The organism is Acinetobacter sichuanensis (assembly GCF_003024515.2).
GTDB lineage: Bacteria > Pseudomonadota > Gammaproteobacteria > Pseudomonadales > Moraxellaceae > Acinetobacter > Acinetobacter sichuanensis.
On sequence record NZ_PYIX02000007.1, the window covers coordinates 1 to 57,671 of the forward strand.

The window sequence follows — 57,671 nt, forward strand, 5'->3', positions numbered from 1 at the left end:
CCTGAGCTATGAGAAAAATATTAAAAGATTTAGTGGAAAACATAAATCTTCCTGAAGATGAGTTTTTGGATCAGGATCCAGAAATTTTAGAAATTTTCGTGGAAGAGATTGAGGAAATCATTGAAAACTTGCAGCCTTTGCTGATTCAATGGTTACAAAACCCTTCAGATGCAGAGCTTTTGACAGTCATTCGTCGTAACTTTCATACTTTGAAAGGTTCAGGACGTATGGTCGGGGCAAAATCATCAGGAGAGCTGGCATGGACTGTTGAAGACACTTTAAATCGTGTCATTTCAAAAGCTGTGGTTCTGTCTGTACCTGTGCAGCATTATGTAAATGCTGTATTTAATGTTTATAAGTTTAAACTTTATGATGATTTTAAAAAGCCTCAACCGCATCGTATAGATTTCAGACCGCTTGTTTTGTTAGGACAGCAAATTCAGCAAAATATCAGCGTGGAGCCTGCGTTAGAAGAACTGTTGCTTCTGTCTGAACAATTGAAGAGTGCGTCATTTATTACAGGTTTAGAATACTCTACTGAGGTTGAGTCTGAAGCTGTTGAATCGCCTGATGAGGCTGTTACAAGTCTAAGTTTAGCTGAGGATTCTGTTGTTATAGAACAACCACAAGCTGCGCCAAAACAACCAGAAGTGAGTGTATCTACACCATCAACTTCACTTGAGAATCACAAGGAGGCGGTTGACGAAGCTGAGGATCGTCGATTTCTGGCCGAGACTATTGCAATCTTTATTGAAGAGTCTGAAGAACATCTGGAAGCAGTTGACACGTTCTTAAGCATAGAAAACCACACATCTGACCACTATAATCGTTTAATCCGCGCATTGCATACTTTGCGCGGTAGTTCCGCGATGGCACATGTTGATGATGTATTTCATGCAAGTAGTAAAGTTGAACAGTTGTTTAAAGTCTTGTTAAAAGATGATACTCAACACAGTACAAATGAAAATGCTTTATTGACACATTATACTGAGTTTGTTCGCGACTATTTACATACTTTAGGTCGTGAAAATAGTGGTGAGCAACAACAATTAATTTATCAAAAGTTTAATGATGCTTGGGATCGTTATGACTTCCAAACTGAATATTTTGAGCACAATGATCATCAGCAAGACCTTGTTTCACAACTTGTTGAGTTGAATATTGAACACTTGCTTGATGCAGAGTTTGATTTTGATCAAAGAGCGAAGGCGGAATATCCTCAGTATTTTGAAAGCCTAGTGCAAGAAGCAAGTGTGTTAATTGAACACACAGATAATCGTGCTGCACATGGTATTTATGAAATTAGCCTTGCTTTGAAAATGGCGTATGAGCAAGTTTTGGCACACCAGGACTTGTTAAATACAGATTATGTTTTTGAGCTTTTTAATCAAGCACATCAAGAATTTATTCATTTATTTGATGCCTTGGCTTCTGGTCAGCGTGTTGTACTAAATGAAAATAGTCAGCATATTTTAGAACAGCTACACGATTATGTAACGCAAGATTTGGAGTTGCTCACAGCGCCAAATGTTGATGCTATTGTAGAACCTAGAACAGAAAGTATTGAGCCTGTTTCAGGTTCGGCATTAGAGTTAAATACAAACCAAATTTTTGCCTTAATTTCCAAAGACCAACAATACCTGCAATCTGCTGAAAGTTTTCATGATTTTGATGAAGAAGTATTGGATATTTTCCTTGAGGAAGCGGACGAATTATTGGTTGGAATTGATCAAGATTTAGCTGCATGGTTTGCAGATGCTCAAGATTTAACATCATTAAACAATCTAATGCGTTATTTGCATACCCTTAAAGGGGGAGCAAATATGGTTCAGGCGGAGCATATCGGTTTGATTGCCCATCACCTTGAATCGATTTATGAGCGAATTATTAAGCAGCAGATTCCTGTTGATAAAAGTTTGATGCAAACTATTCGTATGGTTCAGGATGATATTGCTGAACGTATACAACTTATTCGTGAAAAAGGCGTTGATTATCCAGCAGTTCATGTTTTAGAAATTTTAAATGCAATTGAAAAACAACAACCAATTGCAGCAGTGAGCATGGATGATTTTGATGACGCCACTTCGGAACAATTAGAATCAGAAAAAACAACGATAACATCTGAGAGTTTGACCTCTGCAAGTCAAACTAATCTAGAAAATGAAAAAGCGATATTTTCTGATGCTGAGCCTTTAATAGCTCAAGACTCAGTAGTCGAAGATGTTGTATATGCAGCATTTGTAGAAGAGGCAGAAGAGCTTTTAGTTCGTGCAAATGAAGCACTTGAACAATGGTTTGATGAGCGTAGTAACCGTAGTTTATTATTACAATTACAACGTATTGCCCATACCTTAAAAGGTGGGGCAAAAATGATTAATGATATACAAATTTCAGATATTGCATATGAACTAGAAAATACTTTTGAACGTTTTGGCTTATATAATTTTAACTCAAATGCTTATGATCATTTAATTTCTAAGGCATTAAGTTGGTTAAAAAATGCCATTCTATTGCAAAAGTATGATTTATTTGAATCAATCAAATTAAGCCTTAAAAATATTCAGTATGTTGATGTTTCTGTGCAGTTACCTGAAAAAATCACAGGTGGTGATGTTTTTTGGGATAATCCAACTGTTGAATTTGTGCAAGGTGATGGCACAGAACCTCCTTCAATGTTGGGTGAATGGGGGCAGATTGAAAATACTGAAAATAGCAATGAGATGATTCGTATCTCGGCAGATCTCATTGAGAAAATGATTGATTTGTCTGGTGAAAATTCCATTAACCGTTCACGTATTGAAATGGACTTGGGGCAATTTGGTAATACTTTGCAGGAAATGGAACTTGCGATTCAGCGTTTGGCTGACCAGTTGCGTCGAATGGAAGGTGAGTTAGAGTCACAAATTATTGCAAAACATGGTGATTCAACAGCACGTTATGCAGATTTTGACCCTTTAGAGATGGATCAATATTCTTCTTTAAACCAACTGTCTAAATCTCTTGCAGAATCTGCATCGGATTTAATTGATTTTAAGACAACGTTATCTGAAAAAATTCGTGATACAGAAGGATTATTATTACAACAAGCGCGTATTCAAGCAGAAATCCAAGAAGGTTTAATGCGCACACGTCTTGTGCCATTTACGCGTTTATTGCCACGTTTACAACGTTTAGTTCGTCAAACGTCTTCGACTTTAAATCGTCCAACTGAGTTAATTGTTCACAATACAGAAGGCGAATTAGATCGAAATATTCTTGAAAAGTTAATGTCCCCATTGGAGCATATGCTACGTAATGCAATTGACCATGGAATTGAAGACATTGCAACACGTGAACAGTTTGCTAAACCGACTACGGGAAGGATTGAGTTAAATATTAGTCGTCAAGGTACAGATGTTCTGGTTGAATTTAAGGATGATGGTAAAGGGATTGATCCAAAGATTATCAGAACCAAAGCCCTGCAAAGTGGTCTAATTCAAGCGGATCAAAATCTGTCAGATGATGAAGTATTACAATATATTTTCCATCATGGCTTTAGTACTGCACAACAAGTCACACAAATTTCAGGTCGTGGCGTTGGCTTAGATGTTGTGCAAAGTGAAATTAAATCTTTAGGTGGTCAAGTTAGTGTTGCTTCAATCTTAGGGCAAGGTTCAGTATTTACGATACGTGTACCAACTACAGTGGCGGTAAGTGATGCGTTGATGGTAAAAGTTGGCGATCAGCAATTTGCAGTACCATTATCACAAATTGATCGTATCGTTCGTATTGCACCAAGCACATTGGAAGAATATTTCAATAGTAAGAAAGATCGTTTTGAAATAGATCAGCAGTCTTATAACTTGCGTTATTTGGCAGAGTTTGTTGCTCACCAACCAATGCCTCGTTTCTCAGGTGTTGCGCATTCATTGCCTGTGCTTTTGATCAAAAATAATAGTGGTAAAAATACAGCATTATTGGTTGATCAATTAATTGGCTCACGATCACAAATTGTTGTAAAACCTATCGGTAAGCAGTTTACTTCGATTGGTGCTGTTGCAGGTGCCACCATTTTAGGTGATGGTCAAGTTTGTTTAATTTTAGACGCACAAAATATTGCTCGTCAGACATTAAGTCAAAAACGTCAAGTCACCAAAGATCAACGTGAGTTAACACGTAGTCGTGATCAACGTCATTTAGTGATGATTGTCGATGACTCTGTTACAGTTCGAAAAGTTACTTCTCGTTTGCTAGAGCGTCATAATTTTGATGTGATTACTGCAAAAGATGGTGTGGATGCTATTGAACAGTTGGAAAATGTTAAACCAGATTTGATGTTACTTGACATTGAAATGCCACGAATGGATGGCTTTGAGGTAACGAATTGGATTCGACATCATGAGATTCATCATGAATTACCAATTATCATGATTACCTCTAGAACAGGTGAAAAACATCGTGAGCGAGCATTTAGCTTAGGTGTCACGAACTATATGGGTAAACCGTTCCAAGAAGCAGATTTATTGCAAAATATCCAAAATTTGTTGGTTGTACAATAAGGAGTTATGATGTCTAAAAATGGAAGTGGGTCTATTTTAGATCAAACTAACACACAGGAACTTCAGCACCTCATTACTGTGTCAACAGGTTTTATTGATGCATATATTATTGATTGCTATGGAAAAGCAGCAATGTTATTGCCTCAAAATATTGTTATTTCAGCACTTGATAGTCCAACACAAGTTAAAAGCGTAGAGTGGCATGAAACAAAGTTGCCAACTTTTCGAGTGAGTGATCCAAATACGACTTTAGGGGTCGCTTTAGTGATTGAAGGTGAAGTTGCAAGTGAGCGTTTCGCCTTATTATGTAATGAAATGCCTCGTTCAATTCGTTTACGTATTTCTGAAGTGATTGATGAGGAACAGCAATCTCTAGATGAAACAATTTTATATCTGGTTCGTGTTGGAGCACAGCAGTTCCATATTCCAAATCTCGTTAAAATTCAAAAACGATTAGGATTAACATCTTAAAAAAAAAGGAATGCTTAAGCATTCCTTTTTTATGAATATCAATTTTTAAGTTAATAATTGCTCTAAAATTTGTTCATAAATGTCTGTTAATGGATCTAACTCATCAATATTGACATGTTCATTGATCTGATGGATAGTTTCATTTAATACACCAAGTTCTAGTACTTGTGCGCCTGTTGGGGCAATAAAACGACCATCTGATGTGCCACCACTTGTAGAAAGCTCAGCATTTGTTCCAGTAACATTTTTAATGGCTTGGGTTGCTGCATTCACCAACTCACCAACAGGCGTTAAAAATGGCAAACCAGACAATGTCCATTGAGTTTCATAAACAACTTCATGACGATCTAGGATTTCAAACACACGTGTTTTTAGTTGTTCAGCCGTCACTTCAGTTGAGTAGCGAAAATTAAAGGTAACTGTCATTGTGCCAGGGACAACATTTGTTGCACCTGTACCTGCTTGAATATTTGAAATTTGGAAAGATGTTGCAGGGAAATATTCATTGCCATTGTCCCACACTGTTTCACAAAGCTCAGCTAAGGCATTCGATGCGGTGTGAATAGGGTTGATTGCTAAATGTGGATAAGCAACATGCCCTTGTTTTCCTTTAACTGTTAGTACGCAGTTTAAAGAGCCACGACGCCCATTCTTAATGATATCACCAAGTGTTGAGGTACTTGAAGGTTCACCAACAAGACACCATGTCATTTTTTCATTACGAGCCTCAAGTGTTTCAACAACTTTTACTGTACCGTTAATAGAAGGACCTTCTTCATCTGAAGTAATTAAAAAGGCGATTGAGCCCTTATGATGAGGATGCTTTTTAACAAAGCGTTCAGAAGCAACCACCATTGCAGCCAGTGCTGTTTTCATATCCGCACTGCCACGACCATAGAGTTTACCTTCACGAATTTCAGGTAAAAATGGGTCAGATTCCCATGCATCTAAATGACCTGTAGGTACAACATCTGTATGACCTGCGAAGCAGAAAACTGGTGCTTCTGTACCACGACGTGCCCATAAATTATCGACATCATCAAATCTCATATTTTCAATATTAAAACCGATCGCAGATAAACGCTCAGCCATAATATTTTGACAGCTATGGTCAACTGGTGTCACAGAGGGTTGGCGCAGGAGTTCTAAACTGAGATTTAATGTTTCAGAGGCATTCATGGTGTCAAAACAACGTCATCAAAAAGAAAGGATATAATAGAGAAGATCGATTAAATTGAAAACAAAAAGCGCAATTGCTTTGATTAATTATAAAAATTTTATTTGAGGTATCATTTAAAAAGCCTTATCAATAGGATAAGGCTTTTGGTGTTTTTTGTGAAAATTACAGTTTATTTTCAACTTTTTCAGCAGAATTCGTCACAGCATTACCTGCTTTAGAAACATCTTGACCAGCCCCTTTAATGGTATTACAACCAGTCAGAACGAATGCTAATACAACAGAAGCAGCTAAAACTTTTTTCATCATCATCTCCAGTTAAAATTATTTTGATGCCTCATTAGCTTAAGGGAAATAAGAAGATTAAAACTATGATTGTTTGATGTACGCTTGGTTAAAATTCGTATTTTTTTTGCTTGATTTTTACACTTTTTGAACACGAATATCGGGTAGATGATGTTGACGATACATAAAAAATACGTGTTCATTTTCTTGTTTATATAGTCCACTTGTCCACCAATATGCAGTAGGTGAACTTTGTATTAAATCAGGGCAAATCCATTCATGCCTTTGAATACGATAAAATTTTTGATCTGGAATGTGATTTCCCCATAAGCCAAGCCGACGAGCAGGATTTACCCAATCATTCAGTTGCTTTGGAAAGTGGAGTGCTGGATAGTAAAGTTGTCCTTTTAATACTGCATAGCGTTGTTGAATCTGATGGTTTTCTACTTGCTGGAACTGAAACTGTTTTGAAGTAAAATGCTGTAATTTTCTTAAAAGCGTATCTTGTCGATTAAGACCATACCAGTGCTTAAGTTGGAAGTCTGCCTCAGCTAAATAATATTTTAATGCCACTTCCCAGTGTTCAACTTGTTGAGTTTTTTGATTCAAAATTAAAAAATCAATTTCACCTAGCGTTTGTGAACCTTGAAAAATTTGAATGCTATGTCCTAATAATTGAAAGTGATGAAAAGCATGATCTTTGAGCCAAAACCACATTAAGTATTCAAACCGTAAACCTAGGCGTGTGCTTTTGAGTTGTTTAATAAAATCAATTAATTCAGTAGGATCTTGATCTAATTGTTGTAAACGACCTTCATATTGTTGATAGAGCTGTTGCCACATTGCAGAATCATGCAGTTGAAATGAATATTGGCAAGAGAGTTCAGTTGGGATTTGATGAATGATATTAGGACTTGCAATAGCAAAAGCTAATTGTCTCACGATTGGGGTGTTAAAGACCAACCAAGGTTCAAAGTAATTAGACATAAATAACGCCAAAATTTGCAAGCATGATAAGAAAGAAAATACAGAGTTAATTTTAAAACATATATACTAACCTAATTCATGCTTTTGAGTTGGCTTATGAGAGTCTTGTTTTGGCGTAGTCTAGTCATTATTTTTATTGTACTAGGATTTATTGGTGCATTATTGCCGGGCATGCCAACAACTGTTTTTCTTATTCTTGCATTGTGGGCAGCTTCGAAAGGATGGCCTCAAATGTATGAATGGTTACTGAATCATCCTAAATATGGGCAAAATTTAAGAGCATGGCAAGAAAATGGCACAGTGCCACGCAAAGCAAAATGGTTTGCGACTATGATGATGAGTTTTAGTGGAATACTCATGTTATTTACCAATGCACCTTTAGCAGTCAAAATTTTTACCAATGGCACAATGTTGTGTGTTGCAATTTGGCTTTGGCGACGTCCAGAACCTAAAAAGGTTAAAATAAATACACATTAGTCTTTCTGTATTTCATGATGATATTTGAGAGATCATGAAAATACTGACCATTTTATGAGTATTGGAATAGGTTAATTCCATCTAGCATTTAAAAAATGAGAGATATTTGCATTAGATTTTTAAAATAAGTATGAAAAAGAAAATATAAAGTGAAAGTTTTTTATTGATAAATAGATAAATAATAAACAAAAAAGTATAAAAAACCTCAAAATGATCTATTTTTTAATCACTCAGACCTAAAAAGTTAAAATGATGGAGAAAAGCGTTTGACACGCTGTAAAGATTCTCTATAATGCACCTCACAAACGATGAAGTCGTTAGGGCGCTTAGCTCAGTTGGTAGAGCGTCTGCCTTACAAGCAGAATGTCGGCGGTTCGATCCCGTCAGCGCCCACCAAGCTTTAACGTTGAGAATATAAAGTGCAGCGGTAGTTCAGTTGGTTAGAATATCGGCCTGTCACGCCGAGGGTCGCGGGTTCGAGTCCCGTCCGCTGCGCCACTTAAATCTCATCTCGTTTGTGCCACAATAGCAACATTGTGTAAATGCAGCGGTAGTTCAGTTGGTTAGAATATCGGCCTGTCACGCCGAGGGTCGCGGGTTCGAGTCCCGTCCGCTGCGCCATTTACTTATTACGCTTTTGAGGGCGCTTAGCTCAGTTGGTAGAGCGTCTGCCTTACAAGCAGAATGTCGGCGGTTCGATCCCGTCAGCGCCCACCATAATTTATACTGAAAAGTATAAATGCCGCAGTGCAGCGGTAGTTCAGTTGGTTAGAATATCGGCCTGTCACGCCGAGGGTCGCGGGTTCGAGTCCCGTCCGCTGCGCCATTTTCCTAATTCCTGAGATTAGGTAAAATGAAGAATTTGATTTTTAAAGTGTTACGTTATAAACTTTAAAAGTCTATTTAATAAAATAGTCTAACTATTTTATAAATCAGGGCGCTTAGCTCAGTTGGTAGAGCGTCTGCCTTACAAGCAGAATGTCGGCGGTTCGATCCCGTCAGCGCCCACCATATTATTTAAGTTTTAAAAATTTACTTTGAGTAAATTATCGCAGTGCAGCGGTAGTTCAGTTGGTTAGAATATCGGCCTGTCACGCCGAGGGTCGCGGGTTCGAGTCCCGTCCGCTGCGCCATTTATCCTGATTCCTGAGATTAGGTTAAATATAAGATTTATAAAGACTCTACTTTATTCATCTTTATCTCATAAAAATAGCATTGCTATTTTCTTTCTCAGGGCGCTTAGCTCAGTTGGTAGAGCGTCTGCCTTACAAGCAGAATGTCGGCGGTTCGATCCCGTCAGCGCCCACCATATTCTCAATTTAATCTTTCGTATTCTATTTTTAAATTTTATAGATTTCCTGTATACTTAGGTCATAACAAATTTAATTATATTAAACAAATATGCGAAATCCTTATCAACGCAAGTCTGCGTCGAACTCTCAGAAAGTCGTTGTTTCTGCTGAAGATCAATACAAACAATTTATTTCTACAATTGTAAACCAAGCTAAGTTATTCGCTTTATATGATGAAGGTTGGGCGCTTTGTGCAACACCAACAGGTCAACAAGCATTTGCAGTTTGGCAAAGTCGTAGTTTGTCGCAACTCTTAATAAAAGATAATTGGGCACGTTATGCGATCAAAGAAATTGATTTAATTGCTTTTATTGAGCAAGTGATCCCATTCATTATGGAAAATAATACCTTACTGTCTATAGATTTGACACCTGAAGGGCAGAATATTTTAGTATCTGGAAATAAGTTTTTAATAGATATTAAGAATTATTTATATAGCTTATATATAGAACAGCCTGCTTTATTCCAAAATAACCGTTTACCTCTGCCACGTAAAATTAGGATCCACCATTAGACAAATCCTAATTTAAAGGCTTAAACTGTATTTAAAATAAAAATTTAATATTCTTGTAGTAACCAACCACTAATATAAGCGAAGTATTCTCTAAGCCAAGCATTGTAGCGAGTTTCAATAGGGGTATTGGAACTTACAGTGACAATGTCTTGGTAACCTTGTTTTTGTGCAATTGCACTTGCGCGTAATGTATGAAAATCACTGGTAATAATTGCTATTTTTGAGTTTAAACCAAGTTGATGTGCTTTTAGTACATTTTGGCTATTTTTTAGATTGAGTTCCGTACTGGTGCTTTGGTCTTCTTTTAAAATTCTGTGTGCTGAAATGTGGTATTTTTCTTGTAAATAAGTCGCCATGGCTTCAGCTTCAGTCTTGGTTTCACCATAATCTAAGCCACCACTCACAATAATCCATGCTTTAGGGTATTGTTGTGCTACTTCTGCTGCGGCATCTAAGCGTAAAGCCAGAGTTGGTGAAGGTTGACCTTGAATAATGCCACTACCTAGTACAATAATTGCATCAACTTGTGGAATTTTTTGTTTTGATTGGGTGTTAAGTTGTAAGTAACTAAAAAATATAAACAAACTAATAAGCCAAAGATTGAAACATATCCAACCGAATTGCCAGATTTTTTTAATTTTTTTGTGTTGCTGCAATATTTTTTGGATTTTTTGATAAAAAACTGTATAGAAAATAAAAAATAATCCAATGATCAAAGGTAAAATTGTACCTAAGTGAATTTTATTTTGTAGAATTAAAATAAAGCCATCTAAGAATAAAATAAGACCTACAATAAATAAAATACAACGTAGGAAAACAGAGAATTTAATTGCCATGATTTTCAGTATATTAGATAAATATAGGCGATATTTTAGCAAATTAATTTTTCTATCCGTTTTGAAATTGTAAAAAGTTGAGTTAATAAAAAACCGAGCAATTTAACTCGGTTTTTTCAATGGAAAATTATACGTTTGAATTAATATACATCACGCTTATAGCAACCTGTTTCACGTAGTTCATTTACTTGATCTTCACCTAAAATATCAATGAGTGCTTGATCTACATCGCTTGCCATACCTTGGATACTACCGCAAACATAGATAATTGCACCTTGTTGAACCCAAGTGCGAACGGTTTCTTGTTGTTCACGTAATTTATGATGAACATAAATCTTTTCTTCTTGATCACGAGAAAAAGCTAAATCTAATTTTTTCAGCATACCTGTCGTTTGCCAAGCTTGTAAGGTCGCTTTAAAGAAAAAGTCATGAGCTTGTTGACGTTCACCAAAAATAAGCCAATTTTCTAAGTAATTTAGGCGTACACGACTATGAATTAGACTCATTAAACCCGCAATACCTGTGCCATTACCAATACAAATAATAGGTCGATTATCTGCGATTAAATGAAAGGCTTCATTGGTACGAATACGCATCGCAATTTGATCGCCTAATTGACAGTGTTGAGTCAACCAGCCCGAACCTAAGCCTAATTCACCTTGAGCATTGGTTTGTTGACGTATCACTAATCGTACAACGTGTTGTGATGGAATACTTGCGATGGAATATTCACGGGTAGGAAGTAGGGGAAGTTGTTCCAATAGATGTTGCATATTGGCAAAAGGTTCAATTTCTCCTGTTAAATCTCGATGGTAAAGGATTTGTTGAATACTGTGCTGTGAGCCATCAACAGAGGTATGAGCAGAAATATGATATTTATCTAAAAATGCTTGTATTCGTGCGAGGCTATTACCAGTTTGAATTTCTGCAATATCACCTGCTTGCCATAACACTGGATGCTCAGCTTGTAATTCGAGATGATAAGCAGGTGCGCCCAAACTGTTTGGATTGAGTAGTTCACGCTTTTTGAGTGTCCATTGGTCAAAAACTTTTTGGATACTCATCTCATTTAACTCAAGTTTGCTCATTTTTGCTAATGCAGTTGTCCAGCGTTCAATGTCTGCTGCATTGGCATTATCAACTTCAATGGTTTTAAAGAATGCTTGAGCTTGATTTTGCTGTAACCAAGCATCCAATTGATGCCCAAAGCTACAATAAGTTTCAGGATATTCTTTCGAGCCTAGTGCTAAAACAGCATATTTGAGTTGTTTTAAATCTACACTTTGTTGCATGAATTTTTTTACAAAAGTTGCGGCTAAATCTGGAGCATCGCCTGTGCCATATGTACTGACAACAAATAAAATTTGCGCTGAGTTTTGTAAATCTTCAAGACTTAAATGCTGTAAAGCTTTAACCGTAACGGGTTGATGTGCGGCTTGTAAGCTTGTTGCAGTACGCCAAGCCAGTTGTTCAGAAACACCCGTTTGCGATGCATAACTAATTAACCAAGGCGTTGCATTTGGATCTATAGTTGTTGTGGTTGTATGTTGACGAGCTGCTAAAGTAAGTTGTTTTTGTTTACGACGTTTGAGATAAAGCATCCATCCTGTAATAAAAAATAATGGCATACAGAGTGCAGCAAGCATGACTAAGAATTGATAAATTGGTCCAAAAAAACTGCCACGATGCACAGGCAGCATGCTACTCATAATTTTTTCATTGAGTTTTTTATTGGCATATAATTCAATTTTTTTAACTTGATGTTGTTGATAATCATAAACCGCTTTGTTGCGCGCACGTTCATGTTGTGGAATAGGGTCAACAAACGATACTTCAAGTAAACCATCTGCTTTTTTAGGCACAGACAAGGTGATAGAAGAATAATCATGTTTGAGTTGTGTATGCAGACCTTGCCATGTTTGTGTCAGTGCTAAGTTAATTTGTGCTGGACTTAACCGATCTTGATGAGATTTTTGCTCATGCTGATCTTTTTGTTTAGATTGATTAAGACCTTTAGTTTTATTATCCGCTTGCATTTCAGGTTTGGGTTGTTCAACACCTAATACTTTGAACATACCACTACGCCACCAGTCATAAGACCAATACAAACCTGTTAAAGCAAGCAGTAAATAGAAAATGACCACCCATGTTCCAACAACAGCATGTAAATCCCAAAGAAAATTTCGCCCTTTAAGTTTAGGCTTAATACTTAACCATTGTTTAACAGAATGCTTTTTAGGCCAACGTAGATATAAACCACTTAAAATAAAGTAAATTAAAATAAGGGTAGAAGCACCTGTTAATTGTTTACCAAAATTTTTAATAGTGAAATCGCCAATTGTTAAATCCCCCATCGTTAAAGTACGATGCAGCTTTTGAATAAATTGGAAAAATTCACGTCCTTGAATATCAGGTAAAACTGCTGCTGTATAGGGATTAATCATAATATTAAAGCCCTTACGCGCACCTTCTTTTTCAATATTAATGCTTGAGCTAGCTTCAGGTGCCTGATCAATCGTGATGCTATTAATCTTCATTTCAGGTTGTGTGTACTGAAAATGTTGAAAAATCTCTGTCGGAGTTAATTTTGCTCGGTTTTCTATTTTAACTGTATAGCTGTCAGGATTAATGAGTTTTTGTATAGGTTGCTCATAAGAGTAGATAGCACCTGTTACACCCATAATTGCAAGGATCAGACCTGCGGTAATGCCAAAAAACCAATGCAGTTGGAAAAGTATTTTTTTAAACATGCGTGTTGAAGTGAGAGTTTAAGTGGGAGAATTATAACTGAAGAACACGCAGAGAAAATGGATTTAATGATAATATTTATTCTCATTATCATTCAGATTATGAGTATAAAAAAGCCTCCTAAAAAGGAGGCATATACTGAAAATAACTTAAAGATTTTTTGCTGCACCTACAGTTTCATTTAAATGTTTACGTACAGTTTCAAATGAAAAATTCTTACTATCCATGCGCTTAGGTAAGATATAAGCACCTTGTTGACCTTTAACTTTAAAGTTAACTAACATAAAGTCAGGTGTGTTGTACCATTCGTAAATATCTTTCCAGCCAATTGTACCGACACCTTCTTGTAGCCCCATTTTTTGGCGCATAACAATACCGCTTGGTTGTACTCCGAGTTTAATCCCTTTAATTTCTTGAACAGGGAACTCATTCATTTTACGTTTAACATACCATTCTAAGCCAAATTTGCGGACTAAAAGATAAGTCGCAACACAGGCTAAAAGTACCCAGAAAATAACTGTAGAATAGTTTTTAATGAAAATAAGACCAAGTATAGATAAAGCTGCAATAGCACCCATAATTGCCCATGCCTTTGTGCCAATTTTATTGGTACTACGCCAAATCATCAGTTGAGCATGACGTTGTTCAGCTTCTGTGACTTCATAAGTAACAGGTTGTAAGGTATAAGCGTAAAGATTCTTGGCAGTCATAGTGTCAATAGTAAGAAAGAGATAGAGCTAAACAGAGTTTAGCATTAATTGGGTTCAATTCGTGAGTATATTCTACCAAAATAGCAGCAATTCTGCTGCATTATTAGAGTGACGCTAATTCTGTAGATTGATCATCACGTTCATGACTTAAACTTTGCTTTAAGGTGCTTAATTGTTTCAAAATACTAAACATGAGCGAAAGCTGTTGTAAAATAATCAATGATTGTGATGTATCTTCATCAGACTGATTTAAACGTAAACGAATGGTTTGCAACATATTATGTGCGGTTAAATCAGGCATTTCGTCATGTAATAATGCCCCTTGAATATTATCTAAGGCTTGGTCTAATAAGCTGAGAATTTCTTGATCATGGATCTGTTCGCGGTGAGCACCTAAGGCTGCAATATAACTAATAAAAGTATGATTTAGACACAAAAATTCAAAAGCCAAGGTTTTTTGGCTCGGATCAAAATCAGGTTCGGTGGCTAAAGTTGAAATGAGTGAAGCGACTTCAGCATCGGTATTGTGTGCAGCACGACGTACAACACGATAATTTAATGCATTATTACGTCCATGGTGATACTGACTGACAACCTCTGCTAGATATTGACATTGTGCTTCTAGAGAACGATTAATGGTGCGTGGTAAACGACGGAACTTCCAATCTGGAAAAATAAAGCTGACACCAAACCATGCCAAAGCACAACCTAATACTGTATCAATTAAACGAGGCAGAGCAGCCTGAAAGCCTAAGCCATCTAAGTTAAAATTGATCAGTGCTAAAATTGTAATAAATGCAGTTGCTTGCGCATATTGTTTACTACGTAAGTCAAAAAATAGTACGCCACTAATAATTAACAGGAGTAATTGACCTTCGACAGAAGGAACAAAAGATAAAATCGCATAACCAACAATAATGCCTCCTAATGTACCAATAATACGTAAGCGTAAACGACGTTTGGTGGCATTAAAATTCGGTTGGCTGACAAAAAGTGCAGTGAGTAAAATCCAGTAACCATATTCAATTTGTGTGACTTGGACAAAAACATAACCAATAAATAGAACAATAGAAACACGAATCGCATGGCGGAATAATACTGATTCTGGTGTCAGATGTTGTTTAACGCGACTGACGATATCATCCCAACCTTTTAGATCATCATCTTTGAGTTGGTTTTCAATATGTTTACTTTGATCACGACTAATATATCGCTCAGTTTCAACATTCTGTAGCTGAGCATCAATCGACTTTAAGTTTTGATATAACGAAAATAAAGCATTTACCCAAACTTGATCATAGTTTGGGTCTTGGCGCAGTTTATCTAAAGACTGTCTTAAGTTCTTAAATGCATGTTGAAACCGTGAATTATGTTGGTAAGTACTACGATTTAAAATGCTGTCGCTTAAATCCTTACAGGCTTTGCCTTGAAGCGATAAAATACGTTGAAAACGAAATAAAATATCACTATGTTCAAACATCTTGGTGAGTTTTTGATAGTCAATATGAGCAGAGTCAGCACGTTCATGAATATCTTGTGCAACAAAATAATATTGTAAACTACGACGAGTATCTCTTTGACCACGGTCGCCTTTTAAACGTGTTAATAGGGCTGTTTTGGTGTCGTTAAAAATACCAATCAATTTACCATTTTCCATAGATAAACTGATCATACTTTGTTGATAGCTGTCAGCAGTCATATCGACATCAAAAAGATTAGATTTAGAAAATAGAAAATCACCTAAAGATTTATAACATTGAGCTAATTTGTCTTGTACAGGACGAATAGGGAAGAGTAAAAAGCTAATGGTAGAAATCAGTCCATACCATGCTGCGCCTGCCACCAATAACGCAGGTTGTGTATACCAAGGCTCAAACAGATTCACACCTAACATGGAATAAACTGAGATCACCAAGCAACCATAGGAAATCGTTGCATAACGACGCCCTAATGAACCTAATAAAATCCAACCAATACACGAGACGATTAAGCCAAGCGCAAAAATCATTGGATAAGGAAATAATAATTGAATAGAGGCAGCAGTGATGAAAAAACCTACATAAGTGTAGAGTAAATTCATGATACGCACAGAAAAGCGATCATCAATATCACTGAGTCCTGCAGCAACCACGCCCAATGTAAGCGGAATGGTCATATGTTGCTGACCTAGAAAATAAGGAAGAAAAGCAGTTCCCGAAAAGGCAATAATCATGCGTAAGTTATACATGATTGCGGTATTATATGTTGCTTTTCTAAGCCGACTCAGCCAAGTATTCAAGCGATTTCCTTGTCCATCATTTTTTGATAAAGTCTGAAAAATAAAAAACTTCGTGTGAAATTTCAATTAATCCAGCAATAGAAATAATACAATGCAAGCGTTACACTTGTCTGCATTTCTTGCCATTAAATTATTTATATCTATGTCTCAAAAAAACGCAGGGCAGCAATATTCTACGGGTTGGATAATTTTACTCGCATTATTTACATCACTTGGACCTTTATCTATTGATATGTATTTACCTGCTTTGCCACAAATGGCGCAGGACTTTAATGCGACTACGCAACAAGTAGCAAATTCTTTACCTGCGTATTTCTTTGGACTGGCATTAGGGCAACTCATTTATGGACCAATTAGTGACCGAATTGGGCGCAAAAAACCTTTATATTTTGGCATGGCACTTTTTACCTGTGCCAGTTTATTATGCGTTTTAGTTGATGATCATTGGTCACTCATAGCTGTACGTGTTTTGCAAGCACTGGGCGGTTGTGTAGGTGTGGTCATGGCACGAGCTGCTATTCGAGATCGTCTGGATGTACAAGGTTCAGCACAAGCATTTGCAAGTATGATGATGGTGATGGGGGTTGCTCCTGTCCTAGCACCAACTTTAGGTGCATGGATTTTATACTTTTTTGATTGGCATTACGTTTTTATATGTTTAATGCTCGTGGGTATGCTGTGTTTTATTTGTGTGCATTTTTTCTTTAAAGAAACTTTGCCTGTTGAACGTCGCTTAAATTTAACATTTACCCAAGTGTTTTTATTGTATGGGGCAATTTTTAAAGATCGAAGTTTTCATTTACCAATGTTAGCAGGTTGTTTAACAGGTGCAGCGTTATTTGCTTATATTGGTTCGGCTGCTGCGGTATTAATGGATCAATATCATTTAAATGAACAACTTTTTGCTTATGCCTTTGGTCTAAATGCTCTAGGTATCATATTTGTTTCATTTTTAAATAAAAAATTAGCTGCTAAGTTTTCAGTTGTACAGCGTTTAAAATTAGGTGGAATAAGCCAAATTACAGGTTCTATTATTATTGTGATCGCAGGGTTATTGGTAGATGTGCCACTCTGGGTTGTGATGATTGGTTTGTTTATGACAGTGTCTGGGATTGGTTTTACAGGACCTAATTCGATGGCTTTAGCAATGTCTCAACAAGGCGCACGAGCAGGTACAGCCAGTGCAATTATGGGAAGTATGCAGTTTACCTGTGGTCTGATTGGCGGAATACTTTTAAACTTTTTATATGGTAATCATGTCTTAAATATGGGCATTTTGATGTTGGGTTTTACATTGGCAGGTGGTATTGCTATTTATTTTGTAAGCCGAGAATTAAAACTACAGTCACAAGTTTCAAAGTGACTGTACTATGGCATCAATAAAAGAGCAATGTTCAACTGCAACAAAGCTCTTGGCTCAAAATAAACTTAATTTACAAACACACAAAAATTTTCTGCGGGTTCACGCGGTGTAATAAAATTATTTACAATAGCATCTGGGTCTGCATAGCCTAAAGCAATGGTACAAACCAGTTCTTCATGTTCAGGAGCATCTAAAACATTTAAAACAATGCTGTGAAAATGGTTCCATGCTGCTTGTGGGCAAGTATCTAGTCCTCGTGCTTTGGCAGCAACCATGACATTTTGCATGAACATGGCGATATCCATTTTTGCGCCAATGCCCATTGCATTGGAAACAGTAAAAAATAATCCTACAGGTGCATCAAAAAGTTGAAAATTACGTAAAAGCTGTGCCGCCATTTTTTCTTTATCCCCTTTTTGGATGTTGAGTAGACTATAAAGTCCCCAACCATTTTCACGACGACGCTCAATAAAAGGGGAAACCCATTTTTCAGGATAATAAGCAAAAGTTTCTTGGTATTTGCTGTCTTGTTCAGGATGAAGAAACTGTTCAATTTGTGCTTGGCAGACGCGTTGAATTAAATGTTCTCGTTTTTCACCTGTGACAATATAAACCTTCCAAGGTTGAGTGTTACTTCCTGATGGTGAACGTGCAGCAACATTTAAAATATCTAAAATAGTCTCTTGTTCGACTGGTCGATTTAAAAAAGCGCGTACAGAATGACGTTGTGTAATGGCTTCATCAACATATTTAATTTGTTCAGGGTTCATAAAATATCCATATTGTTTTGCTAAATAGACTTTTCAAAATATAGACATTAGTCGTATATGCTTGGAAAATAAAAATAATTCAAAATGATAAATGTAAGAATATATAACAAAAATTGAAAAGTTAATCTAAAAAAAGAATTGAAAAGAATATCTTATTCGGTAAAACTGATTTTAATAAAGTTGTTGAGTTAAGATAGATTACAGATGTGTAATTCTTTTACATATAATGTTACTTTTATGTTTTAACTAAGTTTCAACGCTTTCATAATTTAACAAATAAAGCAAAGGTGCATATGTTGGTTGAGCAAGTTGAGAAATGATTGCTGCCAACAAACAAAAATATTGATTGCTTCAACATTATATAGGGGTGATTCAATCAATTTTTGCACGGATGCACAACATGATTAAAGACTAGGAGTATTTCATGGGTCTATTCCTCAACCGTAAAACATTTGTTTTGAAAAGCTTAGCCCTAACAGTAACTGCATTAATGGTTACTACAGCAAACGCAGCAACATCTGATCAAGAGGAAATTAAACAACTTCGTGAAGAAGTAGAAGCTTTAAAAGCTTTAGTACAACAACAGCAACAAGTACAACAACAGCAACAAGTTAAATTACAAGAAGTCGCATCTCAACCTGCTGCACCACAGTCACCATTAGCATCGTTAAAATCAAAAGCGGGCGCAGACGTTAACCTTTACGGTTTTGTCCGTGCAGATGCTTCTTATCAAGCAAAAGGTGGAGACGGTATTTTTAACCGTATCAATGAGGTTGATCTTAATAAAGCAGGCGATGAAAAAAATGATGATCGCCTTTACAGCACAGCCGCAACATCACGTATTGGTTTAGACTTTAAAGCACCCGTTCAAGGTGCAGATGTTGGCGGTAAAATCGAAATTGATTTTCGTGGTTCAGGTGACACCGTTCGTATTCGTCACGCTTACTTAAACTATAACAATTGGTTATTTGGTCAAACGACATCATCGTTCTTATCAACTGAAACTCAGCCAGAAATGTTAGATTTCAACTCACCGCTAGGGATTGGAACCAAACGTACTCCAATGGTTCGTTATAGCGATAAACTAGACGCAAATACTCAATACTTTGTTGGTTTAGAAAAAGGTCGTGACGAAAACCGTTTACCTGCGGCAACTGCAAAAATTAGCCATAAATTGGGTGATACTGCTTTGTTAACAGGTCGTGCTTTGATTCAAGAAGTACGTGCACGTGCTGCTGATGACGCAACCGAGTTTGGTTGGGGTGTTGGTTTAGGTGCTAAACTGAATCTTGCTGAACAATTAACAGTATTTGGTGATTATTCGCATGTAAAAGGTGATAATTTCTTCTTACTCTATACAGAAAACCCATATCAAGTTGAAACAAATAAAACGGATATTGAGTTAACTGATATTGATGCTGTGACGGTAGGCGCAACTTATAAAATCACACCTAAACTTCGTAGTACCATTGGTTATGGTGCAGCATTCTATGATGATAGTACTTTAGGTGCTGATGCGAATGAAAAGTTACAGCAAGGTTGGTTAAACGTGATGTATAGCCCAGTAAAACCAATCACTTTTGGTACTGAATATGTCTATGGTGAACGTGAAACTGTAGGCGGTGCAAAAGGTCGTGACAGTCGTTTAGGCGTAATGGCTAAATACGATTTCTAAGCTTTTAGCATAAATCAATAAATAGTAAAAAACTGAGGCGCTTGTAGCCTCAGTTTTTGTTTACATATCACTAAAAAATATACACTTTATTTTTGTATTAAAAATAATCAGAATGGCTTTTAAGTATAACTTTAGTCTAATAATAAGGTTGAATCGCTCATAAAATTGTAAAAAAAGCAGATATTTTTTTGAAATTCTGCATAATGTTGCATCTTTTTAGAATTGCTTATTAAACACGTTATTTAAAGCGATTTTTATACAGTATTAATTAATAATTAGTGCTGTAGATTCAGTTTATTCATGAGGTTATCCCTTTGGATAGGCTGTAATTCTAAGGTTTGATGAAATTATCAATTTATCAATGATAGAAGGAATACATATGATCTATAAACCATACTTCAGATTTCCATACTGTATTTTTATCTATTTAGAAATACAGCCACAATTCATGATCCAAGCGTAATTCAGAATAAGTTTTATTCTGTATTTCTTTTCGTTGTATAGTTTTTCATTACTTTTGAAATGCGTTCTCTTTTTAGAGTACATAAGACTATAGAACAAAAAGTATCACCTAGATTAAATGGAAATAATGATGGAATTTACTTTTAATGCTTTCTATACGCTGATAGCGGCAGTCATTGTACTGCTACTTGGGCGTTTCTTAGTGAACAAGATTGATTTTTTACGCAAATATAATATTCCAGAACCTGTAGCAGGGGGCTTGGTTGCAGCCGTAATTTCATTAATTGTGCATAATCTATTTGGTTATAGCATTACGACAAGTAGCGAGTTACAAACCAGTTTTATGTTGGTGTTCTTTGCTTCAATTGGTTTAAGTGCTAATTTTGCAAAACTCAAAGAAGGCGGAATAGGACTCGTTATTTTCCTTGTCTGTGTCGCATCATTTATTATTGTGCAAGACCTTGTCGGGATGAGTTTAGCCTCTGTGCTGGGTTTAGACCCTCTTATTGGCTTGATCGCAGGTTCAATTACATTAACAGGTGGTCATGGTACAGCAGGGGCATGGGGTGAGATTTTAGAAACACAGCATGGTATTCAAGGCGCATTAGCATTGGGTATGGCAAGTGCGACATTTGGTTTAATCATCGGTGGGATTATTGGTGGACCATTAGCTAAACTATTGATTAATAAATATCAATTATCTAGCCCTAAAACAAACCAAGAAATTAATAATACAGATCAGCAAGTTAAAAGCGAATCTGAATTAGGTGAATATGTTCCTTTTGAGTATCCACAACAAGTTCGCTTAATCACAGCAGATAATGCGATTACGACGTTAGGTTTGTTTGCTGCATGTTTGGCTTTTGCTGAATTTATGACTGGCTTTAGTAAAGGTCATTGGTTTGAGTTGCCAACATTTGTTTGGGCGCTTGGTGGTGGTGTTATTTTACGTAATGTTTTAGAAAGTGTATTACGCATTAATATGTTTGATCGTGCGATTGATGTATTTGGTAATGCTGCACTTTCATTATATTTGGCTATGGCATTATTATCACTAAAATTATGGCAATTAGCAGATTTAGCTGGTCCATTGGTGGTGATTTTAACAGCACAAACCTTGACGATGGCACTTTATGCTGCGTTTGTGACATTCCGTGTTATGGGTAAAAACTATGATGCTGCGGTGCTTGCTGCGGGTCATTGTGGTTTTGGTATGGGGGCAACACCAACGGCTGTTGCAAACATGCAGGCAATTACCAATATGTATGGTCCTTCACATAAAGCATTTTTGATTGTACCTTTATGTGGTGCTTTCTTTGTCGATTTAATTAATGCAACAGTGATTCAACTTATTCTTAAGTTTTTTGCTTAAAAATTAATGAGATGTAAAAAAGCTGATGATCAAACATCAGCTTTTTTATTTTAAAATTAAAAATTTTAATTCAGCATTATAAAACATTGGTTTTATTGTATTTTTAATTTTATTTGTTTTGTTAATATTCTATTAAATTTAAAACAAGATTCTTTTCAGATTATACTAATAAAATGTGACAGAAAAAATAACAGATTTTTTTGTGAGTCTGTGCTCTGATATATACAAAAGTGAGATGTCTATTTCTATGCAAAAAATAACTTTATGGCTTTTGTGTGGCTTTATGTTGATGGCTTGTCAAACGACACCATCAGAACATCCTGTAGCTAAAATTTCGTCTCCATCAGTGGCAAGCTCACAGTTACAACATAGTTTTTATAAGTTTAAAAATATTCATCATAAACCTGTTGTTGCACTTGTTTTAGGCAGCGGTGGAGCACGAGGCTATGCTCATATTGGTGTCATTGAAGTCTTAGAAAAACAAGGTATTAAACCTGATTTTATTGTGGGAACAAGTGCAGGCAGTATTGTAGGTTCACTCTATGCAAGTGGTAAATCTGCACAAGAATTACGTGATATTGCATTAAATTTAAAAGTTAAAGATGTACGTGAGTTTAAAATTGGCTTAAAAGGTTTTTTTGATGGTCAAAAGGTTGAAGATTTTATTAATACACAAGTCCAAAATCAGCCTTTAGAGCAGATGAAAATACCCATGTATGTTGTAGCAACAGAATTAAAAAATGGTCATAAAGTTGTTTTTAATTATGGAAATACGGGACAAGCAGTACGTGCTTCAGTATCAATACCAAGTATGTTTATTCCGACTGTAATTGGTGGCGAAGAATATGTGGATGGTGGCTTAGTCAGCCCAGTGCCTGTAGACGTTGCCAAAGAATTAGGTGCGGATATTGTGATTGCAGTCAATATCTTAGCTCAGCCTGTATATACTGAAACAAGTAATGTGTGGGGGTTATTTAACCAAAACATTAATATTATGCAAAATCATTTAGCAGCAGATGAGCTGAAAAATGCAGATATTGTTATTCAGCCTGATTTGCGTGAAAAAGCTCATATTTTTGATGTAAAAACTCGTGAATATACAATGAAAGTTGGGCAAGATGCTGCAAATGAGCGTTTAAATGATATCAAAGCAGTATTGAAAATTAAAAATAAAGCGCTGCAAAGCGAAGAGTTTGATGAATATAGTGTCCAAAATTAATATTGAACTCATTTATTTAAATTTAATCATCGGATAAATATAGTTATAATCTTGAGTGTTATACTTAAAAGTTATAAGCATTGTTTATGATGCCAGAGATTAGGTTATAGAAAATGAAAGCAATGTTCGTTGGGCAACAGGTAAAATTAGCAACACATCTAGATATGATTTTTGTCGTGACTAAAATCAACGCAGATCATTCTTATGCCATAAAAGCACAGTCAAATATGGCAGCTCAATTAAGTTATGATCATGTGGTTGCTGAAATGTTATGTGTCGTAGATGCAAAGAAATGACTTAAAAATCATTTCACTATAGATTTTATAAATGATTCACTTAAAAAGTATCATATGGGATAATGGTCAATTGCCGAATTAAACATTTTTTTTGATCGAAAAGATATATAATAATAGATCTATATCTCCTGCCTTAACACTGAGTCAAGAAAACAATGTCACCACTCGATCAAATGATCCCTGCAACAGAAGACCAATCTGAATTAACGATGTCAATTTTGATGACGCCTGACATGGCAAATTTTTCTGGTAATGTACATGGAGGTACCATTTTAAAGTTACTTGACCAAGTCGCTTATGCTTGTGCAAGTCGCTATTCTGGTAGTTATGTGGTTACGCTTTCAGTGGATAAAGTGAACTTCAAAGAGCCGATCCATGTGGGTGAATTAGTTACATTTCTAGCAAGTGTAAACCATGTGGGACGTACTTCGATGGAAATTGGAATACGTGTAGAAGCGCAAAATATTCAAAAACGTTCAGTTCGTCATACAAATAGTTGCTATTTTACGATGGTTGCTGTTGATGAAAACGGTAAACCAAAACAAATTCCATCATTAAATTTGGATAATGATTGGAAACGTTGTCGTTTTGAAGCTGCTGAACATCGTAAAGTTGCGCGTTTGCAAGAAAATCATCATCCATCTTGCAGCATTTATAAAAAATCATCACATAACTAAAAGGTTTTTGTGAATAAAAGCTTCCTTTAAGGAAGCTTTTTTGTTTTATGTGATCATAAAAAAAGTGGTTGATTGAAGTTTTAGAAAAATTTAAGTACATCAGGAAGTGAATCATTTTCAGGATTGATTGTCAGTTTTCTAATCATTCATCGTTTTTAAGACTGACCTTAATTAAAATAAGTATTTATTGAAAAGAGTAATAATTTTTACAATGAAACGAAACGTATCGTATCGTTTGGTGTAAGGATGAAGGAAACAGAAAAAGTCTCGCGTCGTCAACAATGTATTTTTAATGCAGTGACTGAGATCTTAGAAATACAGGACTATCGCAGCTTAACAATCGAAGATATTGCTCGTCGTGCTGGTGTAGGAAAGTCAACAATTTATCGTTGGTGGGCAGATAAGTCTGATTTAGTTTTCGATGCTTTTAAAGCACATACTGCATCGATTTTTGAAATGGATTTTTCTTTAAGTTTAGCAATGAATTTAGAGCAACAATTGTTAAAGCTGAGTCATGCTTTAGATCATGCCTTGGGACGAGCATTATTGGTCGTATTGGCGGAGCATCGTGAAGCGGCAGGTGAGTTTTTTAAACAATATCTAAGACCTCGTCGTGAAGAAACGCATAAGCTCATTCAAGTGGCAATTCGACGTCAAGAATTACAGGAAAATTATCCTTTTGAGTTAATGCTTGATACTTTATATGCACCTATTCATTATCAAATTATTTTCTTCAATCAAAGACCAAATATTGAGTATATTCAGCATTTAGTGAAGTTGGTTTTAGCTCCTGCTCAGTGGTTACAGGAGTCAAAAATTAATGAATAAACTGAAAAATGATTTGATCATAGGGGGAGATTTGCCCTTATGGAATCGTAATTTTATTTTATGTATTTTAAATAATTTATTTTTATTTATTTATTATTTTGCTTTTTTAACAATATTGCCTGTGTACATTATGCAGTCTTTAGGAGGCTCAATCCAAGAGGCGGGTTTAGGTTTAACTTTATTTTTACTTTCTTCAATTGCTGTAAGACCTTTTTCAGGTTTAATTATTCAAAAAATCGGGCAAAAGCGAGTTTTTCGAATGTCTGCTTTTTTCTTTATGCTATTTGCTTTTACTTATTTATGGGTTGATAGTTTATGGATTTTATTAGGACTGCGCTTTTTACATGGGATTTGGTTTAGCATTTTAACGACTGTTGCTGTGCCTATTGCCAATGAGTTTATTTCTGAGCGACGCAAGGGTGAGGGCATGGGATATTATGTCATGTCGATTAATTTAGCGGTTGTTTTGGGTCCTTTTATTGCCTTAACAGTCTTACAATACTCCGATTTTAATTTTTTATTTCAGTTGCTTACATTCATTATTTGTATCGGGTTTATATTTTGTTTGCTTATTCCTATACCAAATCAGCCTGAGTTAATACAAGTCGAAAAAACTAAAAAATTTGTGTTGTCTATTCATGATTTAATTGAGTTTAAAGTCATTCCTATCGCTTTTGTCGCACTGCTTACAGCCTTTGCTTATTCGAGTGTGATGAGTTTTATTGCAGCGTATGCTGAATCAAAACATTTATTCTCTTATGTAAGTTTATTTTTTGTCATTTTTGCAGCATCAATGATGGTGGTCAGACCTTGGGTTGGTAAACTTTTTGATCAAAGAGGCGCAAATTTTGTCGTTTATCCTTCATTGGTCTGCTTTACGATCGGTCTAGTAATCATGAGTTTTATGTCTAATCAATGGATTTTATGGCTTGCTGCGGTATTTATTGGTATAGGCTATGGTTCATTATTTCCATGTTTTCAAACGATTGCGATTCAGTCCGTGCCTAAGGCTCGAATGGGACATGCGATTGCGACACTATTTACTTTATTTGATTTGGGAATGGCTTTAGGGTCAGTCTGTATAGGGATTTTAATTGCAAAACTCGGTTATTCAGCGACATATTTAATTTGCGCAATTTTGACTGTTTTGACCTTATTTTTCTATAAGATCAAAGCAGCCCAACCACTCAATTCAATATGAAGCTTGTGCATTCATGCTTAAATTGAATCGTGTTTAGTTTAAAATGCATATAAATTTTGTGCATTTTGACCTAAAATTTGTTGACGTTCTTGTTCATCAGGAACAATTTTATGAAAAGCTTCAACCACTGATGCATAAGATACTTTTGACTCATGTTGTGTATTGGGCCAATCACTTCCCCAGACTAATTTATGTAGAAGCCCTTTTGCTCTCAATAAAGCAAAAGCTTGGCTTGCAACATCAATATTTTCAGGAGATTGACCAAGTCGATAAAAAGCAGATACTTTAATCCAATGTTGATTGACATCTAACATATTTAAAAAATCTTGATAAGCAGGATCTTGCATGCCTTTTATTGGGTCAATACGCCCAAAATGATCAATCACAACATTGAGTTGGTAAGAGCGTAAAATCGGTAAAATTTGAACTAAATATGCAGGTGGAGCATGTAATTCAACTTGCCAATTCATAAATGACAAATGATTAAATAATGTATTCCAAGCTTTGTCTGAAAAATTCGGTAAGTTTTTGCCAAACAGATTTAAACGAATACCAACAATACCTTGTTGATTGAGTAAAATTAATTCGTTGATATGAATCACATGATCAACAACAGCAATACCTTTTAAACGATCAGGATATTGTGCAATGGCTTGGAGCATTACACGATTATCTGTGCCAAAAAAACTGGGTTGTACCAAAACACCATGAGTGAGTTGGTGTTGATCCAAATGCGCAATATATTCGCTTACAGAAGCATCATAATCTGGTGTATAGCGTGCAGTTGCGATACAAGAATCATTTTTTGAAAATACATGGGCATGTGCATCAACAGCAAACATTTTTATCTCACATTACAAATTTAAGAATAAGTACAGCAATTAAGGCAGCGACTAAACCAACGGGAACAGCTCTAAATAGCAACTGATTAAAGAGTTGATTTTTATCGACATCAGCAGGAGCTGATCCTAAAATTAAGCTTCCGCCAGACGAAAACGGGGAGATGGCGGAAGCTTGGGCACCAACAACGATGCAAAGGAAAAGGACAAGTGGGTTTAAGCCAGAAGCAAGCGCAATAGCAGGTACAATTGGGAAAAGCGTCGGTGCAACCACACCTAAAGTGCTTGAAAAAACAGACATAACAGCACTGATTAAACAAATCAGAATAGGGATAAGCCAAACAGGAACGTTATTTGCTAACCAGTCAGAGAGTTGAGTGATGACACCAAGTTTGACACCGAGTGCGATTAACATCCCCACACCACAGATCATGATGAGCGTATTCCATGGAACAAGTGCCATCACTTTTTTCTCGTCAGCCAATTTCATAAATAAGCTGATCAAGGCAAAAATAATCGCAATAAAGCCGATATCAATTTTTGAATTTAAGAAGGCGATCGTCTGTTGATCTGGCATCAATAAATTTAAAATTGGGAAGATCAATACGAGTGCCATCATGCCAAGGATGAGCGCAATAGATTTCTTTTGCTTGTCATCAAAAGCTTCAGGTTGAGTGTCTTCAATATGAATTGAATTACTATTACGGTTCCACAAGGTATATAAACCCAGTACCACAATCGGAATGATCAATGTCACCACAAAAATACCTGTGGCATAGCTAAAACCAGTTGCAGCGTCAACGCCGACACTTTCCATCAAACTACGGAAAATAATGCCGCTTTGCGAGGTCATAAAGTTCGCACCTGCAAGCGCACCGTAGTTCACTGCCATACCACCAATGATCATGCTCATATTGGTTTTTCGGCAAAGTAACAACGTGATCGGTGCCATAAATGCCAAAACGGTATAAAAACCAGCACCTAAAGCTGCGATAATGGTTGAGGCAAAAAAGATGGCTAAAGGTAATAATTGCGGAAATTTACGGCATTTATAGAGAAGATGACTAGCAAGCTTTTCAAGTGCCCCATTAGCAAGAGCAAAGTTATAAAACAAAGTCACAGAAAAAATAATAAAGAAAATTTTTACAGGCCACAGCTCAATAATTTCGGATGGTTTTAAGCCCATACCAAAACAACCGATTAAATAGGTAAAAATAATCGTAAAAAATCCGATATTGATTTTCGTGACATAGCCCAAGCCAATCGATATGGCTAAAGCAGCAAGAATAAGCATAGTCATTTGTCATCTCTCCTTGACAGTCTATGACTCATAAATACATTTAAAGATATAAACATATATATGTTTGAATGTTTATATTAAAAGCTGATGTGCTATGATTGTCAAATCTAAATTTTGTAATAGTTATGCAAATGCTTGATGAAAATGCATTTAAAAATTTTAAGCTGCCTCGTTATGAACAGGTTCGCTGGCAAATTCAAAAGCTTTTAGTTCAGTCAAAATGGACAATTGAAGAACCGATTCCATCTGAACAAGAGTTAGCAAGTATGTACAGTGTCTCTGTGGGGACTGTGCGCAAAGCGGTTGAATGCTTGGTAGAAGATGGTTTGTTGATTAAATTACAAGGCAGAGGAACTTTTCTAAGACAGCCAAACTTTGCTACGTCATTGATGCGTTTTTTCCGCATGCGTAATCAATTTGGCAAGGATGTACAACCGATTGGTGAAATTAAAAAATTACAGGTTGTTGGTGCGATTCCAGAAATTAATCAAAAACTTAATCTGAATGAACAAGCATCTTTGATTTATATTGAACGTGTACGTTTGAATGAAAATACAGTGGTCTTGAGCGAGAAGATTTGGTTGCCAGAAACCTTATTTACAGTATTAACTACGCTAGAATTAAAAGATTTCGCAAATTTACTTTATCCATTTTATTATGAAAAATGCGGACAATTTGTTTCATCGGCAACGGAGCAATTATCTTTTAAGAAAAATCTACAAGATCCGTATTTAAATAATCAACAATCTGATGCTTTGGTACAAGTGTGTCGTATCGCTAAAAACATTGAAGGTTATCCGATTGAATATCGTGAATCTTTGGGTTTTGCAGAAAACTTTAATTATGAAATCACCATTCATTAATCAGCATTCTCATTGAGATCATTAAATTTATATAAATCAAAAAAGAAAAAGACCAGATCGCAGCTTGATCTGGTCTTTTTCATTGGTTCAGTCTCTACAACTGACTTAACCGTATTGCTCCTCAGAGGGAGTGAAGTTAATTATTGATTTGCTTGAGGTGCTGCTGGTGCAGTGCCTTCAGCTGCACTTTCTGTTGTTGGTTGTTCAGAAGAAGGTTGAGCTGCTGCAGAAGCATCCTCAGTTGTTGTTGCAGATTCTTGAGTTGAAACCACTACTTTTTCAGCTTCATCAGCCGCTTGTTCAGCCGTCGCAGCAAAAGAAGCAGTTGCAGCAGTTAAAGCAAAAGTTGTAGCTAAAAGTGTTTTAACGAGTTTCATATTTGGCATCCTTTATTCATTAAAAAATAGTCCGTGATTTATTGCGTTGTCTGTATTGATTGATAAATTGCTAGGTGACAACAATCACTAGTGGACGAAAATCATGCTAAGCGGTGAACTACTTTTAGGCAACCTTATGAACAAAGGAAAACAGTTTGAGTTACGTAATGGACATAAAGCGCCAATTTTTGTGTAATTCTTGTGAAAAATTCTTCATTTTGTCTGCTTAAAATATGTGAAAATATTAAAAATTGACTAAAAAATAATCTATAAGATTACGGATGAGAAACAAAAAAAGAAAAATTGAGTGATTTAGGAAAATTTATTTAAAAAATAAAAAAATATTTGATTTAAATTAAAATTAATAATAATCAATTGCTTATTTAAAATAAGAAATTCTGAAAACTGATTTTTTATCAAAAAAATGATTGGCTTAGCATGTATATGTCTATTTTCATAAATTCTTTATATGAATACTTGCACAATAAACCCTAAACTAAGATTTAACTTTTAATATTATTGATAGATTGGGCATGCTCCATGAAAATTATTGTTGCTGCAACGGTAAAAACACATATTATTTCTGGTTTTTTAGGTGCAGGAAAAACCACTTTATTGCAGCAACTTTTACAGCAAAAACCTGAAAATGAAACGTGGGCAATTTTAATGAATGAGTTTGGTGAAATTGGTGTAGATCAGCAACTTTTACCGAATGCTCAAGGTTTTGAAGTAAAAGAATTATTGGGAGGCTGTTTGTGTTGCAGCAGCCAATTGCCTATGCAAATTGCATTGTCACGTTTGATTCAAGAAAAACAACCAGATCGTTTGTTTATTGAACCTACGGGTTTGGGGCATCCTGCCCAACTTCTAGAACAATTAACAGAACCACATTGGCAAACTCAAATTGATATGCGAGCGTTGGTTACGGTGATCGACGGTTCACGTTTGCATGATACAGCATGGGTTAAGCAAGATTTATATCAAGATCAACTGAAAGCTGCACAGATTGTCGTGGTTTCACATCAAGACAGCATGTCAGAACATGATCAACAAGTTTTAGCACAATTCAAAAATGAGTATTTGGCTGATGTACAACATTGGCTCATGTCGGAACAAGGGAATATTCAACTGGTGCAAGTTGACCTACCTCATCAAGGTATACAACGAAAAATCGTGCCTTTGATTCATATCCAAAAACAGTTAAATCGCACAGAAGCGTTACCTGTAATTAAACAGCTCCCTTACCATTATGTTGAACGTGCAAATGGTTATACGGTTGCAGGTTGGAAGTTTTCTAAACGTTGGCAGTTTGATTTTTATGATGTGCTAGATGTGTTATGTGATCAGAAAAATTGGTTAAGAATCAAAGGTATTTTTAATACCAATCAAGGTTGGATGGTGTTTAATTTTAATCCTGAAGATTTAAATTATAAGTCAACCGAAGAAGGACTAGATAATCGCGTTGAAATGATTACTCAACAAGATCAAGATTGGGAAAGTTTTGAAACTGCACTTTTAAAATGTCGTATTGATTCCTTGGAAAAAGCGCAGTAATCCAATGCAAAATCTTATAGACTGAGCGCCATATTTTAGAACTTGATTTTTGGACGGATTATGGCGCTTAAAGCAACTATTTATAAAGTAGATTTAAATATTGCCAATATGGATGTACATCAATATGGCGATTATCAATTGACAATGGCACTACATCCATCTGAAACGATTGAACGTTTGATGGTACGAGTTTTGGCATTTGCACGTTTTGCTGATGAACAATTGGTATTTACTAAAGATTTATTTGAAACTGATGAGCCTGCATTGTGGGAAAAAGATTTGACAGGGCAGTTGGTAAAATGGGTTGAGGTCGGTTTACCTGACGAAGATAAAGTTAAAAAAGCAGCGGCACGTTGTAAAGATGTTGCTGTAATTGCTTATGGTTCAGCAGTTGCAGAATGGTATAAACGTAGTTCAAAGCTCAAAACCTTATCCAATGTGCAAGTATGGCAATTGTCAGAAGCAACAACGACAGCGATTCAACAATTATGTGAGCGCACGATGCAGTTACAGCTCAATGTGATGGATGGTGAATGGACACTCATCGGTGACAATGCTCAAGCATTGATTGAGTGGACACAGTTACAGTAAAACTGCATTTAAATACAGTCCAATTTAAATGTAGACCTAATCGAAAGTGAAAGTGGAGTAAAAGACATGACAGCAGCGTTAGAAATCATTGATTTAGTGGTTGGTGAAGGTAAAGAAGCAGTAAAAGGTGCTTTAATTACAACTCATTATACAGGTTGGTTAGAAGACGGAACTAAATTTGATTCGTCACTAGATCGTGGTAACTATTTTGAAACTGTGATTGGTACAGGTCGTGTGATTAAAGGTTGGGATCAAGGTATTATTGGAATGAAAGTTGGTGGTAAACGTAAATTGATCGTGCCTGCACATTTGGCTTATGGTGAGCGTAAAATGGGTAATATTATTCCTGCAAACTCAAATTTGATTTTTGAAATTGAATTATATGATGTAAAAACACGTGACTAAGCATGTGACCAAACATGTAAATTGTTTTTGAATCTTCCCCTTGTAGAATGCTTATCTTTTTAAAGCTGAGCAGCAAAAATGCGTAACAAGGGGAGATGTTTTAAAATCTATATAAACAAACAAGTCTGAACAAAGACTTTATTCTTTTAGTATGTTCATGATAAATAAAATAAGTAGTTTTGTGAGAAGATGTAATATCAGTCAAAGCAATAGAATGTGTAATATCTATCAGAATTAAAAACAAAAATGATCAATTGAGTGCTGATTTTCTATAAGTCAGTGTATGGCATTATTTGCAAACAAAACAAAACTTTCATTTTAATATTCATTTCAGGATTATACCTTATAAAATATCTACAGTAAGGATGTCTGATTTTTTGTGTTTTTTATCTTGGATTGAGTGGCGATCAGCGCTTATTTGGCTGCAAAAGAAACTGTACAAAATTTTGAGGGTACAGTTTTTTCGTTACTGGATTTGTCCAGTTGGATTTAAGATAAATCATAAAATCAGCATTCATAAAAAGTTCATGAGCTAAAAATTTATGTTGAATTGTTTTTTTAAACCAATTGTTGCTTGTCTAACGATGCTGGCTGCTTCTATGAGTATGATGTCAAATGCTGAAACGCTCAAACCAGATCCTCGTTCTTTAACCATCATTGGTTATCATGAGATTACAGATCATGAACATGCTTTAATTCCACAATATGCCATTAAATCTAAACAATTTGCTGAGCAAATTAAATCTTTGCAGCAAGATGGTTTTCACTTTATTAGTGTAGATCAATTGATTCAGGCAAATCAGGGAAAATATAAATTACCCAAAAAACCGTTGTTGCTCACTGTGGATGATGGTTATCAAAGTTTTTATCAATATGCATATCCACTTGTTAAAGCATTAAAAGTTCCAGTTGTTTTATCTGTTGTTGGGTCATGGATAGATACGCAAGGTAAAGAAGTCAGTTTTGGTGATCAGACCATTCCTCGTCATGATATTTTGACTTGGGATGAGTTAAAAGAGATGCAAGACAGTGGCTATGTCGAAATTGGGAGTCATAGTTACGACTTACATCGTGGGATTTTAGGCAATCCACAAGGAAATTCAGAACCAGCAGCAACAACACGTTTATATTCACCTGAAAATAAAAGCTACGAAACAGATGCTGCTTATGCAGAGCGTATTTATACAGATTTAAAGAAAAATAATGACTTATTAAAGCAACATGGGATTCGTAGCCCACGTGTCATGGTGTGGCCTTATGGTCAGTACAATATGAAAACGATTGAAATTGCGAATCAATTAGGCATGCCTATCACCATTACTTTAGATGACGGAAGTAATGACGTTAAACAATCGTTGAGTCATTTAAATCGAATTTTAATCGAAAGTGACACGACACGTGAGGACTTATTAAAAGATATACATACACGTGAAATGGGCTTAAATGACAATAATCGTCCACAAAAGATTATGCATGTCGATTTAGACTATTTGTATGATCCTGATCCTGCTCAAGAAGAACGAAATATTGGTCTATTACTTGATCGTATTCAGGCAATGAAAGTCAATACAGTGTATTTACAAGCTTTTTCTGATCCAGATGCAGATGGTTCAGCAGATATGGTGTATTTCCCAAATCGTTATTTACCTATGCGTGCAGATTTGTTTAATCGAGTTGCTTGGCAAATCCAGTCTCGTACTCAAGTGACACGTTTATATGCATGGATGCCGCTTTTGGCATGGAATTTACCCAAAGAAAACCCTGTTTCACAGCAGTTGGTGGTCACTCAACAAGCTGAAAAATCTGACCATTTAAATATGGGTTATCATCGTTTATCTCCTTATTCTGCTCAAGCAAGAGAGGTGATTCGAGGGATTTATGAAGACCTTGCAAAGTCATCTGAGTTCAATGGTATTCTTTTTCATGATGATACAACGCTATCTGACTATGAAGACAGTAGTTCTTATGCCTTAAGTGCTTATAAAGCGGCAGGTATTTCAACTGATCTAGATGCTGTGCGTAAAGATGAAGCACAATTACAAAAATGGACAGCATTTAAGACCAAAACCATTGATGATTTTGCAATGCAAATGGCAGATCAAATTCGTTATTACCATCCTTATTTGGTGACAGCACGTAATATGTATGCCCAAGTGGCTTTAAATGCGTATTCGGAAAATTGGTATGCACAATCTTTGGAACAATCACTCAATCGTTATGATTTTACAGCAATTATGGCAATGCCTTATATGGAGCAAGTTGACGATCAAGAAAAATTCTTTAAAGATATTGTAAATCGTGTCAAGTCTTATCCAAATGGATTGAAAAAAACAGTATTTGAATTACAAGCGCTTAACTGGCGAAATAATCAGCCTGTTCCCACACAAGAGATGGCTGATACGATAAAATCACTCTATCAGCAGGGTGCGATGCACATTGCCTATTATCCTGATGATCCTTTCAAAAATCATCCAGATCCAAAAATTATGCGTGATGTCTTTGGCTTAAAAACCAATCGTCTCGTTCCTTAATAGTACTCGATATGAATTTTTTACAGCATTTCTGGCATATGGCTTTGGATTTTGTGTTTTTTTATCCATTATTTATGTCATATCTTTGGATGATTGGCGCGGTGATTTTCTTCCGTAAGGAAAAAAAAGAACCGCCTTATGATCAACCTAATCCGTTAATGGCATATCCTAAAGTTGCTGTATTAGTTCCTTGTTTTAATGAGGGAGAAAATGCAGAAGAGACTTTAAGTCATGCATTACAGTTAAATTATCCTCATTTTGAAGTGATTGCGATCAATGATGGTAGTTCTGATCATACCGCACAAATTTTGGATGCTTTAGCTCAGAAATACCCAAAATTACGTGTAGTGCATCTTGCGAAAAATCAGGGTAAAGCCATGGCTTTACAGGCAGGAAGTCTATTGACAGATGCTGAATATTTGATTGGGATTGATGGTGATGCTCTATTAGACCCTCATGCTGCGATGTGGATGGTACGACATTTTTTAGCAGACCCAAGTGTTGCAGCAGTTACAGGTAATCCACGTATTCGTACACGTTCTACCTTATTAGGGCGAATACAAGTTGGTGAGTTCTCTTCTATCGTGGGGTTGATTAAACGTGCTCAACGAAGTTTTGGACGACTTTTTACGGTTTCTGGTGTGATTACTGCATTTCGTAAAAGTGCTGTGCATGATGTTGGTTACTGGTCACCCAATGCCTTAACTGAAGATATTGATATTACATGGAAGTTACAACGTGCAGGTTGGAATATTCATTTTGAACCCAATGCTTTGGTGTGGATTTTAATGCCTGAAACCTTAAATGGTTTATGGAAACAGCGTTTACGTTGGGCAATGGGGGGCGCACAAGTCCTCATTAAAAATATCGATGTTGTATTTAAACCTAAATTAAATTATCTTTGGCCCCTGATTTTAGAACTGGTTTTGACATTAGTTTGGTCATATTTAATGCTCGCGGTTGCAATTATTTGGGTATTGCATTTTATAATCCCAAGCATTGCGATCAGTCAAAATGTGAGTTCTCCTTTTTTACCGTACGGAAGCGGAATTCTTTTGGGTTTAAGTTGTTTACTTCAGTTTGCTTTAAGCAAATGGATGGATAGTAGATACGAACCTAATCTATTAAAAAACTATTATTGGATGATTTGGTATCCTTTTGTTTTTTGGTTAATTACGTTAACAGCAAGTATTGTAGCATTTCCAAAAGTATTGCTACGTGGTCATGGAAAGCGTGCACGTTGGATCAGCCCTGATAGAGGTATGCGATCTTAATGGCATTGTTTGAGTATAGGTAAAAATGAAAGCCAGTAATCTGATTATTGATTTACGTCAACAATTGCCTTGGCATAAGCGATATATATCAACAACATCAACAGCCATGTTATGGGGTGTTTGGATTTTATTGTGGCGCCCATTACTCTTGCTTATCGGGGTGATTGGTATACAAAAGCCACATATTGTTCACAACATTATGCAAGCTTTTACGGTAATATTACAGCATGGTTTAATTGCATTGATGGTCTGTGCATTGAGTTTGTTGTTATGGAACCGTTTTATTCCTGCAAAAACACCAGAGCAAGTTAAAACTAAATCTTTATCTGATTATGCTGAACATTTTGCTTTAAATGAACAAGATATTGATGAAGGTCGACACCAGAAGATCAGTATTGTCCATCATGATGAACATGGCAAAATCATTTCAATTCAATAAATCTAACGATAAAAAATCCCACATCTAAGTGGGATTTTTTACGACACTTATTTACCGTGCTATGACAGGGAAGGCAGATTTTTCATATGGATCAACGTTTGTGCAAAAAATAAATTCGGCTGAAAGCATTCGAGGCTTAGCGTGTTTAGCTGTGGTTTTTTCACATTTAAGCCTAAGCTTTATTCCGTATTTGCATTATTTTGATGTCAATGATGTTGCTAATAACCAATTGATTTATGCGATTCATCATTCACCTTTTGCATTTTTGTATTCGGGAACGGCTGCTGTTTTTATCTTTTTTGTGCTGAGTGGTTATGTTTTGAGTTATGCCATTTGTAAAAATCCTGCACAGATTTCCTTTAAGCTTAAAAATATGTGGATTAAACGTTATCCGCGTTTAATGATTCCTGCTTTGTTTTCTTGTTTATTGATTTGGGTTGTATTTAATACCATTAAGATTGATAGTCAGCATGCTGGCGGATGGCTACAAAGTTATGTCACTCAAGTTTTTTCATTAAAAACTGTTTTTTATGAAGGCACAATTGGTTCTTTTCTTTTTGCAGAAAGTAATATTAATTGGGTACTTTGGACGATGACCATTGAATTACTCGGTTCATTTACTTTATTTATCTTAATTGGGTTACGCCAACTGCATCATGTCGTATTTTTTATAGGCTCAATTGTCTTTGCCTACTTTGCTTATTATTGGCGTGGTGAAGGCTTTTGTATGGGAATCTCTAGCTTTATTATTGGCATGTATATTTATTTTTATGGTCGCCAAATTTCGCTTTTATGTGCAAGTACATTACTAATTTTAGGTTTATATTTAGCAGGTGCACATAATACAAGTCAGTCATATGTTTGGTTATATGAATGGCTTGGTAATCGAACCTATGAGTATGGCAATTTTTTTGCGGGTATTTTGATTGTTTATAGTATTTTAATGAATCAAAAACTATCAAATATATTAGATCAGCCTTTATTGGTTTGGTTAGGTAAATTATCTTTTTCAGTATATTTGCTACATTTAATGTTGATGTATCTGATTTGTCTGCCATTTTTAAATTTATTTTTAAGTTGGGGATGGAGCTATTTGAGTGCTGTGATGTGGGCATCAAGTATTTTCATTATTGTTACTCTCGGTATTGCCCAAGTTTATAGTCATTATGTTGATGAACTTTCTATTTATGTCAGTCAAAAAATCGCAAAGCTCATTTTAAAACCTAAAGATCAAGTATCATAAAGATACAGTTTTTTTGATTCAGTTTATTTTGCGACATCATAAAATCATTTAATATATTGATCGGCAATGAAAATAATTTGAGTCTTAAAAATAATGAAATATTTAAATTCTATTGTACTTTGTATGATGTGTAGTGCGACATTTGCAAACTCCACGATCAATTTTGGAAATTTAAAACAAAGTAAAACTTTAGACAAAGCATGTACACAAGATGATGCGGATGTATTTGAAGTCAAAACTTATCAATTAAAATCTGGAAAAGTACAATTAAAAACTTATTCGTGTACAACAGAAAAGCAGGGCAAAACACAATATTATTCAGGTTTTGGTCTTCAGCTTGCTTCAGGTCAAATGATTTATTTTTATGATCAGTTATCTGATGCGATTGGTTATGTAGGAGTCAGTTCGCAACGTGTCGATCAATCTACCGTGGTTTTTGATAATATGTATGAGCGTGGTGGTGATTTGGTTTTTGTATGGATGCAGGACGAGCAACATATTTATGCAAGCAAAGTCCCTTATATGGCATCGGATGAAGGTGGTATTAAAATTTCAGCACAAGATCAAAAGATTTATTTACAAAAACAACTGTATTTAGGTGAAAATAAACAACAACAAGCGCAGTATAAAAAAATTGGGCAAGGCATTGTATTAAAAAAACAAGCAGGAAAAGGCATGGTTTATCTGTCTGGAGATCTTAAAAAATTTCAACAAGAACATTTACAATAAAGTGAAAAAGATGATCTTTAACTCAGGTCAAAGTATGGTTTATTGAGATTAGGTAAAGGAGTTTCAAATCATGAAATGGTTGCTGATCATCATTGCTATTGGGGTGATTTTTTTTATTTTTAGAGTTATTTCTAAACAACAACTTTCACAGTTAAAATCAACGACATTTAAACCCTTTAAAGATGCTGTTCAACCTAAAAGTAGTGTGACAAAAGTTGAGCCATTAGCACTGAGTGATGAAGAACAGCAATTATTTGATGATGTCGCCAAACTTTTTTTCGAACAACACATACAACAGCAAGACATTGAACAAGCAGAACACATAGAACAGCAATTTTTGAATAAAATGCCAAGTAAAACAGACAGTCAAATTGGTGAGTTTGACCTTGGCGAATGGTGTATTTATTGGAATTATCGTCAGCAGTCTTTAGAGTACTATGTTGGGAAATATGGCATTTTTTATACTCATGTTGACCGTCATGGGGTTGAACATAAGGCTGAATTGATGAAAGCATCATCATAAGTTTTTTATTATCTGCTCTAAATTGAATACATTAGTCTATTTAATTTTATGAGCTTTTGTTTAGGATTTTTTGCTTTCAAACGCCATTTTAAAAGAAAGACATTTATGAAGATGGGGGGATGAGGTCATTAAAGGTTTCTAGCATTTGATCCCAGATTGGTTCAGACCCTTTACGAAAATATCCCATATGCCCAATTTGTTTTAAACCAAAATCATCTGCACAAATGTTAATAAAATGCATTGGTGCATGTTTATAGTGCTGCATAAAAGCATATCGTGACTTTGGTAAAGCCCAGTCATCATCTAAAGCAGCGACAGCATAGATCGGTGTTTTGACTGCTGCATAAAGACGATGGAGTTCTTTTTGTTCAGGATCAGCAAAAAAATAAGTTGGATTTTTACACCACTTTCGCCACTCTTGATAGACGCCTTTAGGTAAGTCTGCGCCCATTTTGAATTTACTCCAAGGCAAGTAACCTGTGAATGCCACTAGCGATGGGAAAACAATATTCCAAATCACTTGAACTTTTATTTTCTCTTTCAATGGCATATAGCCATGCCAGCCGGCACCTGTGCCAAAACAATACATCGCTGTGACTTTATGATGGTTGGATGTTAGACCTAAAGCTTGTCCACCGTAGGAATGACCAACCAGAAAAAGAGGAAGCTGTTCATCTGAAAAATGATCAATTGCACCTACTAAATCTAACTTGCCCCAATCTAAATAGGACATTTCAAAGCCTTTTAGTTGTTGAGGTGCAGATTGAGCAACACCACGATAGTCAAAGGTGAGCACTTGAAAGCCTTGCTGAGCAGCATATTCAGAGAAACGACGATAAAAAGCTTGCGGTACGCCCGTTGCACAAGACAGTAAAATTTTAGCCCGAATCTCTTGCTCTGGTGTATAGCTGACTCCGACTAAATCATAACCGTCTAAAGCTTGAAATGAGCAAGTATCAACTCGAAAGGATTGATAAACTCTATTTTCAGTATGAGCGAATTTTAAGTTTTCTATCATCTTTTCCCTCATTTTTAACTGTCTATATCATGTGATGTGTGTTTATTTACCTTGAAAACGTGGTGCTCGACGCTCGATCATCGCTTTTACACCTTCTTGTGCATCTTCAGATGCAAGTAATGGTGTCAGTAATTCTTGTAAATTTCCAAAAGCAATTTCAGGGCTATGTAAAAATGCTTGATGAGCAGATTTTAAGGCTGCCTGTACGGCAAGGGGCGCGGCTTGAGCAATACTTTCAGCGATTTCAAGTGCTCGAATAAGTTGATTATTGCCTTCTACGACTTCTGTCACAAGGTTCATTTCATACGCAGTTTGTGCATAGAAAAGATCGCCTGTGAGTACGTATTTCATGGCTTTTACCCAACCTGCAGCTTGAACGAAACGTACTGTTGCACCACCAAAAGGTAAAATACCGCGTTGTACTTCAATTTGTGTAAATTGAGTATTTTCATTAGCAATGACGATATCTGAATTCAACATCAGCTCAATTCCTGCGGTATAGCAATAACCTTGAACCGCAGTAACTAAGGGTTTTGTTCTCTGACGACCCACTGTACCCCAAGGGTTGACGATATCATCAGAAAAATTAAAAACACCCTCAGCCAATTTAGGTTGTAGTTCGACTAAATCAAGCCCTGCAGTAAAATGATCACCATGAGCAAAAACGACGGCACATCTAAGTTCGGGGTTATTTTCGTATTCTGTTAAAGCTAAAGATAAATCTTGGATCAGATGACTATCAAAAGCATTACGTTTACTTGCTCTGTCTAAGCCGATCAGGTACAAATGACCACGAATTTCACGACTGACTTTTCCTTGCGTATTTGACATTATTGTTCTCACTTAGATCTTTATATCATTAATACATCAATACTTTTAACTGATCATTTTAAAACGATCAATTCAATCAACATGACTGATGGGTTTATAGTTGTACCATAGATCCTTAAAAATAAGTCTATTTATGCTGTATTACTCTGATTCAAATCATTTCATTCATATTGAAAAATAGACAGATTATTTAGAGCAGCTGGCTTGCATTCACGTTATTTTTTTTCATAATAAGCTATTATTTTTTAGTGCAGCTTAGCGATGTCTTCTTTAGAAATATTCTCAGTGATCATTAGTATTATCGGGGTTGCACTGACGATCAAACGTAATATGTTATGTTGGTTTTTTAACTTTTTTGCCTTTGTTTTATATGCTTATCTATTTTTTCAAGTCAAACTTTATGGCGAAACTATTTTACAATTTTTCTTTATTATTATTAACTTTTATGGCTTTTATCACTGGTTGAAAGGTAAACAACAGGATCATGAAATTCGTATTGAACCAATTGCTATAAAAAATGTGATTATTCAAATGATTTTAGCTGCTTTAGGTGGCTTAGTATTTGGATTAAGTTTGCATTATTTTACTGATGCTGCTTTGCCAATGTTAGATTCTCAATTGGCTGCATTTAGTTTACTTGCTACTTATTGGACGAGTCGTAAACATATTGCGACATGGGTTTTATGGGTTTTTGTTGATATTGTTTATGTTGCAATGTTTATTCATAAAGATCTGCAACTTACGGCAGGTTTATATGCAGCATTTGTGGTGATGGCTGCATTTGGTTGGTGGCAGTGGGAGCAAGTAAAAAAGAAACAAATGCTTCAGATATAACCGACAGAGAGCCAAGAGATGATCATTGATTTTGTTGCAATGCAAATAGAAAAATTTCAAAAACTGGCTGAAAAAATTCAGTCCGAACCTGAGTATTATTTAGATTTTGATTCAGTTTCGGACTTTTATAAAGCGAAATGGCTACAGGATTTTCCGCAGGGCACAACATGGGCGGTCACAGGTTTAGACAATGGGGCAGACGAATTCGATATTTTAATCGAATATCGTCATTATTTTTTAGTGATTGAATATTGCCAACAGTTAAAAGTATATACAGGAATTAAACAGTAAAGATTCGAGATAATTGATTAGAATATATTATTCAAAAAGAAGTCTAAATTAGCTTTGTGATATAGCATTTTCTGTGAATAATCGTTGAAAGATGATTCATCTAAAATAAGTAAATATCTAAAATATAAATCAAAATGGTAGGTTGCAATGAAAGTGTGGGGTAAATTCAGTGCATTAATAAATGGAAATATTATTTTAAACTGGCATCCTCTTACCCAATGTTGTTTAGTGATGGTATTAGGTGCTTTAGTTTATATTCTATGGATTGCATGGTATATTTTTGTTTTTAGTATACCAACAATGAAATATTGGATGAATGAAAGTTTATATCATTCACATTTAATTATTTCAGTGATTATTTTAATTATATTTTTACTATTGGCATTTTTAAGTTGTAAATTTAAAAGACATAAAAAACTACAAAAAGGTTTTCCATATTTTGCAATTTTATATTTTGGTGCGACATTAATTTATGGTGGTTTTAATGTTGGTATTCTAAGCCCAGCAACACTTGGTGGATATATTAGTCTCATTTTTGTGGGTATTGTGTTGTTTGAACGAAAAATTATTTATAGTACAGTCATTCCTGTCACTATTTTTATGCTTGTGTGTATGGTTTTAAGTGGTTTAGAAAAAATTCCTTATGCACCATTATTTAGTCGAGAACTTAATCAAACAATTTTATCGGAAAATTCATTTTGGATTTATAGCATGTTATTTTTATATGCTCCGATTTTTATATTCTCAATTATCCTTTTTGAAGTATTATTAACACAGTGGCGTAATCGAGAAGCTCAAATTCAGCACATGAGTTTATTTGACCCATTGACCAATATTTATAATCGTCGCAGTTTGGCAGAACGTTTGAATTTTATGCAGGTTGAAAATCAAGATTATGCTTTAATTTTACTAGATCTTGATCATTTTAAACATATTAATGATCATTATGGGCATAATATTGGTGATATTGCGTTGATTAAAGTTGCTCAATTATTTAATTTACATTTAAGCGATGGAGATATGGCAGGTCGATATGGTGGAGAAGAATTTTTATTGATTTTGCAAAATAAAACACAGCAGCAAGCTGTATTAATTGCAGAACAGTTTCGACAGTATATTGAACAAGAGCCTATTCCTTTAGATTCACATTATGAGATTTATATAACTGCGAGTTTTGGGGTGGCTGTATCTGAAGAAAATGTGAATAAAGAAATGGTTTTAAAACATGCTGATCAGGCATTATATCTTGCTAAAAATAAAGGGCGTAATCAAGTTCGGTCTTATACTGAGGTACAAGAAATCTAATTGTTAATATAAAAAATTATTCAATATCTTATTTAAAATGATCTGTTGCACTTAAATTTTAATAAATTTGGGTAAAAATATAAGTGCAACACCAATAATAAGCATGAAGAATATATTTTCAATAAAATAAGGGTAAAGCATTAAAATAATGCCAGAGACCAAGACCACCATATTTTTTTGTTTTTTACCAAAAATAAAATAGCCTAAGCCTATTGAGCTAAAAACTACACCTAAAAGTAAAACTGTAGTATTCATTTTTTATCATATTGATTGCTTAAAAAATCAGTATGACAAATTGAACTGAAGATATACTTAAAATATAGATATATTTAAATTTGATAATTTTTTTAATGAGTTTAAATAAGTCAAAAATAAACTATCAAAATCAATATGATGAAAAGGAGAAAGCAATGTCCGTGATTTTACCTGTTGCTCAACGTGGTGAACCGATTCTAAGCCTGATTGCAGCGTCTGTTGCTGAGCATGAGTTTGGCAGTGAATGGTTGACTCAGTTGGCTTCGGCTTTATATGAAACCATGATGGCACGTCAGGGCGTGGGGATTGCTGCACCGCAGGTGTATATTTCCAAGCGCATCATTATCGTGGCGTCACGAGCAAATCCACGTTATCCCTATGCACCAACAATGGAAGCTGTGGTGATGGTAAACCCTGAGATATTTGAATTTTCATCTGAAACAGTGGCGGGTGAAGAGGGCTGTTTAAGTGTTCCTGATGAGCGAGGACAGGTGACTCGTGCGGAACAGATTTCAGTGTGTTATTACACGCTGAATGGCGAAAAAGTTGAAACCACATTTTCAGGTTTTCCTGCTCGAATTGTGCAGCATGAGGTCGATCATTTGAATGGTGTATTATTTGTTGATCGGTTATAAGAGATTTATTGCGGTCATGCCTTGGTAAAATTTATTTTTTATGTTTCCATTTTGAAGATGGGTATAATAGCTCAATTGTGTAAAATTTTGGGAAATGTATATGGCATCTGAATTCCAGCAAGGGAAAATTAAGCAGTATCACGCAGATCGTGGTTTTGGTTTTATCGGTGGAGCAGAGGAAGACATTTTCTTTCATATCTCTGATTTTCCGCTTGAAGATGGTGAGCCTAAGCGCAATGAACGTGTTAAGTTTTTAATTGCCGATAACAATGGAAAACCACGTGCAATTAAGATTGAACGTGTTGCAGATAATTCAGCCAAAGCAAAAAAGACGAAAGTGGTGAAGCATAATAATGCGATTACCAATACTTTGTTGTCGAATTTTAGAAAATGATCAGTCCGATAAAGTGACTAAATTCCTCCCTTTGAAGCTGAAAGGATTTTTTAGCGTAAGGGAGGATAAGTTTTTTAATTAAAGTAATAATAACAATGAAACCTTATAATAAAAATTTAAAACAGGCATCTCGTGACCTAAGAAATAATATGACCGACGCTGAAAAGTTGTTGTGGTCGAGAATTCGTTGCAAGCAGGTTTAGTAATTCAAATTTGATAAATTATTTTAAAAAGATATAATTTTTTCAATAAAATTATTTGGATAGACTAAATGATTCAACCGAATTGGGAAATATTTTCAGCAAAATTTTCTAATAACCAACAAGTGACATTTGAATGGTTTGCTTATCTATTATTTTGCCGAGAATTTGACTTACCCAAAGGTTGGTTTGGATTTAAAAATCAGTCAGGAATTGAGAAAAATCCAATTGAAAAAGATGGTGAGGTAATTGGATTTCAAGCTAAATTTTATTCAACAACTCTTTCTGCACATAAAGATGACTTTTTGGAAATGCTTGAAAAAGCCAAAAGAGATCATGCAAATCTCACCAAAATTTTAGTTTATACCAATCAGTTTTGGGGGCAAGCATACAGTCGATCTGACAAAAAAATGACTTCACCGCAAGCCTTGATTGATATTGAAAGTAAAGCTAAAGAATTCAATATAGAACTTGTATGGAGAGAGGCTTCATTTTTTGAATCTGAATTTGTTGGTCTAGAACATAGTGATTTAGCCAAGTACTTTTTTACAGAAACCAATTTAGAAGGTTGGCAACGCTATGATGATTGGTCGAATACAAAAGCAGAACTAGAATCAGAATATTTAGTCGATGATGATATTAAAGTCATCATTCCAAAAGATACAAGTAATACTGAACACAATGTTGTTGATGGTATAAATGCTATTCGTGAAAAACTATCTAATAGTGGGAATTCTGTCAGATTAGTAGGTTTGTCAGGAGTAGGAAAAACTCGCCTTGCTCAAGCCTTGTTTGATGAGCGAATTGGAACAAATAGCTTAGATGTCAGATCGGCTTGGTACTGTGATATTGGTGATTCACCTAATCCCTTGCCTGAGCATTTCGTAGAAGAACTGGTTCAAAATAAACGACATGATATTTTGATCGTTGATAATTGTGGACAAAATACACATGATAAATTGACTAGGAAAATAAAAGACACGGAGATATCACTTTTAACCATCGAATATGATGTGAAAGATGATTTACCTGAAAGAACCAATGTATATAAACTTCAGCCGAATAGTACGGATATTATTAAAAAAGTTATTGAAAGACACTTTTCTAATATCAATGATTTAAATGCTAGAAAAATTGCAGAATTTTCGGGTGGAAATTATCGTTTAGCTTTAGCAATAGCATCTAATATTGAGCGAACGGATAATCTTGCCTTACTTACAAGCTCAGAATTATTTGAGCGTTTGTTTTGGCAACGAGGGCAACGTAATGATGATTTATATCGAGTGGCTCAAAATTTTGCTTTAGTTTATTCATTTAATATAGAAGATAGTGGTGAAGAAAACTCTGAACTTGATTACATATCAAATTTTGCAAGAATTGATAATTATGATGCAATTGAACGAATTGAGGAGCTTAAAAACAAAGATATTGTTCAACAACGTGGTAAATGGCGTGCAATTTTACCTCATGTATTAGCGAATCATTTAGCTAAAGAATGTATTTCCAAAAGATTAGTAAATCATTTAGATAATTTTATTAGAAATATGCCAAGTCGTTTACAGACTTCTTGTATTAAACGATTGAGCTATTTGCACGATATTCCTAAAGTTCAAGAGTTGGTCAGATTATGGTTTTCACCAAATGGATGGCTAGGAGAAAAGCTTTTAAATGATGAGTACGATGCTCAAGATCTTGTTAAATTTAGATTACTTGCTCATATTGCAGAAGAGCAACTCTTACAATTAATGGAACAAAAGAATAATGCTAATCCAAACTTTTTAACTAGGGATAATTTGCATTTTGTCGAACTGTCTAGATTGATTCAATCTTTAGCATATGAACCACAAAATTTTAGAAAGGCATTTGAACTACTCATTTATTTTGCCAAAGATGAAAAAGAAGGTGAAAGGAATAGTTCTATTCGTGATTTAGTCACGTCTTTATTCCGCTTATATACATCGGAAACTTTAGCCAATTTAGAGTTAAAAAAAGAAATACTAACGGAATTAAAAGAATATGAAGAATATCAGTCCATTTTATTAGCATGTATTTCTAAAGCTCTGAATTTTCATGAGTATGGTTATATCTTACGTGACTTTGATGCAAGTGGTCGATCTTCTGATTATGGTTACCAACCTAAAACATATGGTGAAATTTGGGAATGGATAGAGTTTTTACTCGGTTTATTAAGTGAATTAGATTTTTATCAAACTGAGCAAGTAAGAGAGATTCTGACAAACCATTTAAAAGAAATTATTTGGACGTGCGGGGATTTTGAAATAGTTAGAAAATATTTGTTGGAATTTAATAGCAGACAGTATTTTCCAGAAATTCATCGGCAAATATTAAATATTATAAAATTTCATAATGATGAATTAAAAGTAAATGCACCTCAATTATTACAAGAATTAGAAAGTTTAGAACAGGAACTAAGACCAAAGAAAGACAACATTCGAGAGTTAATCCAAGTATATATTTTAGCTCCAGACCATGATCTCTATAGGTTAAGTAAAGGTGAAAACGATGAGCATGCAATTAAAATCCCTGAATTTAATTGTTATGAGGAGTTAATTGAATATTTAGTTGAAAACTTTAAAAATGTTGATATTTTAACAGAAAATTTAGATTTATTAATTAAGGCAAGTAGTGGTTGGTTAGCACATCCATATTTGATACGCTTAGGTGAGAATGCCGCCTCTGTTTTTGAAAGTGTGGATAGTTGTATTGCTGCTATTCAATGCACTCAAATTAATGCAAACATAAAAAATTCGGAATTCTTATTAGGATTATTAAAAGCTTTTAATCAGAGTTCACGAAATGATTATCAAAAATTAATAAATTTTTTATTAAGTCATACAGTTTTGAGGAATATAATACCTCATATGATTTTTGGCAGTTGTCAAAGTGATGAAGATTTTCAATATTATTACCAACTTTTTAATCAAAATAGAATTGACAGCACTCAACTGCTGAGACTAGCGGGTTGCAAATATCATAATAGGATTGATAATGAAATTTTTGAGTTATTTCTAGATACATTAATTGAAAAGAAGCATTGGCAGAGTGTTTATTATGAATTGTTGGAAGAGTGTTTCTTTCAAAAGAAATTGGCTAAAAAGTATCAACCTATTTTATTAAACCACATACCTGAACTTGTTAGTAATGAAAATAATTTTGACCATTTTGAAGATGGTTTGAATGTTTTACTGGGTTGTGGAAATAATTTCCAAGATAAGATATTTAATGATGTAAAAGAATTTTTTAGCACTCAGTCATATCTTTCTCTTTATAGAGAAGATAAAAAATTTAAAATTTTGAAATTGTTAATAGAGAATAATACTACTAAATTTATAATTCATTTTATTGAAGATAAAGACTTTTTAAGAAAATTTTGGAAAGGAGATCTAGACAAAGTTCTTATTTATGCTAATCCAAATGAGGTTCTTGCTTGGACTAAGCAAGACCAAGAAAAAATTAAGTTTTGGATTGAGAATGCACGATTATTTTCTATTGAATCTCTTCAGGATAAGTGCAATGAAGAATCAAAAATAAAAGTAGTATGGTGTGATTTGATACTTGATTTATTTAAGAGATCAACTGAAAAAGAAGCTTTGTTAGAGGGCTTATTTGAAAATTCAATATTTGACGTTCGACAAGCAAGTGGTAGTTGGTCAGAAGAAATGAGCAGAAGATTACCTTCGATAAAGGCGTTGAAAGAAAAATTTGAATCTGTATTTCCTGAATTATTATCTATAATAAATGATAAAGAGCAGAAATGGTTAATTGCGATTGATAAACAGGCTCAACAAGATACTGAGAGAGAAAAACAAAGAAGTGAGAGATTTGAATGGTAATTTATTAGATTACTTTTAAAAATAAAAGCCCCTTTAATTTAATTGAAGGAGCTTTTTTATTTAATTGATTAAATCAAGAAACCGAATCATCCAAATTCGGCGCTAACCAACGCTTCGCTTCATCCAAAGTCCAATTCTTACGCTTCGCATAATCCTCAAGTTGATCCTGAGCAATTTTACCCACGTTAAAATATTCAGATTGTGGGTTGGCATAATAGAAACCGCTGACAGAAGAAGGTGGCCACATCGCAAAACTTGAAGTCAGTTGCGTACCAATCTTATCGGTAGAACCCAACCAGTCAAACAAAGACGCTTTTTCAGAATGCTCAGGACAAGCAGGGTAACCCGGTGCAGGACGAATACCGACATACTTCTCTTTAATCAACTCTTCATTTGAAAGTTGCTCATTTGCCTGATTGCCCCAGAACTCTTTACGGATGCGTTCATGTAAATGCTCAGCAAATGCTTCAGCAAAACGGTCACCCAAAGATTGCGCAAGAATTGCAGAGTAGTCATCGCCCTTGGCTTTATACTCATGTGCCATTTCTTCCGCACCGAAGATTGAAACCGTAAAGCCACCTAACCAATCTTCAGCCTGATCTTTCGTCGCCACAAAATCAGCCAAAGACAAGTTTGGTTTACCCGTCACTTTGTCAGACTGCTGACGAATATGATGGAAAGTATGCGTCGTTGCACCTGATTCATCATACACTTCAACCGAGTCTGCTGCAGAACGGTTGGCAGGGTAGATACTGAACACGGCACGGGCATCAAAGCGTTTATTTTCAATAATGTCTTTGAGCATGTCCTGCGCCTGATTATACAAATCAGTTGCTGCTTCACCGACCACTTCATCAGTCAGAATTGCAGGGAACTTACCTGCCAGACTCCATGAAATAAAGAACGGTGTCCAGTCAAAGTATTCCACCAAAGTTTCAAGTGGATAATTGGTCAAAGTTTGCGTACCAATAAAGTTTGGCTTCACAGGTGCATTCGCTGCAAAGTCAATTTTCAGACCATTTTCAATTGATTCAGCATAAGACAGTTTGGCTGCTTTCGGTTGTTTATTGGCAATACGCACACGGACTTTTTCATATTCCGCACGGGTTTCCTCAACAAACTTCGGCTTCATTTCCTTAGAAAGTAAAGTCGTTGCCACACCCACCGCACGAGAAGCATCGGCTACATAAATGACCGCATCATTGGAATATTGCGGGTCAATTTTCACTGCCGTATGCGCTTTAGAAGTCGTTGCACCACCAATCAATAATGGAACATGGAAATCTTTACGTTGCATTTCTTTTGCAACAAAAACCATTTCATCCAAAGACGGCGTGATCAGACCTGACAAACCAATAATATCGACTTTTTCATCAATCGCAGTCTGTAAGATTTTTTCCGCAGGGACCATCACACCAAGGTCAATAATGTCATAACCGTTACAGCCTAAAACCACGCCGACAATATTTTTACCAATATCGTGTACGTCGCCTTTCACGGTTGCCATCAACACTTTACCTTTAGACTGACCACCTGATTTTTCCGCTTCAATAAACGGGTTCAACCAAGCGACGGCTTGCTTCATCACACGTGCTGACTTCACCACTTGTGGCAAGAACATTTTACCTGAACCAAACAAGTCACCAACCACGTTCATGCCGTCCATGAGTGGACCTTCGATGACATCCAAAGGACGCTTGGATTTTAAACGTGCTTCTTCAGTATCTTCATCAATAAAGGTAGTGATGCCTTTAACCAAAGCGTGTTCAAGACGTTTTTCAACAGGTTGATTACGCCATTCGAGGTCTTCCACCTGTTTTTGTGCAGCACCTTGACCACGGTATTTTTCAGCCACTTCAAGCAGTTTTTCAGTTGCTTCTTGATGACTTTCACCTTGGTTTTGGTTCAGGATGACATCTTCAACCGCAGCTTTCAGTTCAGCATCAATGTCATCGTAAATTGCCATTTGACCTGCATTTACAATACCCATGGTCATACCTTGTTTAATGGCATGGTAAAGGAACACCGAGTGAATCGCTTCACGGACAGGCTCATTGCCACGGAAAGAGAACGATACGTTGGATACACCGCCTGAAATCATGGCATGTGGCAGATTTTGTTTAATCCAGCCTGTTGCTTCAATGAAATCAACCGCATAGTTATTGTGTTCTTCAATACCTGTTGCAACCGCAAACACGTTCGGGTCAAAAATAATGTCTTCCGCAGGGAAGCCCACATCATTGACCAAGACATCATAAGAACGCTTACAGATTTCACGCTTACGTGCCGCTGTATCTGCCTGACCTGTTTCATCAAATGCCATGACAATGATCGCAGCACCGTACTGACGGCATAAACGTGCTTTTTCGACAAACTCGTCATAGCCTTCTTTTAGCGAGATCGAGTTCACCACTGGTTTACCCTGAACGCATTTCAAACCTGCTTCAATGATTTCCCATTTGGATGAGTCAATCATGATCGGCACTTTGGAAATTTCAGGTTCAGAGGCAACTAAGTTGAGGAAATGCACCATCGCGCCTTGCGAGTCGAGCATCCCTTCATCCATGTTAATGTCGATGACCTGAGCACCCGCAACCACTTGTTGCAAAGCCACATCTAAAGCTTCGGCAAAGTTTTCTTCACGGATTAAACGCAGGAATTTTTTAGAACCTGTGACGTTGGTACGTTCACCGACATTCACAAACAGCGAATCAGCCGTGATGTTGAACGGCTCTAAACCACTTAAACGGCAAGCAGGTTTAGTTTCAGGCACTTGGCGTGGCTTGATGTCTTTTACCGCATTGTAAATGGCACGGATATGATCAGGCGTGGTACCACAGCAACCGCCTGTGATATTGATCAGACCACTTTCTGCAAATTCTTTCAGGAATGCTGCTGTTTCTTCAGGGGTTTCATCATAACCACCGAAGGCATTTGGCAAGCCTGCGTTTGGATGCGCTGAAACAAAAGTATCGGCTACATCGGCAATGGTTTTGACGTGTGGACGCATGGCATCTGCACCAAGGGCACAGTTAAAACCAATCGACAATAAGTCGCCATGACGCACAGAGTTCCAGAAGGCTTCGGCGGTTTGACCTGTCAGTGTACGACCTGAAGCATCGGTAATCGTCCCTGAAATCATTAAGGGTAATTCACGACCAATCTGACGGAACACTTCTTTTACTGCAAAAATCGCAGCTTTACAGTTTAAAGTATCAAATACAGTTTCAATGAGCAGAATATCCGCACCGCCTTCAATCAGGGCATGAGCAGCTTCTATATAGTTTTCTTTTAGTTCATCAAAAGTAATGTTACGAAATGCAGGGTCATTTACATTCGGTGAAATCGAACAGGTACGTGATGTTGGACCTAATACACCTGCCACAAAACGTGGTTTGTCAGGTGTTGAGTATTTTAAACAGGCTTCTTTCGCCAAACGTGCCGCTTCACGGTTGATCTCAGGAACCAAGTCTTCCATGTGATAATCCGACATGGAAACACGTGTGCCATTGAATGAGTTGGTTTCAATGATGTCCGCACCAGCATCTAAGTAGGCTTCATGAATGCCTTGGATAATCTGTGGCTGAGTCAGCACCAAAAGGTCATTGTTGCCTTTTAAGTCAGATGCCCAATCCGCAAATCGCTCACCACGATAGTCGGCTTCTTCGAGTTTATGGCGTTGAATCATGGTTCCCATTGCACCATCAATAATGAGGATGCGTTGGGCGAGAAGCGCTTTTAAAGTGGCAAGTGTGGACATAAATAACCCAATCCGATGGAATATAAAATCTGCATATATGTTAGCAGAATTCAAATCAATTTTACTGTTATTCATGTGGTGAAGCGAAGGAAAAGCATTTTTGTTGTTATTTTGATCAATTGGCGCAGGGCATTAGAAAATAATTGTCTGAATTTTCATCGGAATGTCATCTCTTGAGCGTATTTTATTTGCCCCCAAAAAACAATATGAAATTTTTTATTGCAAATATTACAATTATTTTAATTGTTGGAAAATGACATTTTGGCGTAAATTGCCAATTATATTTTATTTAATATGTTGATTTATTAATGTTTAATTTATTTTTAGTGATCTTTGTTTGTGTTTTGGCCAATCCAAATAAGCAAAAATGTTGCTTTATATGACAGCTATTTGTCATATAATTGTCACAATTTAATTGAACAATAAGCGCATTCTATCATCCGCTTAAAACGTCTGCATGAATTCTAATCTACCTCCCGTTTCAGATTCATCACAGTCGTCGACTCAAAGTAAATCGACGAATGTTCATGTTCCGACACCTAAATTTTTTATGCCGGTGTTTTTAACGCTTATTATTTCAACACTTATTTATATCGGTGTTCAGCTTTCTGCTGATTTAGCTCATGTACCACCTTTGAGCTTATATTCTGTTGTATTACTTGCGACAGCTTTATTTATTGCTTTGGGTTTTGAGTTTGTAAATGGTTTCCATGATACAGCCAATGCTGTAGCAACAGTTATTTATACCAATGCTTTGCCTGCACCCGTTGCAGTGATGTGGGCAGGTTTTTGTAACTTTCTTGGGGTAATGGTTGCAAGTGGTGCTGTGGCTTACGGGATCATTGCTTTATTGCCTGTTGAATTGATCATGAATGTCGGATCAGGCGCTGGTTTTGCCATGGTTTTTGCCATGCTCATTGCTGCGATCATGTGGAACTTAGGTACTTGGTTCTTAGGGATTCCTGCATCTAGCTCACATACACTCATCGGTTCGATTCTTGGTGTAGGGATCATGAACTACATCTTGCATTCGGCAAGTGGTGCAAGTGGTGTAGACATGGATCAAGTGATCAAAGTCGGCAAAGCACTTTTATTCTCACCATTGATTGGTTTTGCCTTTGCAGCTGTTGTTTTCTTGCTTGTGAAAAAGATCTTCAAGAAACAACTGGAGTTGTTCCAACCACCTGAAGGCAATAAGCCACCACCGCCATTGATTCGTGCTATTTTGATTTTCACTTGTACAGGTGTAAGTTTTGCGCATGGTTCAAACGATGGGCAAAAAGGTATGGGCTTGATCATGTTGATTTTGATCGGTTTAGTGCCATTGGCTTATTCTCTCAACAAAAACTTAGATCAACAACATTTACAGTCTTTCTCTCAATTGTCTGCACAAACAGCAACAGCAGTGTATGCACAGCATGCAGATATTCCTGATGAGCAAGCACGTTCAACAATTACCAAATATATTCAAACCAAAGAAATGACACCCGAAGTTGTACCTGCGTTAGCAAGTTTGACAGATCACTTAGGTGACCGTGTGGCTAAGTTTGGTGATTTAAAAGATATTCCTGAAGCAGAAGTATCATCTTTACGTAATGATATGTACTTAAGTACAACTGCATTTAAACGTTTAGACAAAGCTGAACAATTGCCAAAAATGGACGAAGCTCAAGCGAAAACTGTAAAAGAATATCGTAAAAGTTTAGATTCATTCCTGCAATATATTCCAACTTGGGTCAAAGTTGCTGTAGCACTTGCTCTAGGTCTTGGAACAATGGTGGGTTGGAAACGTATTGTTGTGACTGTGGGTGAGCGTATTGGTAAACATCATATGACTTATGGTCAAGGGATGTCTGCTGAGTTGGTTGCAATGACAACAATCGCTGCGGCAGATGGTTTTGGTATGCCTGTATCAACAACACACGTATTAAATTCGGCAGTTGCTGGAACCATGGTGGCAAATAAATCAGGTTTAAACTTTAATACTGTTAAAACGATTCTTTCAGCATGGATTTTTACATTACCTGCGACCATTTGTTTATCGGGTGGATTGTATTGGTTATTGCTTAAAGTGTTTTAATTCTTAGATGCTCATATGATTTGATCTGAAAAAACGCTGCTTAAGCAGCGTTTTTTTATGAGTGTTATTTTTTCAACTTACTCAGTACTTGCTTAAGAGGAAGTTTCTCTGCGGCAAAACCATAGATTGCAGCAAAAGGTAATGCTGTACGAGCTAAGTAAGCTACACGCCATAAGCCTCCATGATTTGCACCTTCCATCATCAGTTCTAAAGGATGTTCCATCGCAGTTTCTGGATTGGAAACGGACTGAGGGTTTTTTAAATCATGAATCCAGAGCGCAGCCATAATGGCATTGGTGGTTTCTGGGTCAAATGCTTCGACATCGAATAAACTGGCACCGTTAAATGCAGCTTTGAGTAGTGGATTTTTTGTCACTGAATGCGTTGTCGTTGAAGGCGCAATATTGATACTGACTTTTTGCCCTTGATGTCGTGCTAAAGTTGCACGCCATTGTTGAATACGTTTTGCCAAAGCATAGTTAGGACCCTGTTCAACCACGAGACAGTCTGCAACTCCATAGGACTGACCATTATCAGACGCGATGAGTTGAGATTGATTGTCTTTAAAAAACTGCTTCATGGACAAGGTGGAAACACCTTTACTCAGAATAATTTCCAGTTTAGAGCGTTGTTGATTTTTTGCTATAGAGCCTTCGATTACTTCTTTGGGCACAGCATAAACATCGGTTGGAGTACACATATACATCAACGATGAATCTGCTTTTTGCTCACTGACAGTGCTCATGATGCTATCCATCGCCATAGAGACACGAACATGTTTTTCACCATCTAAATAAGCAATAGAGGCTAAATCAAGGCGCTGAGGGTTATCGCATAACCATTGCGTGATTTCTGGGATTTGAGTAAGTAAGTTTGCACCAAGTTTATTTTTGAGCGTATCGATGTCTTGAGTATCTGTCATCTTGTCAAAACAAGGTGCATACAGCGTAGCATTACCATTTTTGATGGTATTGAGGATTTTTGCCCAGACGCGTTCATTAGGCAAATCCACTGCAACGATATTGGCTTTCCAACGCGCAAGCCATGTCAGTGGTCCTGCCTCAGAACCTGCACCAAATAAAACCAATGTACGGTCTGACAAGTCAAACCATTCAGGATGAGCATGGGCTTCTCGGAGTGCATTGGCATGGCTCGCTTCGATGATGCCTTTATCTTCCCAAACTTGGATTTGTTCAAGTAAAGCAGCACCTTGCAATTTTTTGCCACGATATGGCACATACCATTCAGGTTGAATATCGGATTGACCTTGAAAATGAACAGTATAAATTTTTTCCGTCAAAGGAATGGACATGACATCTTTTAATGCATAGCGCTGCCCATTTCTGAAAAAATCAAAACTATGCCGAGCTTTATGTAAACCTTGTTTTGCAATTGTGATTGGATTATTGACAGATTGAATGCCATTTTCTACCAAAGCTTTGAAATAAACTGGATAGTTTTTACGCCAATTTTTTTCTTGTAGTGCCTGCTTTGAACGTTGAGGGTCAACCAAAGATAAAGCTTCAGCAATGATATTTTTACCTGTTTGAGAGGAGCTGCTTTTTTTAGAGTGCGGATCTAGAGGAAATTGTAAACCATCAATTGAATTGGACATGCAAAATATCTCGTTTATTTCAGTATTAATATACAGATGTATACATTATCCACGCCAAGTTTAAATGTTCGGTGGCATTTCATACCAAAATGACATACAGAAATAAAAAATCGAACACTATAGCGAAGACATCATTTTAAAAATACTCCTCATTTGGGGAATAGAATTTATTCAATAAAACAATACATTAGGCTTGGGGAAAGTAGAAGTTAAGATCAGTGAGATTGTTATGAATATTCAAGTTGGCGCGTATATTTTAGGTGCTTTGTTATTCGTTGGGGCGACACCTGCATTTGCAAAAGATGTCTTTAATGCTCAAATTCAAGTTGGAAATAATACGTATCAGAGCAAAGGCTATAGTAATTTAAATGATGCGATTGACCAGTATGATTTTGTAAATATGAAGCAAATATTTCCAAATTATACAGAAACATCTTTTGCGCATTCAGCATTAAATTTAAGAGGGGTAAATACTCAACTTGAATTTGCACAAGACTCATCACAGTTAAAATTTAGTATTCCATCATTAGGAATTACCAGAATTTATGGGGAAATTGGAGGAACGAGGGAGCAGGCTAAAGACGCTTTTTTAAATGCTATAAAAGGCGAAGATGAATATATTTTAAAAGCTCTAACGAAGGAATGGGTAAAAAATACGCCTATAGACCCTGTTGCAGGTAACCCAAATAGTTTAATGAGCACGATGGCTGTTAGCAGTACAGACACGATGTCTGACATGACTTCAAACCAAGCTTTTGGCAATAAAACCACAGGTTCACGTTCTAGTTTTGGAATTACACCACGTTTTGGGCGTTATACCCAAGGTGAATATGGCGTAGATGTTTATAACCTACCCATCAGTTATAGCCACTGGTTTGAAAATGAAAAAGTAGGCATATCTTTTGATGTACCTATTACGCTTGTTGATACTGAGGGAGCTTATTCGGGTAGTCTAAACTTTGGTTTGGGTGTAAATTTTAAAGCTTATGAAAACAAAGATTTAACTTGGTTTGTTATGCCACAAGTACGAGTGGGAGCAACAGGTTCAGAAGACTTAGGTTCAGCAGCTTTAATCTATGGTGGTGGTTTGGTGAGTAATCTACAATTTCCATTAAGCTGGGATGCTTCAATCAATATTATTAATATGGCAACAGTCTATAAAACAGACTCTATTCAAATCGGGGACTATGAAACTCATTATGATTTAAAAAATACAATTTTGCGCAATGGTGTCGAATATAGCCAAGTCTTGAAACGTAGTATTAATAATAGTCCTCTGATTGCAAAAGTGTCTTTGGCACGTACAGATTATCATGGAGATGAATTATATACCGAAGTTTCACATGATTTATCAGCATCAATCGGATTTAAAAACTTAAAGCCAAACGCTTGGATTAGTGATTATCGAATTGGAGCAACATACACTTATACAGATAATGACTTAAAAGGATTCATGCTCAATATGGGTTATACTTTCTAAGGAATAGAACAATGAAATATATTTTACCTAGTATTGCATTGTTGATGACAACAAGCGTCTAAGCTGAATTAATTATTCACCAAGCGCCATTTATAAAAGGTGTGGTGGCTGAACCTGTTGCAATACCAAATGAAAACATCACTGAAACTACACAGCCTCAATCTCAAGTAGCGCTAACCCAGCCACCTGTAATAGAACCAGTGAATACTGCACAG

At 35.9% G+C, this 57,671-nt stretch carries 47 protein-coding genes, 8 tRNA genes and 1 pseudogene (1 of these 56 running past the window's edge); 40 read left to right on the top strand and 16 right to left on the bottom strand.

The features are described from left to right. Window positions 1-8: 8 nt before the first annotated feature. Together C9E89_RS06355 and C9E89_RS06360 are read left to right on the top strand one after the other, a co-directional pair. Window positions 9-4,538 (top strand): hybrid sensor histidine kinase/response regulator, encoded by a 4,530-nt coding sequence (locus tag C9E89_RS06355; protein ID WP_107007428.1) that lies wholly within the window; start codon window positions 9-11, stop codon window positions 4,536-4,538. A 9-nt stretch (window positions 4,539-4,547) separates the two neighbouring features. After that, window positions 4,548-5,009 carry a hypothetical protein gene (locus C9E89_RS06360; protein ID WP_107007429.1) on the top strand — a complete coding sequence of 154 codons (462 nt, stop codon included), beginning with the start codon at window positions 4,548-4,550 and terminating at the stop codon, window positions 5,007-5,009. A gap of 45 nt (window positions 5,010-5,054) precedes the next feature. Here the strand turns inward: C9E89_RS06360 and dapE are convergent, their stop codons facing one another. From dapE to C9E89_RS06375, 3 genes are all read right to left on the bottom strand, one after another. Next, window positions 5,055-6,188: a succinyl-diaminopimelate desuccinylase gene (dapE, locus tag C9E89_RS06365; protein WP_107007430.1), complete on the bottom strand. Its 1,134-nt coding sequence runs from the start codon at window positions 6,186-6,188 to the stop codon at window positions 5,055-5,057. A gap of 163 nt (window positions 6,189-6,351) precedes the next feature. Beyond that, complete coding sequence (locus C9E89_RS06370) at window positions 6,352-6,495, bottom strand: entericidin A/B family lipoprotein (RefSeq protein WP_171405084.1); 144 nt, start codon at window positions 6,493-6,495, stop codon at window positions 6,352-6,354. Window positions 6,496-6,609: 114 nt separating this feature from the next. Further along, on the bottom strand, window positions 6,610-7,458 hold the full coding sequence (locus tag C9E89_RS06375; RefSeq protein WP_107007432.1) for a DUF1853 family protein: 849 nt from the start codon (window positions 7,456-7,458) through the stop codon (window positions 6,610-6,612). Between the two features lie 96 nt (window positions 7,459-7,554). Here C9E89_RS06375 and C9E89_RS06380 point away from each other — a divergent pair, with 96 nt between their 5' ends. From C9E89_RS06380 to C9E89_RS06425, 10 genes are all read left to right on the top strand, one after another. Beyond that, window positions 7,555-7,935 carry a YbaN family protein gene (locus C9E89_RS06380; RefSeq protein ID WP_107007433.1) on the top strand — a complete coding sequence of 127 codons (381 nt, stop codon included), beginning with the start codon at window positions 7,555-7,557 and terminating at the stop codon, window positions 7,933-7,935. 320 nt (window positions 7,936-8,255) lie between these two features. Further along, window positions 8,256-8,331 (top strand) — tRNA-Val (locus C9E89_RS06385). A 25-nt stretch (window positions 8,332-8,356) separates the two neighbouring features. Beyond that, window positions 8,357-8,433: transfer RNA gene (locus C9E89_RS06390), tRNA-Asp, on the top strand. A 46-nt stretch (window positions 8,434-8,479) separates the two neighbouring features. Then, a tRNA-Asp gene (locus C9E89_RS06395) sits at window positions 8,480-8,556 on the top strand. A 20-nt stretch (window positions 8,557-8,576) separates the two neighbouring features. Beyond that, window positions 8,577-8,652 (top strand) — tRNA-Val (locus C9E89_RS06400). A 32-nt stretch (window positions 8,653-8,684) separates the two neighbouring features. Further along, window positions 8,685-8,761: transfer RNA gene (locus C9E89_RS06405), tRNA-Asp, on the top strand. A 109-nt stretch (window positions 8,762-8,870) separates the two neighbouring features. Next, window positions 8,871-8,946 (top strand) — tRNA-Val (locus C9E89_RS06410). A gap of 45 nt (window positions 8,947-8,991) precedes the next feature. Then, window positions 8,992-9,068 (top strand) — tRNA-Asp (locus tag C9E89_RS06415). 100 nt (window positions 9,069-9,168) lie between these two features. Continuing rightward, a tRNA-Val gene (locus C9E89_RS06420) sits at window positions 9,169-9,244 on the top strand. Window positions 9,245-9,336: 92 nt separating this feature from the next. Beyond that, the gene (locus C9E89_RS06425) at window positions 9,337-9,801 is read left to right on the top strand and encodes a DUF2750 domain-containing protein (RefSeq protein WP_107007434.1); all 465 of its coding nucleotides are present in this window, start codon (window positions 9,337-9,339) and stop codon (window positions 9,799-9,801) included. 44 nt (window positions 9,802-9,845) lie between these two features. On the opposite strand, the gene C9E89_RS06430 is transcribed toward C9E89_RS06425, so the two are convergent. From C9E89_RS06430 to yccS, 4 genes are all read right to left on the bottom strand, one after another. Then, window positions 9,846-10,631, bottom strand: a complete 786-nt coding sequence (locus tag C9E89_RS06430) for a YdcF family protein (protein ID WP_107007520.1) — start codon at window positions 10,629-10,631, stop codon at window positions 9,846-9,848. Between the two features lie 146 nt (window positions 10,632-10,777). Further along, a complete protein-coding gene (locus C9E89_RS06435) occupies window positions 10,778-13,387 on the bottom strand; it encodes a PepSY domain-containing protein (protein WP_107007435.1) in 2,610 nt (869 codons plus the stop codon). Window positions 13,388-13,534: 147 nt separating this feature from the next. Further along, on the bottom strand, window positions 13,535-14,095 hold the full coding sequence (locus C9E89_RS06440) for a YcxB family protein (protein ID WP_107007436.1): 561 nt from the start codon (window positions 14,093-14,095) through the stop codon (window positions 13,535-13,537). A 103-nt stretch (window positions 14,096-14,198) separates the two neighbouring features. Then, the gene (gene yccS / locus C9E89_RS06445; protein WP_107007521.1) at window positions 14,199-16,373 is read right to left on the bottom strand and encodes a YccS family putative transporter; all 2,175 of its coding nucleotides are present in this window, start codon (window positions 16,371-16,373) and stop codon (window positions 14,199-14,201) included. A gap of 142 nt (window positions 16,374-16,515) precedes the next feature. On the opposite strand from yccS, the gene C9E89_RS06450 reads away from it, so the two are divergent. Then, window positions 16,516-17,736 carry a multidrug effflux MFS transporter gene (locus tag C9E89_RS06450; protein ID WP_107007522.1) on the top strand — a complete coding sequence of 407 codons (1,221 nt, stop codon included), beginning with the start codon at window positions 16,516-16,518 and terminating at the stop codon, window positions 17,734-17,736. Between the two features lie 65 nt (window positions 17,737-17,801). On the opposite strand, the gene C9E89_RS06455 is transcribed toward C9E89_RS06450, so the two are convergent. After that, window positions 17,802-18,506 carry a nitroreductase gene (locus C9E89_RS06455; RefSeq protein ID WP_107007437.1) on the bottom strand — a complete coding sequence of 235 codons (705 nt, stop codon included), beginning with the start codon at window positions 18,504-18,506 and terminating at the stop codon, window positions 17,802-17,804. A 424-nt stretch (window positions 18,507-18,930) separates the two neighbouring features. On the opposite strand from C9E89_RS06455, the gene C9E89_RS06460 reads away from it, so the two are divergent. The 7 genes from C9E89_RS06460 (at window position 18,931) to C9E89_RS06490 (ending at window position 26,236) form a co-directional block, all read left to right on the top strand. Then, window positions 18,931-20,181 (top strand): DcaP family trimeric outer membrane transporter, encoded by a 1,251-nt coding sequence (locus C9E89_RS06460; protein WP_107007438.1) that lies wholly within the window; start codon window positions 18,931-18,933, stop codon window positions 20,179-20,181. A gap of 592 nt (window positions 20,182-20,773) precedes the next feature. After that, window positions 20,774-22,015 (top strand): sodium/glutamate symporter, encoded by a 1,242-nt coding sequence (gltS, locus tag C9E89_RS06465; protein WP_107007439.1) that lies wholly within the window; start codon window positions 20,774-20,776, stop codon window positions 22,013-22,015. Between the two features lie 247 nt (window positions 22,016-22,262). Beyond that, window positions 22,263-23,234 (top strand): patatin-like phospholipase family protein, encoded by a 972-nt coding sequence (locus tag C9E89_RS06470; protein ID WP_171405085.1) that lies wholly within the window; start codon window positions 22,263-22,265, stop codon window positions 23,232-23,234. Window positions 23,235-23,347: 113 nt separating this feature from the next. Further along, window positions 23,348-23,530: a hypothetical protein gene (locus C9E89_RS06475; protein ID WP_107007441.1), complete on the top strand. Its 183-nt coding sequence runs from the start codon at window positions 23,348-23,350 to the stop codon at window positions 23,528-23,530. A gap of 155 nt (window positions 23,531-23,685) precedes the next feature. After that, a complete protein-coding gene (locus tag C9E89_RS06480) occupies window positions 23,686-24,207 on the top strand; it encodes an acyl-CoA thioesterase (protein ID WP_107007442.1) in 522 nt (173 codons plus the stop codon). 246 nt (window positions 24,208-24,453) lie between these two features. After that, entirely contained in the window at window positions 24,454-25,035 is a 582-nt protein-coding gene (locus C9E89_RS06485) for a TetR/AcrR family transcriptional regulator (RefSeq protein WP_107007443.1), read from the top strand. Further along, window positions 25,028-26,236, top strand: coding sequence for an MFS transporter (locus C9E89_RS06490; protein ID WP_107007444.1), 1,209 nt, complete (start codon window positions 25,028-25,030; stop codon window positions 26,234-26,236). Before C9E89_RS06485 ends, C9E89_RS06490 begins: the two co-directional genes overlap by 8 nt. 38 nt (window positions 26,237-26,274) lie before the next feature. On the opposite strand, the gene C9E89_RS06495 is transcribed toward C9E89_RS06490, so the two are convergent. Together C9E89_RS06495 and C9E89_RS06500 are read right to left on the bottom strand one after the other, a co-directional pair. Continuing rightward, window positions 26,275-27,078, bottom strand: a complete 804-nt coding sequence (locus C9E89_RS06495) for an amidohydrolase family protein (protein WP_107007445.1) — start codon at window positions 27,076-27,078, stop codon at window positions 26,275-26,277. A 7-nt stretch (window positions 27,079-27,085) separates the two neighbouring features. Continuing rightward, entirely contained in the window at window positions 27,086-28,375 is a 1,290-nt protein-coding gene (locus tag C9E89_RS06500; RefSeq protein WP_107007446.1) for an SLC13 family permease, read from the bottom strand. A 131-nt stretch (window positions 28,376-28,506) separates the two neighbouring features. Here C9E89_RS06500 and C9E89_RS06505 point away from each other — a divergent pair, with 131 nt between their 5' ends. After that, the gene (locus C9E89_RS06505) at window positions 28,507-29,238 is read left to right on the top strand and encodes a GntR family transcriptional regulator (protein WP_107007523.1); all 732 of its coding nucleotides are present in this window, start codon (window positions 28,507-28,509) and stop codon (window positions 29,236-29,238) included. Between the two features lie 140 nt (window positions 29,239-29,378). On the opposite strand, the gene C9E89_RS06510 is transcribed toward C9E89_RS06505, so the two are convergent. Next, window positions 29,379-29,615: a hypothetical protein gene (locus C9E89_RS06510; RefSeq protein WP_107007447.1), complete on the bottom strand. Its 237-nt coding sequence runs from the start codon at window positions 29,613-29,615 to the stop codon at window positions 29,379-29,381. A gap of 540 nt (window positions 29,616-30,155) precedes the next feature. Between C9E89_RS06510 and C9E89_RS06515 the strand changes: the two genes are divergently transcribed. From C9E89_RS06515 to C9E89_RS06555, 9 genes are all read left to right on the top strand, one after another. Further along, a complete protein-coding gene (locus tag C9E89_RS06515; protein WP_107007448.1) occupies window positions 30,156-31,169 on the top strand; it encodes a CobW family GTP-binding protein in 1,014 nt (337 codons plus the stop codon). Window positions 31,170-31,229: 60 nt separating this feature from the next. Then, on the top strand, window positions 31,230-31,760 hold the full coding sequence (locus C9E89_RS06520) for a YaeQ family protein (protein WP_107007449.1): 531 nt from the start codon (window positions 31,230-31,232) through the stop codon (window positions 31,758-31,760). 66 nt (window positions 31,761-31,826) lie between these two features. Next, window positions 31,827-32,165 (top strand): FKBP-type peptidyl-prolyl cis-trans isomerase, encoded by a 339-nt coding sequence (locus tag C9E89_RS06525; RefSeq protein WP_107007450.1) that lies wholly within the window; start codon window positions 31,827-31,829, stop codon window positions 32,163-32,165. A 542-nt stretch (window positions 32,166-32,707) separates the two neighbouring features. Then, window positions 32,708-34,696 (top strand): poly-beta-1,6-N-acetyl-D-glucosamine N-deacetylase PgaB, encoded by a 1,989-nt coding sequence (pgaB, locus tag C9E89_RS06530; protein WP_107007451.1) that lies wholly within the window; start codon window positions 32,708-32,710, stop codon window positions 34,694-34,696. Between the two features lie 11 nt (window positions 34,697-34,707). Continuing rightward, complete coding sequence (pgaC, locus tag C9E89_RS06535) at window positions 34,708-35,970, top strand: poly-beta-1,6-N-acetyl-D-glucosamine synthase (RefSeq protein WP_107007452.1); 1,263 nt, start codon at window positions 34,708-34,710, stop codon at window positions 35,968-35,970. A gap of 25 nt (window positions 35,971-35,995) precedes the next feature. After that, window positions 35,996-36,409, top strand: coding sequence for a poly-beta-1,6-N-acetyl-D-glucosamine biosynthesis protein PgaD (pgaD, locus tag C9E89_RS06540; RefSeq protein ID WP_107007453.1), 414 nt, complete (start codon window positions 35,996-35,998; stop codon window positions 36,407-36,409). Between the two features lie 100 nt (window positions 36,410-36,509). Beyond that, entirely contained in the window at window positions 36,510-37,652 is a 1,143-nt protein-coding gene (locus C9E89_RS06545; RefSeq protein ID WP_378227181.1) for an acyltransferase family protein, read from the top strand. Between the two features lie 93 nt (window positions 37,653-37,745). Beyond that, on the top strand, window positions 37,746-38,381 hold the full coding sequence (locus C9E89_RS06550; RefSeq protein WP_107007455.1) for a hypothetical protein: 636 nt from the start codon (window positions 37,746-37,748) through the stop codon (window positions 38,379-38,381). A gap of 70 nt (window positions 38,382-38,451) precedes the next feature. Continuing rightward, entirely contained in the window at window positions 38,452-38,904 is a 453-nt protein-coding gene (locus C9E89_RS06555; protein WP_107007456.1) for a hypothetical protein, read from the top strand. Window positions 38,905-39,007: 103 nt separating this feature from the next. Here the strand turns inward: C9E89_RS06555 and C9E89_RS06560 are convergent, their stop codons facing one another. Both C9E89_RS06560 and C9E89_RS06565 read right to left on the bottom strand, forming a co-directional pair. Then, the gene (locus C9E89_RS06560; protein WP_107007457.1) at window positions 39,008-39,922 is read right to left on the bottom strand and encodes an alpha/beta hydrolase family protein; all 915 of its coding nucleotides are present in this window, start codon (window positions 39,920-39,922) and stop codon (window positions 39,008-39,010) included. A 42-nt stretch (window positions 39,923-39,964) separates the two neighbouring features. Beyond that, complete coding sequence (locus C9E89_RS06565; protein ID WP_107007458.1) at window positions 39,965-40,753, bottom strand: crotonase/enoyl-CoA hydratase family protein; 789 nt, start codon at window positions 40,751-40,753, stop codon at window positions 39,965-39,967. Between the two features lie 261 nt (window positions 40,754-41,014). On the opposite strand from C9E89_RS06565, the gene pnuC reads away from it, so the two are divergent. The 3 genes from pnuC to C9E89_RS06580 all read left to right on the top strand — a co-directional run bounded on the left by pnuC (window position 41,015) and on the right by C9E89_RS06580 (window position 43,183). Next, window positions 41,015-41,587: a nicotinamide riboside transporter PnuC gene (gene pnuC, locus C9E89_RS06570; RefSeq protein ID WP_107007459.1), complete on the top strand. Its 573-nt coding sequence runs from the start codon at window positions 41,015-41,017 to the stop codon at window positions 41,585-41,587. An 18-nt stretch (window positions 41,588-41,605) separates the two neighbouring features. Then, on the top strand, window positions 41,606-41,878 hold the full coding sequence (locus C9E89_RS06575) for a hypothetical protein (RefSeq protein ID WP_107007460.1): 273 nt from the start codon (window positions 41,606-41,608) through the stop codon (window positions 41,876-41,878). 147 nt (window positions 41,879-42,025) lie between these two features. Next, window positions 42,026-43,183 (top strand): GGDEF domain-containing protein, encoded by a 1,158-nt coding sequence (locus tag C9E89_RS06580; RefSeq protein ID WP_107007461.1) that lies wholly within the window; start codon window positions 42,026-42,028, stop codon window positions 43,181-43,183. A gap of 51 nt (window positions 43,184-43,234) precedes the next feature. Here C9E89_RS06580 and C9E89_RS06585 read toward each other — a convergent pair whose 3' ends face one another. Next, window positions 43,235-43,438: an amino acid transport protein gene (locus C9E89_RS06585; RefSeq protein ID WP_107007462.1), complete on the bottom strand. Its 204-nt coding sequence runs from the start codon at window positions 43,436-43,438 to the stop codon at window positions 43,235-43,237. 155 nt (window positions 43,439-43,593) lie between these two features. Here C9E89_RS06585 and def point away from each other — a divergent pair, with 155 nt between their 5' ends. From def to C9E89_RS06605, 4 genes and pseudogenes are all read left to right on the top strand, one after another. After that, a complete protein-coding gene (def, locus tag C9E89_RS06590) occupies window positions 43,594-44,073 on the top strand; it encodes a peptide deformylase (RefSeq protein ID WP_107007463.1) in 480 nt (159 codons plus the stop codon). A 100-nt stretch (window positions 44,074-44,173) separates the two neighbouring features. Then, complete coding sequence (locus tag C9E89_RS06595; RefSeq protein WP_107007464.1) at window positions 44,174-44,467, top strand: cold-shock protein; 294 nt, start codon at window positions 44,174-44,176, stop codon at window positions 44,465-44,467. A gap of 95 nt (window positions 44,468-44,562) precedes the next feature. Continuing rightward, window positions 44,563-44,667 (top strand): annotated as a pseudogene (locus tag C9E89_RS06600) (DUF559 domain-containing protein); the annotation flags it as partial. 71 nt (window positions 44,668-44,738) lie between these two features. After that, on the top strand, window positions 44,739-48,521 hold the full coding sequence (locus C9E89_RS06605; protein WP_107007465.1) for a hypothetical protein: 3,783 nt from the start codon (window positions 44,739-44,741) through the stop codon (window positions 48,519-48,521). Between the two features lie 73 nt (window positions 48,522-48,594). Here C9E89_RS06605 and metH read toward each other — a convergent pair whose 3' ends face one another. Next, window positions 48,595-52,281, bottom strand: a complete 3,687-nt coding sequence (gene metH, locus C9E89_RS06610; RefSeq protein WP_107007466.1) for a methionine synthase — start codon at window positions 52,279-52,281, stop codon at window positions 48,595-48,597. 457 nt (window positions 52,282-52,738) lie between these two features. Between metH and C9E89_RS06615 the strand changes: the two genes are divergently transcribed. Then, window positions 52,739-54,361 (top strand): inorganic phosphate transporter, encoded by a 1,623-nt coding sequence (locus C9E89_RS06615; RefSeq protein ID WP_107007467.1) that lies wholly within the window; start codon window positions 52,739-52,741, stop codon window positions 54,359-54,361. Window positions 54,362-54,425: 64 nt separating this feature from the next. Here the strand turns inward: C9E89_RS06615 and C9E89_RS06620 are convergent, their stop codons facing one another. Then, a complete protein-coding gene (locus C9E89_RS06620; RefSeq protein WP_107007468.1) occupies window positions 54,426-55,976 on the bottom strand; it encodes a hypothetical protein in 1,551 nt (516 codons plus the stop codon). Window positions 55,977-56,205: 229 nt separating this feature from the next. Here C9E89_RS06620 and C9E89_RS06625 point away from each other — a divergent pair, with 229 nt between their 5' ends. Together C9E89_RS06625 and C9E89_RS06630 are read left to right on the top strand one after the other, a co-directional pair. Next, entirely contained in the window at window positions 56,206-57,456 is a 1,251-nt protein-coding gene (locus C9E89_RS06625) for a hypothetical protein (RefSeq protein WP_107007469.1), read from the top strand. A 104-nt stretch (window positions 57,457-57,560) separates the two neighbouring features. Beyond that, on the top strand, window positions 57,561-57,671 hold the beginning of the coding sequence (locus C9E89_RS06630; protein WP_107007470.1) for a hypothetical protein. 786 nt of this gene lie beyond the right edge of the window; the window shows 111 of its 897 coding nt (coding positions 1-111); it begins with the start codon at window positions 57,561-57,563; its stop codon lies beyond the right edge, outside the window.

Bases quoted from the DNA above. Each gene is read 5' to 3' on its own strand.
- pnuC (WP_107007459.1), top strand. From the start codon at position 41,015: ATGTCTTCTTTAGAAATATTCTCAGTGATCATTAGTATTATCGGGGTT.
- pgaD (WP_107007453.1), top strand. From the start codon at position 35,996: ATGAAAGCCAGTAATCTGATTATTGATTTACGTCAACAATTGCCTTGG.
- C9E89_RS06510 (WP_107007447.1), bottom strand. From the start codon at position 29,615: ATGAAACTCGTTAAAACACTTTTAGCTACAACTTTTGCTTTAACTGCT.
- C9E89_RS06580 (WP_107007461.1), top strand. From the start codon at position 42,026: ATGAAAGTGTGGGGTAAATTCAGTGCATTAATAAATGGAAATATTATT.
- C9E89_RS06425 (WP_107007434.1), top strand. From the start codon at position 9,337: ATGCGAAATCCTTATCAACGCAAGTCTGCGTCGAACTCTCAGAAAGTC.
- C9E89_RS06585 (WP_107007462.1), bottom strand. From the start codon at position 43,438: ATGAATACTACAGTTTTACTTTTAGGTGTAGTTTTTAGCTCAATAGGC.
- C9E89_RS06500 (WP_107007446.1), bottom strand. From the start codon at position 28,375: ATGACTATGCTTATTCTTGCTGCTTTAGCCATATCGATTGGCTTGGGC.
- C9E89_RS06355 (WP_107007428.1), top strand. From the start codon at position 9: ATGAGAAAAATATTAAAAGATTTAGTGGAAAACATAAATCTTCCTGAA.
- C9E89_RS06525 (WP_107007450.1), top strand. From the start codon at position 31,827: ATGACAGCAGCGTTAGAAATCATTGATTTAGTGGTTGGTGAAGGTAAA.
- C9E89_RS06550 (WP_107007455.1), top strand. From the start codon at position 37,746: ATGAAATATTTAAATTCTATTGTACTTTGTATGATGTGTAGTGCGACA.
- C9E89_RS06475 (WP_107007441.1), top strand. From the start codon at position 23,348: ATGAAAGCAATGTTCGTTGGGCAACAGGTAAAATTAGCAACACATCTA.
- C9E89_RS06565 (WP_107007458.1), bottom strand. From the start codon at position 40,753: ATGTCAAATACGCAAGGAAAAGTCAGTCGTGAAATTCGTGGTCATTTG.
- def (WP_107007463.1), top strand. From the start codon at position 43,594: ATGTCCGTGATTTTACCTGTTGCTCAACGTGGTGAACCGATTCTAAGC.
- C9E89_RS06480 (WP_107007442.1), top strand. From the start codon at position 23,686: ATGTCACCACTCGATCAAATGATCCCTGCAACAGAAGACCAATCTGAA.
- C9E89_RS06440 (WP_107007436.1), bottom strand. From the start codon at position 14,095: ATGACTGCCAAGAATCTTTACGCTTATACCTTACAACCTGTTACTTAT.
- C9E89_RS06455 (WP_107007437.1), bottom strand. From the start codon at position 18,506: ATGAACCCTGAACAAATTAAATATGTTGATGAAGCCATTACACAACGT.
- C9E89_RS06435 (WP_107007435.1), bottom strand. From the start codon at position 13,387: ATGTTTAAAAAAATACTTTTCCAACTGCATTGGTTTTTTGGCATTACC.
- C9E89_RS06605 (WP_107007465.1), top strand. From the start codon at position 44,739: ATGATTCAACCGAATTGGGAAATATTTTCAGCAAAATTTTCTAATAAC.
- C9E89_RS06380 (WP_107007433.1), top strand. From the start codon at position 7,555: ATGAGAGTCTTGTTTTGGCGTAGTCTAGTCATTATTTTTATTGTACTA.
- C9E89_RS06520 (WP_107007449.1), top strand. From the start codon at position 31,230: ATGGCGCTTAAAGCAACTATTTATAAAGTAGATTTAAATATTGCCAAT.
- C9E89_RS06615 (WP_107007467.1), top strand. From the start codon at position 52,739: ATGAATTCTAATCTACCTCCCGTTTCAGATTCATCACAGTCGTCGACT.
- C9E89_RS06470 (WP_171405085.1), top strand. From the start codon at position 22,263: ATGCAAAAAATAACTTTATGGCTTTTGTGTGGCTTTATGTTGATGGCT.
- metH (WP_107007466.1), bottom strand. From the start codon at position 52,281: ATGTCCACACTTGCCACTTTAAAAGCGCTTCTCGCCCAACGCATCCTC.
- C9E89_RS06505 (WP_107007523.1), top strand. From the start codon at position 28,507: ATGCTTGATGAAAATGCATTTAAAAATTTTAAGCTGCCTCGTTATGAA.
- C9E89_RS06485 (WP_107007443.1), top strand. From the start codon at position 24,454: ATGAAGGAAACAGAAAAAGTCTCGCGTCGTCAACAATGTATTTTTAAT.
- gltS (WP_107007439.1), top strand. From the start codon at position 20,774: ATGGAATTTACTTTTAATGCTTTCTATACGCTGATAGCGGCAGTCATT.
- C9E89_RS06515 (WP_107007448.1), top strand. From the start codon at position 30,156: ATGAAAATTATTGTTGCTGCAACGGTAAAAACACATATTATTTCTGGT.
- C9E89_RS06575 (WP_107007460.1), top strand. From the start codon at position 41,606: ATGATCATTGATTTTGTTGCAATGCAAATAGAAAAATTTCAAAAACTG.
- C9E89_RS06375 (WP_107007432.1), bottom strand. From the start codon at position 7,458: ATGTCTAATTACTTTGAACCTTGGTTGGTCTTTAACACCCCAATCGTG.
- C9E89_RS06450 (WP_107007522.1), top strand. From the start codon at position 16,516: ATGTCTCAAAAAAACGCAGGGCAGCAATATTCTACGGGTTGGATAATT.
- C9E89_RS06495 (WP_107007445.1), bottom strand. From the start codon at position 27,078: ATGTTTGCTGTTGATGCACATGCCCATGTATTTTCAAAAAATGATTCT.
- C9E89_RS06595 (WP_107007464.1), top strand. From the start codon at position 44,174: ATGGCATCTGAATTCCAGCAAGGGAAAATTAAGCAGTATCACGCAGAT.
- C9E89_RS06560 (WP_107007457.1), bottom strand. From the start codon at position 39,922: ATGATAGAAAACTTAAAATTCGCTCATACTGAAAATAGAGTTTATCAA.
- pgaC (WP_107007452.1), top strand. From the start codon at position 34,708: ATGAATTTTTTACAGCATTTCTGGCATATGGCTTTGGATTTTGTGTTT.
- C9E89_RS06625 (WP_107007469.1), top strand. From the start codon at position 56,206: ATGAATATTCAAGTTGGCGCGTATATTTTAGGTGCTTTGTTATTCGTT.
- C9E89_RS06360 (WP_107007429.1), top strand. From the start codon at position 4,548: ATGTCTAAAAATGGAAGTGGGTCTATTTTAGATCAAACTAACACACAG.
- C9E89_RS06490 (WP_107007444.1), top strand. From the start codon at position 25,028: ATGAATAAACTGAAAAATGATTTGATCATAGGGGGAGATTTGCCCTTA.
- C9E89_RS06460 (WP_107007438.1), top strand. From the start codon at position 18,931: ATGGGTCTATTCCTCAACCGTAAAACATTTGTTTTGAAAAGCTTAGCC.
- dapE (WP_107007430.1), bottom strand. From the start codon at position 6,188: ATGAATGCCTCTGAAACATTAAATCTCAGTTTAGAACTCCTGCGCCAA.
- C9E89_RS06555 (WP_107007456.1), top strand. From the start codon at position 38,452: ATGAAATGGTTGCTGATCATCATTGCTATTGGGGTGATTTTTTTTATT.
- pgaB (WP_107007451.1), top strand. From the start codon at position 32,708: ATGTTGAATTGTTTTTTTAAACCAATTGTTGCTTGTCTAACGATGCTG.
- C9E89_RS06620 (WP_107007468.1), bottom strand. From the start codon at position 55,976: ATGTCCAATTCAATTGATGGTTTACAATTTCCTCTAGATCCGCACTCT.
- C9E89_RS06370 (WP_171405084.1), bottom strand. From the start codon at position 6,495: ATGATGAAAAAAGTTTTAGCTGCTTCTGTTGTATTAGCATTCGTTCTG.